This is a genomic window from Streptomyces sp. NPDC049040 (assembly GCF_043197715.1).
Classification (GTDB): domain Bacteria; phylum Actinomycetota; class Actinomycetes; order Streptomycetales; family Streptomycetaceae; genus Actinacidiphila.
This window is the reverse complement of the sequence record NZ_JBICTO010000003.1, coordinates 580066-635829: the sequence shown is the minus strand read 5'-3', so window position 1 is coordinate 635829 and position 55764 is coordinate 580066. Positions and strand designations below refer to the sequence as shown.

Here is a 55764-nt window from a genome sequence, read left to right as displayed (position 1 = left end):
GAGGCCCGGCACCCGTGGGGGGATGCCGGGCCTCCGGGCGCGGGTGGGCTGGCCGGCGGCCCTCAGCCGTCGGTGAGGCGGCCGACGAAGGTCAGGCCGCCGTTCGAGGCGTGCAGGCGGCCGGAGGCCAGACCCGCCTTGCCTACCACCGCGGAGCGGTCCTCGCTGTCGGTCCACGCGTCGGGGACCACCTGCCAGCCGTGCGCGGTGAGGTGGGTGCCCGCCTTGGCCAGCAGTGCCTCGTTGGACTGCCGCTCGTCCGGGTCCCAGCCGGCGATGCGTACCTCGTCGCCGTCGAAGTCGTCGCGCGGGTGGACGGCGCGGGGCGTGGCCGAGCGGATCGCGGCCCGGATCTCGCCGGAGACGGCGAGCTGCCGTCCGGTGGGCGGCGGCGGTTCCGCCGCATCGGGCTCCGGTTCCGCGCCGGGCTCCGGTTCCGCGCCGGGCTCGGGCTCAGGGACTGACCGTGCCGGCTGGCCCTGGCCGCCGTAGCCGGGGACGCCGGTGAAGGAGATCACCATCGCCTGCACCCCGAAGACCCCGCCACCGACGCCCTCCTGGGCGATGTTCAGCCCCTCGGTCCCGTCCTCGCGCGACCGGACGGTCTGCCAGCCGTCGGCCGTGAGCGCGGCGTCGAGCGCGGCCACGATCTCCGCCGCGGGCCGCGCGTCGTGCTCGTCGTAGGCGGACAGCGACACGCTGTCCTCGCCGATCACCGGATCCAGGTCGAGGAAGGCCGCCCCCGGCATGGCCGCGGTGATGTGTCCCCTGATCCGTTCCACGAAGCGGGCGCGGTCCTGGTCGGCGCTCACGGTTCTCCTCGTTCCCCTTCATCGGCGCCCGGCGCAGGGCGGGTGCGGCTTACGGCGTGCGGCGGTGCTGTGGTGCGGCGGTGCTGTGGTGCGGTCAGTCGAACGGGTTGAGGAAGTCCCCGGTGGACTCCACGATGTTCTTGCCCTTGTCGATCACAGTCTTCCCGGCGTCCGTCACCGCGTCCACCGCGTCGCCCGTGTCCTGTGCGACCCCGGTGAAGTCCCCCGAGGTGAGGTCGTTCCAGGCGTCGGCGCCGTCGTCCGCGATCCGTCCCGCGTCGTGGGTGACCCCGCCGAACAGCTGCCGTACGTTGTTCTGCAGCCGGTCGAGGTCCAGCATCTTGACGACCGGCAGCGACACCGCGAAGGCCGCGCTCCTGGCGGTGAACCTCGCCGTGTTCGCCAGCCCCCTGGCGATGACGTCCGGCACGTTCCTGGCCTTCGCCGCCTTGTAGGTCTTCTTGTACGCCAGGTCCCCGGTCAGGCCGACCAGCTCGTCGCGCAGGTCCTTGGGGGTGACCCGGTCGAGCATGTTGTATCTGTTGAGCACCTTGTTGATCGGCCCGAGCGCTTTGATGTACGAGGTCCGCCCGGCCAGGATGTCCTGCACGATCGGGTCGAGGTCGGAGCCCATCCTCGTCACGACGTCGGGCGGCACCTTGGAGTGCAGGAAGGACACCAGCTCGCGTACCTCCGCGGCACCGGTCATCTCGTCGTCGAGCGTGGTGTGGGTGAAGGTGAGGTGCTGCGAGCCGCCGAAGAGGATGCTCTGCAGGTTCGTGAGCGAGCCGGTCGAGCTGTTGTAGTACTGCGAGTGCCCGGTGGAGCCGTCGGTGGCCAGCCGGGTGATGTCGGGGAAGTCGGCCGGGTCGTTGCCGAGCCCCTGGGTGTAGGACACCAGGTCCTTGGGCGCGCGCATCGCGTAGAAGCGGGTGCCGGGCATGTGGAAGTCGGCGACCGAGTTGATGTTCGGCCCGAGTCCTGGACTGCCCATGAAGACCACGTTGTCGACGTGCATCCCGTCCTGCAGCGCCTTGCTGGTGCACAGCGTCCCGTAGCTGTGCGCGAAGACGTCCTTGGTCGCGTCCGGCTTGAGATCGACCGATATCCCCGCCATGAAGTCCGCGAGGGCCTGCCCGCCGGCCACCGCCTTGGACGGGTCGACCGAGTCGCCGATCTCGGGGGTGTCGTAGCCGAGCCAGCTGACGACGGCCGTCTCCGGCTGCTCGACCCCGGTGTGCTGGTCCTGCACCAGGTTGTAGCCGCCGTTGCCGAAGCCCTCGAAGTTGTCCAGCCGGTTGGTGATGCCGGGGATCCGGAAGGCGACGTTCGAGGCGGTGGTCAGATCGCCGATCACCTCGGCCACCCGGCCGTCCGGATAGGGCGTCGCCTTGGGGTCGGCCACACTGCCTGCCGCGGGGTCGAAGACCAGGAACTGCCGCGGGATCTCACGCGTGGTGATCTGCCCGGTGTCCGGGTCGCGGAATCTCTGCTCGCGCGGGTTGAGGAAGCCGCGCAGGGTGTCGACGCGGGCGCTGGTCCGCTTGTACGCGGGATCGTCCGGCTGGAGGGTCTTGAAGTACGCCAGCTCCTTCTCGTACTCCTGCTGGATGCCGATCCGGTTGGCGGCGAAGCGGACGGTGGGCGGCACCCCGTCGAGATTGCCCACGACGCCGGGTTCCGCCTCGGCCAGCTCGGCCTGCTGGAGCGGGGTGAGCGTGGCGAACCAGTCCTTGACCGCCTGCGCCCTGGCGGCCGGTGAGTCGTCCTTGTGCGCGGCGAGCAGATTCGACAGGTCGGTCCCGAGCTGTTCGGCCGCGGGGGAGCCGGCGTCGAAGCCGGTGGGAAGCCCGAAGGCCTCGAGCGAGGCGAAGGGGTCCGCGCTCGGGTTGCGGATTCCGGCGGACTTGGCGCGCAGATCCCGTGCGGTGTCGACGAGATAGGACCGCAGCGGTGCGAGCCCGGAGACCTTGTCGGAGGCCGACAGCTCCTCGGCTCTCTTGAGCGCCCGCGGGATGTCGTCGCGGACCTTGCCCTCGCAGGACTCGGCCAGGCGGTCGAGCATGTCCGGGTCCACCACCACAATCCCCATGCGGACGTACGGTAGTCATACTGACGCCCGGGTATCGGAGTTGGCGCGATTGCGTCACGCCGGGGTCAGGGGTGGCAGCACACGGCGGGGGCGGACGATGAGTGCCAAAGGCGACAAACTGCGGACCGAGCAGAGCGGTCTGACCCAACTGGCCAAGGACGTGCGGGGGTTGCTCGACTCCACGATCGCGGTCGCCGAGGACAGGGCCGCGGGCGACAACCGCTGGTCCGGCCCGCAGGCCGAGCGGATCAGAGGCGAGCTGAGCGTGTGGAAGGGCAAGGCGCACACGATGGCCGACCAGTTGGACACCGAGGCCACGCAGCGCGGCAAGGACGCCACGACGGCGGACGGCGAAACCGGCTGATTCCGCGGGCGCCGCGTCAGCCCTTCGACCGGTCGGGGTCGGGAAGGCAGTCGCTGTACATGACGACGTTGACGATCGGGACCGTCTGGCCGGACTTCAGCGTGAAGCGGGATGCGCCGAGCTGCGCGCTGCCGGCGATCCCCTGCTTGGCCATCTCCTTGCGGGGGTCGCTCGCGGCGAACTTCCCCTGCCGGACCGTCCAGCCGCGTGCGGTCAGCGACTTCACCACCGCGTCGACCAGCTCGCTCTCCGAGCGCTTGTCCGACGTCGGTCCGGTGGCACCCGCCGACTCGGAACCGACGACCATGCCCGAACCGTCGGTGTCCTTCCACTTCGAATACTTGCAGTTCTCGCGCCCGTAGTGGGGCTCGTCCAGCGGGCTGCCTGGCATGGCCTCCTTGACGGCCGCCACGACGTCGTCCCGCATCGCGTCGATCACGTCGGCCGGCTTGGGCGCGGAGGAGGACGAGCCCTTGTGGCCGCCGCGGCCGAGCGCCCCGCACCCGGTGACCACCAGCACCAGCACGCCCGCCAGCACGACCGTACGCAACCTGCCCATCGCGACCCGTCCTTCCGCCGGCGCAGCCGGCTCACCGCGCTGGGCCCATCCTGCCGCAAGGCGGTGGACGCAGGGGGGTTCGCGCCGGGACCGCCCGAGCGGGACCGGGCTGCGCGAGCACGACCGGGCTCCGGGCGGGCACGGTCCTGTTCCCGGCCGGCTCAGGGCCTTGCGGGTTCGACCCGGCCCGCGACCTCGCCGAGGCCGACCCGCACACCCCCGGGACCCGGCGCGGTCGCGGTGATGACCACCTCGTCACCGTCCTCCACGAAGGCCCGCCGGGTGCCGTCCGGCAGCTCGACGGGCAGTTCCCCGTTGCGGGTCAGCTCGATCAGCGCGCCCACGCCGTCCGGGTGCGGGCCGCTGACCGTGCCCGACGCGAAGAGGTCGCCGGGGCGCAGGCTCGCCCCGTTCACCGTCATGTGCGCCAGCATCTGGGCGTAGGTCCAGTACATCGAGGCGAAGGGCGGCCGGGAGACGGTGTGCCCGTTGAGCCGCAGCTCCATGGCGATGTCCAGGCCGCACGGCGGCTGTGTCGCGCTGTCGTCGAGATACGGCAGCAGCGGGGTGTCCCGCGGCGGCGGCGCCGTGCGCGCGTGGGCCAGCGCGTCCAGCGGGACCACCCACGGCGAGACCGAGGTCGCGAAGGACTTGCCGAGGAAGGGCCCGAGCGGCACGTACTCCCAGGCCTGCACGTCGCGCGCCGACCAGTCGTTGAGCAGGCACACCCCGAAGACATGGTCGTCGGCCGCGGCCATCGGCACCCGCTCGCCGCGCCGTGAGGCGCCGCCCACCACGAAGCCGAGCTCCGCCTCCACGTCGAGCCGCAGCGAGGGCCCGTAGGAGGGCGCCGCGTCGCCCGCCGTCCTGCGCTGCCCGCACGGCCGCACCACCGGCGAGCCGGACACCACGACCGTGCCGGCCCTGCCGTGGTAGCCGATCGGCAGGTGCTTCCAGTTCGGGGTGAGCGGGTCCGCCCCGGCCCGGAAGATCCGGCCGACGTTCAGCGCGTGGTGCTCGGAGGCGTAGAAGTCCACGTAGTCGGCGACCTCGAACGGCAGCAGCAGCGTGACATCCGCCAGCGGCAGCAGCAGCGGCCCGATCGCGGCCCGGTGCTCCTCGGCGGTCAGCCACCCGGTGAGCGCGGCACGCACCCGGGTCCAGGCGGGGCGGCCCGCGGCCAGCAGCGGGTTGAGCAGCGGCGCGGCCAGCAGCCCCGCGACCTCCTGCGGCGCCCCCGCCGCCCGCGCCGCGGCCCCCGCGTCCAGCACCCGGCCGCCGAAGCGGACCCCGATCCGCGGCCTCGGGTCCGCGGCGGTGCGGAAGACGCCGTAGGGCAGGTTGTGCACCCCGAAAGGATCGTCGTACGGCACGGCGAACGGGCTCTCGGCGCTCAACGGACCTCCAGGGCGGGGCGGCGTAAACGCCCCGAGACTACCGCCGGGGCCCGGCCGCCTGGTTTGGAGCTGCCCGCCGGTCAAACGTAAAGTTCGGCTCGAGGCCCGGGGGTGTACCCGGGCGGCCCCGGACCTTCGGGAGTCCGGGCTGACAGGGAGAGCAGCGGCGGGATGACGGCGACAGCGCAGGACTTTCACGACCTCGGACCGGAGGAGGACGCGCCCGGCATCGACCAGGCACGCCTCGAGGTCTGCCTGGCCGTGCTCGCCGAACTCGACGCACTTCCCGTCGACCACCCGCACGCGATCGCCGTCCGCCGCGCCACCGCCGGTGTCTACCGCATGGTCAAGCAGCGCCGCAGGCAGGAGCGCAGGGCCGCCAAGACCGCCAACGACAAGGCCGTGACCGAGGCCACCGCCACCGGCGCCGCCGACCGCATCGACGACGAGACGCTCGGCATCCAGCTCGCCGCCTCGGTCAGCACCGAGATCGCCGGCATCCTGGAGCGCCCCAGGTCCTGCTACGTCTGCAAGACCCGCTACGTCGAGGTCGACGCCTTCTACCACCAGCTGTGCCAGGACTGCGCCCGGGAGAACCGGGCCCGCCGCGACGCCCGCACCGACCTCACGGGACGGCGCGCGCTGCTCACCGGCGGACGCGCGAAGATCGGCATGTACATCGCGCTGCGGCTGCTGCGGGACGGTGCGCACACCACGGTGACCACCCGCTTCCCCCATGACGCGGTGCGCCGCTTCAAGGCCATGCCGGACAGCGACCAGTGGATACACCGGCTCAAGATCGTCGGCATCGACCTGCGCGACCCCGCCCAGGTCGTGGCGCTCGCCGACTCCGTCGCCGCGGGGGGCCCGCTGGACATCCTGATCAACAACGCCGCACAGACCGTGCGCCGCTCCCCGGCCGCCTACCGCGAGCTGGTCGCCGCGGAGGCGGCGCCGCTGCCGGCGGGTGAACTGCCCGCCACCGAGGTCTTCGGCGCCTTCGGCAGCGGAGCGCAGACCGCCGCCGCCCTGCCCTCACCCCGCGGCGAGGCGCTCACCGCCCAGGACGTCACCGATCTCGCCCTGGTCAGCGGGTCTGCCTCGCTCGCCAGGATCGAGGCAGGCACGGCCATCGACGCCGGCGGCCTGGTGCCCGACCTCGACCCGTCCAACACCTGGGTGCAGACCGTCGGCGAGGTCGACCCGGTCGAGCTGCTCGAAGTCCAGCTGTGCAATGTCACCGCACCTTTCGTGCTGGTCAGCCGGCTGCGCCCGGCGATGGCCGCGGCCGCGGCCCGGCGCAAGTACGTGGTCAACGTCTCCGCCATGGAGGGCCAGTTCTCCCGCGGCTACAAGGGCCCGGGACACCCGCACACCAACATGGCCAAGGCCGCGCTCAACATGCTCACCCGCACCAGCGCGCAGGAGATGCTGGACACCGACGGCATCCTGATGACCGCGGTCGACACCGGCTGGATCACCGACGAGCGCCCGCACCCCGACAAGATCCGGCTCGCCGCCGAGGGCTTCCACGCCCCCCTCGACCTGGTCGACGGCGCCGCCCGCGTCTACGACCCGATCGTCCGCGGCGAGCAGGGCGAGGACCTGTACGGCTGCTTCCTCAAGGACTACGCCCCCGCCGCCTGGTGACCGCTGCGCGGCGGCCGCCGCATCCGGGCCGGTGACCCGCCGGCCGGCGTGCGGTGCGCGGCCGGGTTCGGCGGCGGAAAAGTCGATGGCCCGCACCGGGCGCCGCGGGTGAGGATGCCCGGGTGAGCGAAGAACCGGAAGCGGCCGACCTCGCGAACCGCCCGCCGCAGGCCGTGGGGGTGCGTGCCCCCTGGGCCGCGGTGCCCGCGGGACTGCGGGCCGCAGTCGAGGAGCGCCTCGGCGCGCCGGTCGTCGCCGCGGACACGCAGAGCGGCGGCTTCTCGCCCGGCGTCGCCGCCCGGCTGCTCCTCGCCGACGGGCGGCGGGCCTTCGTCAAGGCGGTCAGCGAGGCCCAGAACCCCGAAAGCCCCGGCATCCACCGCAGCGAGGCCCGCAACGCCGCCGGCCTGCCGGCCGCCGTGCCCGCGCCGCGACTGCTCGCCTGCTTCGACCGGGACGGCTGGGTGGTGCTGCTCTTCGAGGACGTCGAGGGCCGTGCCCCCGTCCTGCCCTGGCGGCCCGCGGAGCTCTCCCGCGTGCTGGCCGCGGTCGGCGACCTGGCCGCGCTGCTGACGCCCAGCCCGGTCGACGTGCCGCCCGTCGCGGAGAAGCAGGCCGAGGCCTTCCGCGGCTGGCGCACCATCGCCGCCGACCACGCCGCGGGCCGCGACGACCTGGCGGGCCTCGACCCCTGGGCGGCGCAGCACCTCGGAGAGCTCGCGGAGCTGGAGGCCGGCTGGGCGGCGGGCGCCGCGGGGGACACCCTCGCGCACAGCGACCTGCGCGCCGACAACCTGCTGGTCACCGCGGACGGCCGGGTGGTCGTCGTCGACTGGCCCTGGGCGTGCCGGGCGGCCCGCTGGTACGACCTGCTCCTCATGCTGCCCAGCGTCCGCATGCAGGGCGGCCCGCCCCCGCAGCGGCTCTTCGACACCCACGAGGTCGCGGCGGGCGCCGACCCCGGCGCCGTGACCGCGGTGCTCGCCGCCTTCACCGGCTTCCTGCTGGGCCACGCCCGCCGCCCCGCCCCGCCGGGGCTGCCGACCCTGCGCCCCTTCCAGGCCGCGCAGGGCCGGGCGGCACTGGACTGGCTGCGCACCCGTACCGGCGGCTGACCGCCGGGGTGTCGCAGCCGTCCCGTCTCCCGGCCGCCGGTAGGCTCGGCCGGGTGGCCAGGTTCGTGATCGAGCGCCGTACGGCCCTCCCGCCGGCCGAGGCCTGGCGGCGGCTGACCGCGTGGGAGAACCACAGCGGAAGCGTCCCGCTGACCCGCATCACCGTCCTGACCCCGCCCCCGTCGGGTGCCGGCACCGTCTTCGTCGCGCGCACCGGCCTGGGCCGCGCCTCCTTCGCCGACCCCATGCGGGTCGAGGCTTGGCAGCCGCCCACGGCGGACGGCGGCCCCGGCCGCTGCCGGCTGGTCAAGACCGGGCGGACCGTCATGGGCTGGGCGGAGATCGCGGTGCGCGCGGACGGCGCGGGCTCCCGCGTCCGCTGGGAGGAGGAGCTGCGGGTGCGGTGGCTGCCGTACGGCGCGGGCGGCGTCACCCGGCACGCGGGCCGGCTGGTGTTCGGCCGCGTGGTGGACACCCTGCTGGCCGGCTGACCGGCGGCGCACCGCCGGCGGGCGGCACCGATGAGTTCCGTGCCGCCCGGGGGTCTACCCCCGCAAGGCGCGCACCACGACCAGAGCAGAGGTGGAAAGCATGTCGAGCAAGATGTTCGTCAACCTCCCGGTGAAGGACCTGCCGAGGTCCATGGCCTTCTTCGAAGCCCTCGGCTTCACCTTCGACCCGCGGTTCACCGACGAGCGGGCCGCCTGCCTGGTGGTGTCGGAGAGCAACTTCGTGATGCTGCTGACGGAGCCCTTCTTCGCCACGTTCACCGACAGGGCCCTCGCGGACACCGGAAAGGCGACCGAGGCGATCATCGCGGTGTCGCAGGACACGGCCGAGGAGGTCGACCGGATCGGCGACGCCGCGGTCGCGGCGGGCGCGCGGCCGGCGAAGGTCACGGAGGACGCGAGCCCGATGCACACCCGCAGCTTCCACGACCCGGACGGCCACCACTGGGAGGTCTTCCACATCCCGGCGCCCCCGGCCTGACTCAGCGCGCGGGCGGCGGCGCGCAGCTGTCACGCACGACCAGCTCGCCGGCGACCTCCACCCGGGTGCCGGGCGGCTGCCCGCCGCCCAGCATCCGCAGCACCATCCCGACGGCGAGCGCGGACATCTCCGCCAGCGGGGTGCGCACGGTGGTCAGCCGCGGGGTGACCCACTCGGCGAAGGGCAGGTCGTCGAAGCCGACGACGCTGACGTCCGCGGGGACCCGCAGCCCGAGCGCCGCCGCGGCACGGTAGGTGCTCAGTGCCTGCTGGTCGCTGCCGGCGAAGACGGCGGTCGGCGGGTCAGGCAGCCGCAGCAGGTCCAGGGCGTGCCGGTAGGCGGGTCCGTTGGTGAAGTCGCCGTAGCGGACCAGCGCCGGGTCGTACGGCAGCCCGGCCTCCTCCAGCGCCGAGCGGTAGCCGTCCACCCGGGCCCGGGAGGCCAGCCGGTCCGGCGGGCCGCCGATGACGGCGATCCTGCGGTGGCCGAGCCCCACCAGGTGCCGGGTGGCGGCCAGACCGCCGGGCCAGTTGGTGGCGCCCACCCACGGCACCCCCGCGGGCGGCTCCTGGACCGGGGCGATCAGCGCGAACGGGATGCCCAGGGCGCGCAGTTCGCGGTGCGCGTCCTGGTCGAGACCCGGCACCACCAGGACGGCGCCGAGGGTACGGCGGGCGGCGAGCGAGTCCAGCCAGCGCCTGGCGGGTCGCCCGCTGCCGTGCGCCGCCGAGACGACCAGGCCCATGCCGACCTCGTCCAGCGCCTCCTCGGCGCCGCGGATGAGCTCCACGGCCCACTCGCCGTCCAGCTCGTTGACCACGAAGTCGATCAGACCGCCGGGTGCAAGCGCGCCGGCGGCCGGGCCGCTCCTGCCCGGGTAGCCGTGCTGCACCAGCAGCCGCTGCACCTTCGCCCGGGTGCGGGCGGCGACGTCGGAGCGGTCGTGCAGCACCTTCGACACGGTGGACACGGAGACGCCCGCGGCCTGGGCGATCACCGCCAGCGTCCTGCCGCCCGGCGCCTGGTCCTCACCTGTGCCGGCCATGGCACCACCCCCTCGCCGCCGAACGTACCTCCCCCCGCCCCAGGGCGTGCCCCGACCCCGCCGCTCGCGCCGGTCGGCCGCCGTCCGGGGGGCCGCGATACGCGGTGGACGGCGCCGCGGCACCCCTGCGGTGCGGCGCCGCGTGGCCCGACACGGGTGAAATGGTTGACGTTGCGTTATATGTCTGTTTATCGTCAAGCGCGCCGACCCCGAGGAGCCCGCATGCCGCACGGCCCGTCCCGCCGCTCCCTGCTCGCCGCCGGAGGACTCGGCGCCGCCGGCGTACTCGGCGGATTCGGCGGACCGAACACGCCAGGCGCCGCCGCCGCGGCCGCGCTGACCTTCGCCTCGCCGCGCCTGACGCCCTACGTCGACGAACTGCCCGTGCCGCCCGTGCTGACCGGGGACCGCACGATCGCGATGGCCCCGGCCGCCCACCGCTTCCACCGGGACCTCGGGATCGCGCAGACCTGGTCCTACGGCGGGCAGCCGTACTTCGGGCCGACCGTCGAGGCGCAGCGCGACCAGCCGGTGTCGCTGACCTTCGGCAACGGCTTCGACGCCGGGCACCTCTTCGCCGCCGACATCGACCCGACGCTCGAAGGCGCCTCGGAGCTGGACAGGACCCGGCCGCGCACCTCGGTGCACCTGCACGGCGCGGTCACCCCGCCGGAGGCCGACGGCCACCCCGAGCACAGCTTCAGGCCCGGCGGCAGCATGACCTACCGCCACCCGAACGGGCAGGAGGCGGCGCACCTGTGGTACCACGACCACGCGATGGGCATCACCCGCCTCAACGCGGTCGCGGGCCTGGCCGGCATGTACCTGCTGCGCGACGCGTACGACACCGGCACGGCGGGCAATCCGCTCGGGCTGCCGAGCGGCGAGTTCGAGGTGCCGCTGACGCTCGCCGACCGCCGCTTCAAGGCCGACGGCTCGCTGAACTTCCGCACCACCCGGGGCGTCCCGCAGGGGCACTGGGAGGGCGGGACGTTCGGCGACCTGATGACGGTCAACGGCGTGGTGTCCCCGTATCTGCCGGTGGCGCGCGGCCTCTACCGCTTCCGGGTGCTCAACGCCTCCAACGCCCGCGCCTACCGGCTGTTCTTCAGCAACCGGATGTCCTTCTGGGTGGTCGGCAACGACGTCGGGCTGCTGGACGCGCCGGCGCAGACCGCCGCCGTACGCCTGGCACCCGGCGAACGCCTCGACCTCGTCGTGGACTTCGGCACCCTGGCCGCGGGCGACCAGGTGGACCTGACCAACGACCAGCAGGAGTCGGCCGCCGTGGTGGCCGCCACCGGCGTGGTGCCCACCGCGGACATCATCCGCTTCGTCGGCACCGGCGTCCGCGGCTTCACCGCGCTGCCGCCCGCCCGGCTGCGCGGCGGACCGGGCCTGCCGGCGCCGCTGCCCGCCCTGCCCGCCACGGGCACCGTGACGCGCAGGACCGTCACCCTCACCCCGGCGACGGCCGCCGGCTGGCCGCCCGCCGGCATGACGATGAACAACCTGCGGTACGGCGACGGGCCGATCCTCACCCCGCGGCAGGGCACCTACGAGCTGTGGGAGGTCGTCAACGCCTCCTCCTGGGCGCACCCCATGCACCTGCACCTGGTGCACATGCGGATCGTCGAACGGCAGCGCTTCGACGCGGCCGCCTACCGCCAGGCCGACCCGCGCCCGGCGCCCGGCACCTCGTGGTCCCCGTCGGCCGACCCGTTCCTGCAGGGCCCCGCCCTGCCGCCGCTGGCATGGGAGGCGGGCCCCAAGGACACGGTCGGCTGCCCGCCCGGCATGGTCACCCGGGTGCTGGTCCGCTTCCCCGCCGCCGCCGAACTGGGCTTCGACCCCGACGCGTCCTTCGCCGCCATGGACGGCATGCGGCTCCAGGGCTACGTCTGGCACTGCCACATCCTCGACCACGAGGACGACTGCATGATGGCCCGCTACCGCCTGACCGGCTGAGCGCCGGGCGATTGCCGGGGGCACCGGCCGGTCCCATGCTGGACATATGGCGCCCGACGACATGGAGCGGATGCGCGGCTGGGCGGTGGGCACACCGGGACCGGCCGCGGGCGGACCGCTGGTGCCGGTGCACCGGGAGGTCGGCGACCCAGGCCCCGGCGAGCTGCTGGTGCGGGTGGAGGCGTGCGGGGTGTGCCGCACCGACCTGCATCTGGCCGAGGGCGACCTCGCCCCGCACCACCCGTCCACCGTGCCAGGGCACGAGATCGTCGGGCGAGTGCTCGCCACCGGCGACGGGGTGACCCGCTTCACGCCCGGCGACCGGGTCGGCGGCGCCTGGCTGCGCGGCACCTGCGGGGTGTGCCGCTACTGCCGGGCCGGCCGGGAGAACCTGTGCCCCTCCTCGGTCTACACCGGCTGGGACGCCGACGGCGGCTTCGCGGAGCGCACCGTGCTGCCCGCCGACTACGCCTACCCGCTGCCCGGCCAGGACGACCCGGCGCAGCTCGCGCCGCTGCTCTGCGCCGGCATCATCGGCCACCGGGCGCTGCGCCGCAGCAACCTCCCGCCGGGCGGCCGGCTCGGCATCTACGGCTTCGGCGCCTCGGCCCACCTGGCCGCCCAGGTCGCGCTGGCCGAGGGCGCCACCGTCCACGTGCTGACCCGCTCGGCGGCCGCCCGCGACCTCGCCCTCGCGCTGGGCGCCTCCTCCGCCCGCGACGCCTACGACGAACCGCCGGAACCCCTCGACGCGGCCGTGCTCTTCGCCCCGGTCGGCGACCTGGTCCCGGTGGCACTCGCCGCCCTCGACCGCGGCGGCACCCTGGCCGTGGCCGGCATCCACCTCAGCGACATCCCGCCGCTCGACTACCAGCGCCACCTCTTCCAGGAGCGCGACCTGCGCAGCGTCACCTCCAACACCCGCGGGGACGGCACCGACTTCCTGGCCACCGCGGCCCGCATCGGCCTGCGCGCCACCGTCACCCGCTACCCCCTGGACGCCGCGCCCCGCGCACTCGCCGACCTGGCGGCCGACCGGGTCAACGGCGCCGCCGTACTGGTGCCGTGACCTGACGGCGCCGTTCGCGGCGGCCCGCTGGCGACGCGGCCGCGTCCCTGGCAATACGGTGGCCGTGTACGTACGACGCGCCGCCCGGTCCCGGCGGCGCGGCGGGCAGGGGGAGGGAAGCACGGTGGCAGAGCTGACGGCTGTGGTGTTCGACGCGGCCGACGTACCCGCGCTGGCGCGGTTCTGGGCGGCGGCGCTGGGCTGGCGGGTGGCCGCAGACGGATCGGCCGTGCGGCCGACCGGCGGGGGAGTGGAGCTGCGGTTCACCCGGTCCTACCGGGCCATGGAGGGCAAGAACCGGCTGCACCTCGACCGGCGGGCGGCCCCGACCGGCAGGCGCGGGTCGCACGGCTGCTGGCGCTCGGCGCGCGGCGGGCGGACATCGGGCAGGGCGAGGTGCCGTGGGACGTGCTCGCCGACCCCGAGGGCAACGAATTCTGCGTGCTGCCCCGGCACCGCGGCCCCGCGGACGCCACGCTCGCGCAGATCTGCCTCGACGCGGCCGATCCGGACGCGCAGGGCCGCTTCTGGTCGGCGGCGACCGGCTGGTCCGTGGTGGAGCGGGCCGGGTGGGGCGTGTGCCTGCGCGACCCCGAGGCCGCGGGGCCCGCCCTGGTGATGGGGCCGCCCGCCACCCCGAAGACCGGCCGCAACCGGCTGCGCCTGCTGCTCGGCCCCGACGGCCCCGCGGTCCCCGCCGACCCGGAGGGCAACGAGTTCGAGGTGGAGCGGTCCTGGCCGTGAAGCGCGGGAAATGCAGAAGACCCCTGGTGAACAGGGGTCTCAGCTGGTGTCCGAGGGGGGACTTGAACCCCCACGCCCGATAAAGGGCACTAGCACCTCAAGCTAGCGCGTCTGCCATTCCGCCACCCGGACGGGTGTGACGACACGGCCTCGTGGCCGTGGCGACGGGGTAAACCATAGCAAAGATCAGGGGGTGCCGATCACCGCGAGCGGGCGGCGCGGGCGGTCGGGCCTTGGGGGTCGCGGGGGGCGGGGGGCAGGATGGGAGAGGCATCCGGCCGTGCGGCGGGCGGGTGGGCGACGAGGAGGAGAGACAGCGTGAGCGAGTCCAGGCCTGGCAGTGCGGACAGCGGTGTGATCACGGGCGAGGACGAGGTCGTCGACCTGTGCAGCGAGCTGATCAGGATCGACACCAGCAACTACGGTGACCACTCGGGGCCCGGTGAGCGGGCCGCGGCCGAGTACGTCGCGGAGAAGCTGGCCGAGGTGGGGCTCGATCCGCAGATCTTCGAGTCGCACCAGGGCCGGGCCTCCACGGTGGCCAGGGTCGAGGGGGTGGACCGCTCCCGGCCGGCGCTGCTGATCCACGGGCACCTCGACGTCGTCCCCGCGAACGCCGACGACTGGACCGTGCACCCCTTCTCCGGCGAGGTCGCCGACGGGTGCGTGTGGGGCCGCGGTGCCGTCGACATGAAGGACATGGACGCGATGACCCTCGCGGTGATCCGCGACCGCCTGCGCAGCGGCCGCAAGCCGCCGCGGGACATCGTGCTCGCCTTCCTCGCCGACGAGGAGGCCGGCGGCACCTACGGCGCCCGCCACCTCGTCGACAAGCACCCCGGCCTGTTCGAGGGCGTGAACGAGGCGATCGGCGAGGTCGGCGGCTTCTCCTTCACCGTCAACGACGATCTGCGGCTCTACCTGATCGAGACCGCGGAGAAGGGCATGCACTGGATGCGGCTCACCGTGGACGGCACGGCGGGCCACGGGTCGATGACCAACAAGGACAACGCGATCACCGAGCTGTGCGAGGCGGTCGGCAGGCTCGGCCGGCACGAGTTCCCGGTCCGCGTCACCAAGTCCGTCCGCGGCTTCCTCGACGAGCTGTCCGACGCGCTCGGCACCGAACTCGACCCGGAGGACATGGAGTCCACGCTCGCCAAGCTCGGCGGCATCGCCAAGATGATCGGCACCACCCTGCGCAACTCGGCCGCCCCGACGATGCTCGGCGCCGGCTACAAGGTGAACGTCATCCCCGGGCAGGCCACCGCCCACGTCGACGGGCGCTTCCTGCCCGGCTACGAGGACGAGTTCCTCGCCGACCTCGACCGGATCCTCGGCCCGCGCGTCAAGCGCGAGTCGCTGCACAGCGACAAGGCCGTGGAGACCGACTTCGACGGCGCCCTGGTGGACGCGATGCAGACGGCCCTGGTCGCCGAGGACCCGGGGGCGCGCGCGGTGCCGTACATGCTCTCCGGCGGCACCGACGCCAAGTCCTTCGACGACCTGGGCATCCGCTGCTTCGGCTTCGCACCGCTGCGGCTGCCGCCCGAGCTGGACTTCGCCGGGATGTTCCACGGCGTGGACGAGCGCGTCCCGGTGGACGGACTGCGCTTCGGGGTGCGCGTGCTGGACCGCTTCATCGAACACAGCTGACCGGTCGGTCGTGTGTACCCGTACCGGTGGTCTCCTTCGCCGGTACGGGTGAACGGCCCGATGCTTTCGTAGCTCTATTCCTCAGGGGTCGTTACGACGGTGTGGTCCGCAGGCTGGGCCGCACTTGTCCATGAGGAGGAAATAGAATGATCAAGAAGGTTGTCGCCGCTGCGGTCGCCACCGGCGGTCTCGTGCTCGCGGGTGCGGGTATCGCCGCTGCCGACTCCGGCGCCCAGGGCGCCGCGGTGCAGTCCCCCGGCGTGCTGTCGGGCAATGCCGTCCAGGTCCCCGTGCACGTCCCGGTGAACGTCTGCGGGAACACGGTCACCGTGATCGGGCTGCTCAACTCCGCCTTCGCCAACACCTGCGTCAACGCCTGACACCCGCCGCGGCCGCGCCGACGGCGCGGCCGATGCCGGTTCGGCCCCGGACGCACCCACCTGCGTTCCGGGGCCGCTCGCCATTTCCAGGATCCCTGAAAAGCAGGGGAAGGTTAGGGGAAGCAATGCGACAGGTCGCGAAAAAGGGCCTGCTCACCGCAGTGGCCACCGGCGGGGTGCTCGCCGCGACCGGCGGTCTGGCATACGCCGACGCGGGCGCGTTCGGCGCCGCCGCCGACTCGCCCGGCGTGGCGTCGGGCAACCTGGTCCAGCTCCCGGTGCACGTGCCGGTCAACGCGTGCGGCAACACCGTCAACGTGGTGGGCCTGCTGAACTCGGCGTTCGGCAACCACTGCGCCAACGTCTCCGAGCACCAGGGCGGCGGCGGCTCCGTCGCGCGGGGCGGCGCCCACGGATCGCCGGGTGTCGGCTCGGGCAACGTCGTCCAGGCCCCCGTGGACGTGCCGGTCAACGCGTGCGGCAACGCCGTGACGGTGATCGGCGCGCTGAACTCGGCGTTCGGCAACCACTGCGCCAACGTCTCCGAGCACCAGGGCGGCCACACCCGCACGCCGGGCCACCCCGGTCACCCGGGCCACCCGGGCACGCCAGGACACCCCGGCACACCCGGTACTCCGGGTACGCCCGGCACCCCGGGGACTCCGGGCAACCCGGGTACCCCCGGGACTCCGGTCACGCCCGGCAACCCGGGTACGCCCGTCACTCCGGGCACACCCGGAAACCCCGGCAATCCGGGCATGTCGGGCAACCCCGGCACTCCGGTGTCGAACGTCACACCGTCGACCCCCCGCAGTGGCGGCGACACCCTCGCGCACACCGGCGCCGACGGCATGGCTCTCAGCTCCTTCGCCGCCGGTGCGCTGCTGCTCGGCGGCGCCCTGCTCTACCGCCGCGGCCGCGGCGCCCGGGGCTGATCGGGCCTGAGCCCGTGCGGCGGCCCACGCCAGGGCCGCTCGGTGCGGGTCACCTCACCAGGTGGCCCGCACCTGACGGATGATCCGGCGCCGCAGCCTTACGCGTCTGCTCCCGTCGGGATAGAGGCGGAGCCGGTCGATCTCCCAGTGCCCGTACTCCGCCTCGTCGGTCAGCAACCGTGTCGCGTCCTTGCGGGAGACCCCACGCGGCACGTGGATCTCCCTGAATTCGTATTCCGGCATCGCATCTATTGTGCAAGCAACGCCCCGGTGCGGATAGCGTCTGCCTCATGTCTGATGACGTGCAGCCCACGGCGGCCGAGGTCCGTGCCGCAGTCGAGGCGGTCAAGGCCGCGCTCGACCGGCATCTCGACGCGATCGAGAAGCGCAGCGGCGAGGACGACCCCGCCGTTCACGAGGCGTTCGAGGCGCTGGCCTCGGCCGCCGAGTCGTATGACGAGTTGCTGTACGACGCCTACGACGAGGTGACCCCGCTCGAAGTGCCCACCGGCGGCTCGATGCCGGAGTACGAGGGTCCCGAGGAGCCCGAGGCGATCAGCGTGCTGATCCGCCGCGACTACACGGTCGTGGCACCCGACCGGCTCTTCTCACAGGCCAGACATGCCAGCGAGGACACCGACGGGTCGGCGACGGCGACCGTCAACGCCGCGCTCGGGGTGATCTTCGGGGAGTACGAGCCCGACGAGATCGCCCAGCGGCACAAGGACTTCGGCTTCGAGGAGGGCGACTCCACCGTGTGGGTGTCCGCGGTGGAGCCCGCCGAGCCCGGGGAGTGGCTGGACGCGCCCTTCGACCAGGCCGACCCGCACCTGGTGGTGTGCCGCTTCGACGTCAGCGCGGTCTTCGACGACGAACTCGGCGTCCTCGACCCCGACTGAGCCTGCCGACGGCGGCCCCGGGGTGCGCCCCCGGGGCCGCCGCGTCACGTCTGGGCGGTCAGCTCGCGCAGCACCGACGTCAGCCGGGTGGTGCGCCCGGCCGCCGGCGGTCCCGCCACGGCCTGGGCCAGGGCCTGGTCGCCGCCCCGCACCACCGACAGGTGGCGCTCGCCGCGGCCGAAGGCCGTGTAGACCCAGGAGCGGGTCAGCAGCGGTCCCGCGTCGCCGGGGACCACCACCACGGCGGCGGGCCAGCGCATCCCGGCCGCCTGATGCCCGGTCACCGCCCAGCCGTGCCGTACGGTCGCCGCCACGTCCTCGCGGGGGACCAGTACGGATCCCCGCTCGCACTCCAGCCGCAGGCCCTCCGGCTCGGCGCCGGTCACCGTGCCGGGCAGCGTACGGCCGGGCACCGGCACGTGCACGACCCGGTCGCCGGGGTCGAATCCGCCGAAACGGCCGGGTCCCGGATTGAGGCGCTCCTTGAGGGCGGCGTTGAGCGCACGGGTGCCGACCGGGCCGCCGTGGCCCGTGGTGACGACCTGGATCTGCGCCCCGCCGACACCGAACGCCCGCGGCACCGAGTCGGCGACCAGCTGGACCGTGCGGTGCACGGCCTCGCGCGGGTCGCGCACCGGCACCACCACGACCTCCTTGTCCGGCGCTTCCACGGCGGCCAGCTCGCCCTCGCCGACGCAGGACACCAGCTCGCCGATCGGCCCGGGGTCCGGCGTACGGGACACCACCCGAGGGCAGACCCGGGCCGCCAGCAGGTCGGCGAAGACCCGCCCCGCGCCCGCGGACCACAGGGCGTGCGGGTCGCCGCTGAGCACCAGCCGGGCGCCGTCGGGCACCGACTCCACGAGCGTGGTGGCCTCCTCGACGGACAGCTGCGGGGCGTCGAGCACGGCCAGCAGATCGAGGTCGAGGCTGCCGTCCGCGGACCGCCCGGGGCCTTCGGCGCCGGAGAGCAGCCCGTCCACCGTCACGGCCGCGTCGTCGCCGAGCGCGGCAGCGAGCCTGCGGCGGCCGTTCACCGTGTACGCGGCGGCGTACCCGCGCAGGCCCGCCGCCCGAGCCGCGGCCACCAGCGCGACCGGCTCCGCGCGGGCCGCCTCGCCGCCGGAGTGCACGACCAGTCCGCTCGCCGCCGCGGCCTTGATCAGCTCGGCGGCTGACGGCGTCGGGGCGGCCGTGGCCGACCAGTCCGCGCCGTCCCCCTCGAAGGACCGCAGCAGGCGGAAGAAGCCCTCGGCGAGGCTCTCCTCGGCCATCGCGTAGCGGTCGAGGCCCAGCAGCAGCGGTACGTCGGCGGCGCCTTCCTCGTCATCCTCACCTTCCTCGCCCTCCCGGAAGACCAGCACCTGGCCGTCGGTGACGGCCGCCGTGACGGCGGCCTCCGGGTCGGGCAGGGCGTAGCCGCGCAGCGCGGTGTGCAGGTCTGCGGGTGCCAGCGCGGTGTGGCCGCGTACGGCGGCGTCCTCCAGCACCCGGGCGACCAGCGCACGGGCCCGCCGCTCGTCGCCCGGCCCGCACGCGTCCCCGAGCAGCCCGCGCGCGAACGCGTCACCCTGCTCCACCCGCACCCCGCCGACTCCGAGCACCAGCCACGGGTCGTCCCGCAGCTCGGCCGCGGCCCGCTCCCCGAGCAGCCGCACCACGCCTTCCGCCAGCTCTGCGGGCGCACCGCCCTCGGCCAGCACCGCGGCGGCCGCCGCCACGGCCCCGGCGTCCACCGGCCCGCGGCCGGCCGGGCCCGCACCGCCCGCGTGCCTGCCCGCCCCCGCGCCCGGGTCGCGGTCCCGGGTGCCGGCTCCTGCGCGCGCGGCGGCCGGTGCATCGGTGTCCCGGTCCCCGGCGGGGCCCGGCGGCTGTCCTTCGGCCTGGGGCGACGCGGCCGTGGCTCCAGAGGCGCTCCCGTCGGCCCGCGCGGCGTCCGCGTCCGAATCGCCTGTGACGCCCGGCGGCTGCCCGCCGGGGTCCGCTTCCGCAGTGGCTGCCGGACCGGCCTCGGCGGCCGCCTCCGGCCCGTCCGCGCCGCCCGGCTGCGGGGTGCCGGTGTCCGCCGCCTCGGCCGCCTGGAAGGCCGCCGCTTCGGCGGCCATCGCCTCGCGGCGCTTGCGCCGGGCCTCGGCGGCGTCACCGCGCGGCGCAGGAGCCGCGGGGCTCTCGCCGCGTTCGATGGAGCGCATGGCCGCCGCGAGGCCGGCCAGGTCAGCCGGCGGGCGGTTCGAGGGCGCGGCGGGCGGGGTGGCGGCGGGCCCCGCGCCGGGCGGGCCGGCGGGGGACCCCGCGGGAGGCGGGCTGGCGTTCAGAGCGTGCTCCAGTCGTGGTCCGGGTAGCGGTGCAGCGGCGCCGACACGTCGTCCAGCGCCAGGCAGATCTCTTCCGGAAGCGTAAGCGCCTCCACCGACAACGCCGCCGTGAGCTGCTGGGCGTTGCGCGCGCCGAGCAGCGGGGCGGTCACGCCGGGCCGGTCGCGTACCCAGGCGAGGGCCACGTGCAGCGGGGACACGGCGAGCCCGTCGGCCGCTATGGCCACCGCGTCCACGATCAGGCCCGCGGTGTCGTCGAGGTAGGGCGCGACGAAGGGCGCCATGTCCTCCGAGCCGCCGCGGGAGTCCTGCGGTGTGCCGCCGCGGTACTTGCCGGTGAGGACGCCGCGGCCGAGCGGTGAGGAGGGCAGCAGCCCCAGGCCGAGGTCCATCGCCGCGGGCAGCACCTCGCGCTCCACACCGCGCTGGAGCAGCGAGTACTCCATCTGCGTGCTGGCCAGTGCGGTGCGCCCGGAGCCCGCGAGCTGCCAGGTCGCGGCCTTGGCGAGCTGCCAGCCGCAGAAGTTGGACACCCCGACGTAGCGGGCCCGGCCCGAGCTGACCGCGATGTCCAGCGCCTGGAGCGTCTCGTCGAGCGGGGTACCGGGATCGAAGGCGTGCACCTGCCACAGGTCGACGTAGTCGGTGCCGAGCCGCTGGAGCGACGCGTCGAGCGCCGACAGCAGGTGCCCGCGCGAGGTGTCGAACCGCCGGTCCGGGTCGGGAACGCTGCCCGCCTTGGTGGCGATCACCAGGTCGGAGCGCGGCACCAGGTCCTCGATCAGCCGCCCGAGCAGGTACTCGGCTCCGCCGTCCGCATAGACGTCTGCGGTGTCGACCAGCGAACCCCCGGCGTTCCAGAAGGTCTTGAGCTGGTCGGCGGCGTCGCGTTCGCCGGTGTTGCGCCCCCAGGTGAGCGTGCCGAGCCCGAGTCGGGACACGCGCAACCCGGTACGGCCGAGGTGCCTATGCTCCATGGGCGTTGAGATTACTGCCCGCACCGTCCCCATGGGCGGCAGTGACGTACCTGACAGGCCTCCGTGGCGGCACCGCGCGCTACAGTCCGGGGGACAGAGACGTTACTGACCAGTACAAGGGGAGCGCCATGAAGCTCGGGATCAACCTCGGCTACTGGGGTGCCGGCATGGATTCTGACAACCTCGCCGTGGCCCAGGAGGCCGACCGGCTCGGCTACTCCGTCTGCTGGGCCGCCGAGGCCTACGGCTCCGACGGCCCCACCGTGCTGTCCTGGGTGGCCGCGCAGACCGAGCGGATCGACGTCGGCTCCGCCATCTTCCAGATCCCCGCCCGCACCCCGGCGATGACCGCGATGACCGCCGCGACCCTGGACTCGCTCTCGGGCGGCCGCTTCCGGCTGGGCCTCGGGGTGTCGGGACCGCAGGTCTCCGAGGGCTGGTACGGCGTGAAGTTCGACAAGCCGCTGTCGCGCACCCGTGAGTACGTCGAGATCGTCCGCAAGGCGATGGCCCGCGAGCGGCTGAGCTACGAGGGCGAGCACTGGACGCTGCCGCTGCCCGGCGGCCCCGGCAAGCCGATCAAGCTGACCGTGCACCCGCAGCGCGAGCACATCCCGCTCTACATCGCCGCCATCGGCCCGAAGAACCTGGAGCAGACCGGCGAGATCGCCGACGGCGCCCTGCTGATCTTCCCCTCCGCCGCCCACCTGGAGGACACCGCGCTGCGGCACCTGAGGGCCGGCCGCGAGAAGGCCGGCCTGACGCTGGACGGCTTCGACGTCTGCCCGACCCTGCCGCTCGCCGTCGGCGACGACGTCTCCGGGCTCGCCGACCTCTTCCGCCCGTACACCGCGCTGTACGTCGGCGGCATGGGCAGCCGCAAGCAGAACTTCTACAACCAGCTGGCGCAGCGGATGGGTTACGAGAAGCAGGCCGCCGAGATCCAGGACAAGTACCTGGCGGGCGACAAGGAAGGGGCGGCGGCGGCCGTGCCGCAGGAGCTCATCGACTCCACCTGCCTGCTCGGCCCGGTCGCCAGGATCGCCGACGGGATGCGCGCCTACGCGGACGCGGGCGTCACCACCCTGACCCTCGCGCCGGCCGGCTTCGCGCTCGAGGAGCGGGTGGCGGGACTGCGGGCGGGTGTCGAGGCGCTGGAGCTGGCAGGACTGGCCTGAGAGCCGGGCGCGCGGCGGCGCGGGACGGGCGGCGGATCAGCTGGGGACGAGCCGGCCAAGCAGCCGGCCGAAGGCGATCAGCCGGGCTATCTGCCCCGCACCCCCGTCGTCGAGCGACTTGCTGAACCGGAAGGCCTCCGGCCGGAATTTCGCCGAGGCCACCGGCAGCGGCGAGTCGGGGTCGGCCTGCACCGCGCTCAGCTCGTGCGGCATCGCGGTGGCCAGCACCAGGTAGACCCCGCGGTCGATGCGCTGCCCCAGCTCGTCGTGCCCGACCAGGGTGCGCATCCCGACATGCCCGATCGAGTCCAGCGGCAGTACCTGCACCGACGAGTCGAGCACCGTACCGCCGGGCGCCTTGGCGTCGGCCAGCTCCTCGCTGTGCCACAGGATCAGCCGCCGCCCGTCGCACACCGCGGCCTCCTGCCAGACCGACGCCCCGGCCTCGGTCAGGTCCACCACCCGCTCCAGGGTGAAGCCGCGCACCCGGCGCCTGCCCAGCACTCCCTCGATGGCGTCCAGCGCGACGTCCGCGTGCAGGAAGTACACCTCCGCGGCGTCCTCCAGCCGACCGTAGGGAGACCAGTCGGTGCCGGCGGGGCGCGCCCCGCTCGCAGCCGGGCGGCTCCTCGTCGCCTTGCTGAACATCTCCACCCGCTTCGCGATACCGACTCCCGAGGCCCTCTCGACCTCTGCTGCACCTTACCCAGGGGGCGGTACGCCGGGACCTATGCCGGGGACAGCGGATCGCAGGAATATCGCATGAGCGGCGAAGGGATCCGGCGGCCGTGGTGGGGGCTCGGGGGGATCATCCCCGCCACGGCCGTCACCCAGCACAACGGACCCGGCGCGGAAGGGTTACGGTGGCGGACATGCCCACCGCGATCCTTGTCCGGCACGGCCGGTCCACCGCCAACGCCGAGGGGGTGCTGGCCGGCTGGAGTCCGGGCGTCGCCCTGGACGAAGCAGGCCGGGCGCAGGCCACCGCGCTGGCCGCCCGGCTGGCCGCGCTGCCCCTCGCCGCAGTCGTCAGCAGCCCGCTCCAGCGCTGCCAGGAGACCGTCGGCCCGCTGCTCGACACCCGTGCGGGCCTGCCGCTGCACACCGACGAGCGGATCGGCGAGTGCCACTACGGCGACTGGACCGGCCGCAAGCTGGCGGAATTGGCCGACGAGCCGATGTGGACCACCGTCCAGCGGCACCCCTCGGCCGCGGTCTTCCCCGGCGAGGGCGGCGAGTCGCTGCGCGCCATGCAGGCCCGCGCCGTCGACGCGGTCCGCGACTGGAACGCGCGGATCGAGGCCGAGCACGGCTCCGACGCGCTGTACGTGCTGTGCTCGCACGGCGACATCATCAAGTCGCTGGCGGCCGACGCGCTCGGCCTGCACCTGGACCTCTTCCAGCGGATCAGCACGGAGCCGTGCTCGGTCACCGTCATCCGCTACACCCCGCACCGGCCGTTCCTGCTGCGTCTCGGCGACACCGGAGACCTCGCGGCCCTCGCCCCGCCGCCCGCCGCGCCCGGCGCGGCCACCGACGACGCGGTGGTCGGCGGCTCCACCGGCGCCCCGTGATCAGCTTCCGCAGTAGGGTGGTGGCCACACCGCATCGACGGTGACGGCGCCCCCCGCACCGCCTTGGCACCACAGCCACTCGCAGTACGGATACGCACACCAAAGACACGCAGCCGAGCAAACGGAGCAGGACGTGCCCCGCCAGGTCTTCTTCTACGAGCACCCGGACCGTTTCGTGGCCGGGACGGTCGGCCAGCCGGGCCAGCGTACGTTCTTCCTGCAGGCCACCGCCTCCGGCAGGACCACCAGCGTGGCCCTGGAGAAGACCCAGGTGGCCGCGCTGGCCGAGCGGATCGACGAACTGCTCGACGAGGTGGTGCGGCGCAGCGGCGGCAATGCCCCGGTGCCCGCGGTCGCCCCCACGGAGATGCACGACACCGCCCCGCTCGACGTCCCGGTCGAGGAGGAGTTCCGGGTCGGCACCATGGCCCTGGCCTGGGACGGCGCCCACGACCGCATGGTCATCGAGGCGCAGGCGCTGGTCGAGCTCGCGGGCGAGGACGACGACGACCTGGAGGCGGCCGAGGAGGAGATGCTCCAGGACGACGAGAACGGCCCGCCGCTGCTGCGGGTGCTGCTGACCGGCGCCCAGGCCCGCTCCTTCGCCAAGCGCGCGCTCGACGTGGTGTCGGCCGGCCGGCCGCCGTGCCCGCTGTGCAGCCTCCCCCTGGATCCGGAAGGACACGTATGCCCGCGTCAGAACGGGTACCGGAGGTCGGCCTGAGCGCCACCGCGGTGGCGCTGACCGACGGTGAGCTGACCGTGCGCGGCCAGGTGCGCGACGCCTCGAACGCGGTGCTGTACTGCGAGGCCGCCCACGAGGGCCGCTCGCTGGCCTGCGTCTACAAGCCTGTCGCCGGGGAGCGCCCGCTGTGGGACTTCCCCGACGGCACCCTGGCACAGCGCGAGGTCGCCGCCTTCCTGGTCTCCGAGGCCACCGGCTGGGGTCTGGTGCCGCCTACGGTGCTCAGGGACGGGCCGTACGGCGAGGGCATGGTGCAGCTGTGGATCGAGGCCGAGCCCGACGACGGCGCGCTGCTCGCCCTCACCGAGGACACCGAGCCCGCGGCCGGCTGGAAGGCCGTGGTCGAGGCGGAGGTGGCCGACGGGCGCACCGCGCTGCTGGTGCACGCCGACGACCAGCGGCTGCGCAGGCTCGCGGTGCTCGACGCGGTCATCAACAACGCCGACCGCAAGGGCGGCCACCTGCTGCCGGCCGCCGGCGGGCGGCTCTACGGCATCGACCACGGCGTGACCTTCCACACCGAGGACAAGCTGCGCACCCTGCTGTGGGGCTGGGCGGGCGAGCCGCTGCCCGCCGAGGCCGTGACCGTACTGACCGGTCTCCGCACGGCGCTGGAAGGGGAGCTGGGCGAGCGGCTGCACACGCTGATCACCACGGCCGAGACCGACGCGGTCAGGGCGAGGGTCGGCCGGCTGCTGGAAACCGGGGTGCATCCGGGCCCCGGCGGCCAATGGCCGTCCATACCATGGCCGCCGGTGTGACCCGGTCCCGGCACCGGATGTGACGCGTCCGGCCGTCGCCGGGGCGAACGCGCTGCTCCCGGTCGTTTGCCGCGGGACCGGACGGTTAATCTCATGTATATGCATGCCTGGCCCGCTTCCGACGTCCCCGCCCTTCCCGGCACCGGACGCCCTCTCCGTCTCCACGACTCCGCGACCGGTGGCCTGGTGGCCGTCGAGCCCGGACCGGTCGCCCGCCTCTACGTCTGCGGGATCACTCCCTACGACGCCACCCATCTGGGGCACGCGGCCACCTACAACGCGTTCGACCTCGTACAGCGCGTGTGGCTCGACACGAAGCACCAGGTCCACTACGTGCAGAACGTGACGGACGTCGACGATCCGCTGCTGGAGCGGGCCAACGCCACCGGTGAGGACTGGACCGCGCTCGCCGAGCGCGAGACCACCCTCTTCCGCGAGGACATGACCGCCCTGCGGATGCTGCCGCCCACCCACTACATCGGCGCCGTCGAGGCCATCCCCGGCATCGTGCCGCTGATCGAACGGCTCAGGGACGCCGGGGCCGCCTACGAGCTCGACGGCGACACCTACTTCTCCGTCGAGGCCGACGCGCACTTCGGCGGCGTCTCCCGTCTCGACGCCGCCGCGATGCGCGTGCTGTCCGCCGAGCGCGGCGGCGACCCGGACCGCCCGGGCAAGAAGAACCCGCTCGACCCGATGCTGTGGCTGGCGGCCCGCCCCGGCGAGCCCAGCTGGGACGGTGCCTCGCTCGGCGCCGGGCGGCCCGGCTGGCACATCGAGTGCGTCGCCATCGCACTCGACCACCTCGGCATGGGCTTCGACGTGCAGGGCGGCGGTTCCGACCTGGTCTTCCCGCACCACGAGATGGGCGCCTCGCACGCCCAGGTGCTCACCGGCGAACACCCCTACGCCAAGGCGTACGTGCACGCCGGGATGGTCGCGCTGCACGGCGAGAAGATGTCGAAGTCGAAGGGCAACCTGGTCTTCGTCTCCACGCTGCGCCGTGAGGGCGTCGCGCCCGCGGCGATCCGGCTGGCGCTGCTCGCCCACCACTACCGGGCCGACTGGGAGTGGACCGACGCGGTGCTCGACGAGGCGCTGGCCCGTCTCGGGCGCTGGCAGGCCGCGGTGTCCTGGCCGGACGGGCCGCCGGCTGACGCGCTGGTGGAGGAGATCCGCGCCGCGCTCGCCGACGACCTCGACGCGCCGGGCGCGCTGGCCGCTGTGGACCGCTGGGCCGCGGCCCAGCAGGCGGAGGGCGGCACCGACACCGGCGCGCCCGGACTTGTCTCGCGCGCGGTGGACGCCCTGCTCGGCGTGGCGCTCTGACCGCCGCCCTGTCCTGACGGCGGCCCCGTCGAAGGGGCCGCCCTCGGACGGAACGTCGGAAGGGCGGCCGTCGCCTGTCTCCAGTGCGATGGTCGCCCTTCCGTCCCCCCCTCCCCGGGATCCACTCCGAGGACCCGAACCCCCCCACGGGTCCTCGGAATCCCCCCGGAGGATCCCCCGGCTTGTCAGGAGCTCACTGGCGCAGGCCGGTGAGCTCCCTGGCGTGCCCTGAGAGGTCCTGGGCAGCCAGCAGATTGAGTTCCGCCACCTTGAGTCCGAGTGCGAACCGGCCGGAGACACCGAGGCTGTCCATCATGTGGCAGATGCGCCGCTGAATGGTCCGGTGCCCGCGTGACAGCTTTCTCCCTATCGTCGCGTCGGAAAGTCCGTCGCGCATTAAGGCAAGAATTCGGAAATCCACGTCGTCCATGCGGTCGTTGATTGTCATGATCCCCCCCCGGGGAAATTCCAACGGAATCGAAACGCTTCATGATAACCCACGACCCACGGCCGCCGCTTGAGATGGCGTGGAGAATGCCTGTTCGGCACGTCAGGAGCGGATGCGGCAGATACGCGGCGGAATGCCCACATCTACTCCTTACGTACGGTCCGTGTGACTCGTGACGGCCGGTGGTATGCCCGGCCGATTTCCCCGGCCGGTCAACCGGAACCTCCGGCGCCGCCCGACCCCTAGAGAGTGGCAGGCCGCCGCGCGAACGCTTTGACATCGAGTGCACAAGACCTTGACGATCCGTGGACGGTGGAGGGCGCGGGTGTGAGGGAACGCTCGTTGCGCCCGGCCCGCCGTCGGCGGCAGGCTTCTCGCACAGCGACCATCGGAGGACGAGGTTGATCAGGACGGTGTTCCGCAGCGAAGACCTCCCACCGGAGGAGCGGTTGGCCCGGTTCGACGAACTCCAGACCGTCAGCCCGCACTCGATGCGGGTGCGCAGCGACGAGGCCCTGGGCTTCCGGGCCACCGCGCGGGAACTCGACCTGCGATCGGTCAACGTGGTCGAACTGACCTGCACCTCGGCCGTGGTGTGGCGCACGTCCAAGCTGATCCGCGCGTCGGACCCCGACCTGTACTCCGTCGTCTTCTCCCGCACCGGGGGCCTGGCGGTGTCACAACTGGGACGCGAAGCGGTGCTGGGCGCCGACGACTTCGCCGTGTACGACAGCTCCCGGCCCTTCGACGTGCGGATCGCCGCCGACCGGCGGAGCACCGTGACGCTGACCCGAGTCCACGTGCCCAGGGCCCTGGTGGCGCTCCCCGCGCACAAGGTCGACCAGATCCTGGCGGTCCCGCTGTCGGCCCGTCAGGGGCTCGGGACCCTGCTCACGCAGTTCTTCACCACGCTGACCGCGGACACCGCCCCCTACGGGCCGGCCGACATCCCGCGGCTGGGCAACGTGGCACTGGAACTGCTGACGTCGACGCTCGCCCACCATGTCGACGCCGTCGACCGGGTGTCGCCCGAGCCGCACGGCCATGTGCTCTTCCTGCGCGTCCAGAAGTTCGTCCGGCAGCACCTGCACGATCCGCAGCTGACGCCCGCGGTCATCGCCGCGGCGCACCACATCTCGGTCAGCTACCTGCACCGCCTGTTCCAGGCGCACGACACCACGGTCTCCGCGTGGGTGCGCGTCCAGCGGCTGGAGCACGCCCGCCGCGAACTCGGCCAGCCCGCCATGCGGTCGGTGCCCGTCCACCGCATCGCGGCCCGCTGGGGCTTCAACGACCACGCCACCTTCACCCGGGCCTTCCGGGCCGCCTACGACATCCCGCCGAAGGACTACCGGCACCACGCGCTCGGTGTGCCGCAGGAAGAGAGCGGCTCCGCGGCGAGGGCGGTCGGTTCCTGAGGACGGGACCCGGCTCGGGCACCACCCGAGCCGGGCGCACCCGCCGGGGCGGTCACGCCCTCAGGCGGCCCCGTCGTCGTCCCCGCGGTCCGTGCCCTCGTCCTCGTCCTCGCCGCCGTCCGCGGAATCCTTTTCCTCCGGCCTGGGCGGCCTGCCGAGGTCGCGGAATTGCGGTACGCCGTCCGCGCCCTCGCTCGCGTAATCCCCCGGCTGCTGCGGATCGCGGCGCCGCAGATAGCGCTCGAATTCCTTGGCAATGGCCTCGCCCGACGCTTCCGGCAATTCCGCGGTGTCCCGCGCCTCCTCCAGCGTCTGCACGTATTCGGCGACCTCGCTGTCCTCCGCGGCCAGCTGGTCGACGCCGACCTGCCACGCCCTGGCGTCCTCCGGCAGCTCGCCCTGCGGGATGCGCAGGTCGAGCAGGTCCTCCAGCCGGTTGAGCAGCGCCAGGGTGGCCTTCGGGTTGGGCGGCTGCGAGACGTAGTGCGGCACCGCGGCCCACAGGCTGACCGCGGGGATGCCGGCGTGGGTGCAGGCCTCCTGGAGGATGCCCACGATGCCGGTGGGGCCCTCGTAGCGGGACTCCTCGAGGTTGAGCGCGGTGGCCAGGTCCGCGTCCGAGGTGACCCCGGTGACCGGGACCGGGCGGGTGTGCGGGGTGTCGCCGAGCAGCGCGCCGAGCACCACGACCATCTCGACGCCCAGTTCGTGCGCGAAGCCCAGGATCTCGTTGCAGAACGACCGCCAGCGCATGCTGGGCTCGATTCCGCGGACCAGTACCAGGTCGCGGGGCTTGGGCGTCTGGATCCTGACCACGGAAAGCCGCGTGGTCGGCCAGGTGATCTTCCTGACGCCGTCCTCCATCCACACCGTGGGCCGGTTGACCTGGAAGTCGTAGTAGTCCTCCGCGTCCAGCGCGGCGAAGACCTCGCCCTTGAACTCCCGGTCCATGTGCCCGACCGCGGTGGAGGCTGCGTCCCCGGCGTCGTTCCAGCCCTCGAACGCGGCGACCATGACCGGATCGATCAGCTCGGGTACCCCCTCAAGCTCGATCACCCGGCGCCTCCTTCCGGCCGGCCGGGGTGCCGTCCCCTGACCGGCTGCTGCTTTCCTGCTCTTTCTGCGTGCGGCACCAGCCTACGTGCCCCAACCCTCACGGAAGGCGGTCCAGTCGCTCTCGGTGGCGTGGAAGTCCACATAGAGCGCCAGTCCGAAGGTCTGCCGGTCACGGGCGTGCCGCGCCAGCGAGACCCGGGCGCCGTGGATCGCTGCGGCGACCGTCTCCGCGTAGCCGTGGTGGCCCATGTTCTCGGTGTGGTAGCCGGGCAGCCCGATGAGCAGGTCGGTGCCGGGCGGGGTTGCTTCGAGGGCCAGCGCGGTCTGCTGGGCGACGTAGCCCCCGAAGAGCGACGAGGCCGGCATCGAGGTGTCGTACGCCATCACCGCGATCTGGTCGCATCGCCTGGCGACCTGCCCGAAGTAGGACTGCGACCACCATTTGGGGTGGCTGAAGGGCAGGTACGCAACCGCGTGCAGGCCCGGCAGGGGGTCGATCTGCGGGACGGCGACCGACAGCGGCACCCCGCGCACGGCGGTCAGCGTGTGGACCGAGTCGAGCACCTGGAGGTAGCCGCTGTCGCCCTCGGGGACCGGTTCCAGGTCGAGGTGCACGCCCTGGAAGCCGGCGTCCAGGATCCGGTCGGCCGACGCCCGGATACGGTCGCGTACCGCGGGGTCCGACAGGTGCAGCCCGGCCTCGCCGCCGTGCGCGATGGTGTCGCCCAGCCACGCCTGCACCCGCACCCCCGGCAGTACTCGGTGCATGTCGGCGATCATCCGTGCGGCCCCCGGGTAGAGGGCCGGGTCGAGGCTGCCGTCGTGCTCCAGCGGCCCGGCGTGCACGTACAGGTCGTGCACCCCGGTGCCGGCCAGGTGCGCCCGTAGTCCCTCCAGATCCGCGGCGGTGCGGCGGCCGTCCACCCAGGCGTGGCCGAGCCAGACCGCGTCGTGGCCGCGGCTGCCGCCGGCCGCGGCGGGATCGCCGTTGTACTCAAGGCGCAGCGCCACCGTCGCGGCCAGTACGGCGAGCACGGACACCGTGGCCACGGCCATCGCCGCACGTCGTAGCCATGTCAGCCACGTCAGCCCCGAGACCGAAGCGAGACGTCGAGACATCCGATCTGTTATCAACCAGTTCCTGCTTCCCCCTGGACGAGCACCCTGGCGCGCCGCTATACATCGGATCATCAAGAAAAGATCCGATGTCTCGCGACGGGAGTGTGCATGAGTCCGACCATTACCGAGGTCGACGTGTACGACATCCGCTTTCCGACCTCGGAGCAGCTCGACGGCTCGGACGCCATGAACCCCGACCCCGACTACTCCGCCGCCTATGTCGTGCTCCGTACGGATTCCCCCGGCGGTCTTGCGGGGTACGGTCTGTGCTTCACGATCGGCCGCGGCAACGACGTCGTCGCCGCAGCGATCAGCACCCTGCGACCCTATGTCGTCGGCCGCTCGGTGGACAGTGTCACCGGCGACCTCGGCGCCTTCTACCGGCTGCTCACCCATGACTCCCAACTCCGCTGGCTCGGCCCGGAGAAGGGCGTGATGCACATGGCGGCGGGCGCGGTGGTCAACGCCGCATGGGACCTGGCCGCCAGGGAGGCGGGCCGGCCGGTCTGGGACCTGCTGGCGTCCATGAGCCCGGACCAGCTCGTCGACCTGGTCGACTTCCGCTACCTCAGCGACGCCCTGACCCGCGACGAGGCGCTGGACATCCTGCGCCGCGCCGAGCCGGGCCGCGCCGCCCGGGCCGCCGCACTGCGCAAGGACGGTTACCCCGCCTACACCACGGAGCCGGGCTGGCTCGGCTACTCCGACGAGAAGCTGACCCGGCTGGCCAAGGAGGCGGTCGCCGCCGGCTTCACCCAGATCAAGCTCAAGGTCGGCGCCGACCTCGGGGACGACCTGCGCCGGATGCGGCTCGCCCGCGCGGCCGTCGGCCCCGACATCCGGATAGCGGTGGACGCCAACCAGCGCTGGGACGTGGCGGAGGCCGTCGAGTGGATGAAGGCGCTCGCGCCGTACGACCCGTACTGGATCGAGGAGCCCACCAGCCCCGACGACGTGCTCGCGCACGCGGCGGTACGCGCCGGGCAGCCGATCAGGGTCGCCACCGGTGAGCACGTCGCCAACCGGGTGGTGTTCAAGCAGCTGCTCCAGGCCGGGGCGGTGGACTTCGTCCAGATCGACGCCGCCCGCGTCGCCGGGGTCAACGAGAACATCGCCATCCTGCTGCTGGCCGCCAAGTTCGGCGTCCCGGTCTGCCCGCACGCCGGCGGCGTGGGCCTGTGCGAACTGGTCCAGCACCTCGCGATGTTCGACTACGTCGCGGTCTCCGGCAGCCTCGACGACCGGGTGATCGAGTACGTGCCGCACCTGCACGAGCACTTCACCGATCCGGCGGTGGTGGAGAACGGGCGTTACCAGGCCCCCTCCGCACCCGGTTTCTCCGCCCGTATGGTGCCGGAAACACTGGCCGACTACCGCTACCCCGACGGACCGGTGTGGCTGGAGCGACAGGAGCTGACCCGATGACCGAGACCACCCAGGCCGCCACCACGGCCGCCCCGCAGGACTTCGCCGGCCTGACCGCCCTGGTCACCGGCGGCGCGTCCGGGATCGGCGCCGCCACCGCGGCCCTGCTGATCGCGCGCGGCGCCCGGGTCGCCGTCCTGGACCGCGACCCGTCGGGCGCCCCCGAGGGCAGCCACCCGGTCGCCGCCGACGTCACCTCCGACCGGCAGGTGCGCGACGCGGTCGGCGAGGCGGTACGCGAACTCGGCGGCCTGCACATCCTGGTGGGCAACGCCGGGATCGGCGCCATCGGCACCGTGGAGGACAACGCGGACGACGAGTGGTCCAGGGTGCTGGACGTCAACGTCCTCGGCCTGGTCCGCACCGCCCGCGCCGCGCTGCCCCACCTGCGCGCGGCGGCCGCCGACCGGCCGGGCAGCGCCTCGATCACCCACACCTGCTCCATCGCCGCCACGGCGGGGCTGCCACAGCGTGCCCTGTACAGCGCGAGCAAGGGCGCGGTCCTCTCGCTGACCCTGGCGATGGCCGCCGACCACGTACGCGAGGGCGTACGGGTCAACTGCGTCAATCCCGGGACCGCCGACACCCCGTGGATCGGCCGGCTGCTCGACCAGGCCGAGGACCCGGCCGCCGAGCGCGCGGCACTCGCAGCCCGCCAGCCGCTGGGCCGGCTGGTCTCGGCAGACGAGGTCGCCGCGGCCATCGTCTACCTGGCGAGCCCCGCGGCGGCGAGCGTCACCGGCACCGCGCTCGCCGTGGACGGCGGAATGCAGGGCCTGCGCCTGCGTCCCGCCGGCTGAGCAACCCCGCACCACCGCTCCACGTCAGCACCGCACGACCCGCACGACCCGCATCAGCACCGCAGCACCCTGGCACCACTCAGAGCCGACACACTCTCGAAGGGCAGAACTCGACGATGAGACTGCGCAAGACGACCGTTGCCGCCATCGCGGCCCTCCTCGCGGTCACCGCGCTCGCGGGCTGCAACAGAGGCAGCGACGACAAGGCGGGCACCTCAGGCAAGGTGGGCATCGACCTGCCGCGTTCCGACAGCGACTTCTGGAACTCCTACAACGGCTACATAGAGAAGGGCGTCAAGGCAGGCGACGTCTCCGCGCTGCCCCGCACCAACTCGCAGAACGACATCGGCAAGCTGGTCGCCAACGTGCAGACCTTCACCGACCAGGGCGCCAAGGCGATCGTCATGGCCCCGCAGGACACCGGCGCCATCGCCTCCACGCTGGACAAGCTGGCCGGCAAGAAGATCCCGGTGATCAGCGTCGACACCCGCCCGGACAAGGGCAAGGTCTACATGGTGGTGCGCGCCGACAACAAGGCGTACGGCAGCAGCGCCTGCGACTACCTGGGCAAGCAGCTGGGCGGCAAGGGCAAGGTCGTGGAGTTCGAGGGCGCCCTCGACTCGATCAACGGCCGGGACCGCTCCGAGGCCTTCGCGTCCTGCATGAAGACCAAGTTCCCCGCCATCAAGGTCATCGCGCTGGCCACCGACTGGAAGGGCGACGTGGCGTCGGCGAAGCTGCAGACCACGCTCGCCTCCGACCCGGACATCAACGGCATCTACATGCAGGCCGGCGGCGTCTTCCTGCAGCCGACCCTCGCCCTGCTGGAGCAGAAGCACCTGCTCAAGCCGCCGGGCACCCCTGGCCACATCACCATCGTCTCCAACGACGGCATCCCGGACGAGTTCAAGGCGATCAAGGCGGGCCAGATCGACGCCACGATCTCCCAGCCGGCCGACCTCTACGCCAAGTACGCGCTGTACTACGCCAAGGCCGCCCTCGCCGGGCAGACCTTCAAGCCCGGCCCCACCGACCACGATTCGACCATCGTGACCATCCCCAACGGCCTCGAGGACCAGCTCCCCGCGCCGCTGGTGACCAAGGACAACGTGGACGACCCCAGCCTGTGGGCCAACCAGCTCGGAAAGAGCTGAGCGCACATGAGCAACGGTCAGGCCTCAACCCCTCCTCCCGCGGTTCACGCCGAGGGCGTCGTCAAGCGCTTCGGTCCCACCGTCGCGCTGGACCAGGTGGGCATCACCGTGGCGGTCGGCGACTCGCACGCGCTGGTCGGCCGCAACGGTGCGGGCAAGTCCACCCTGGTGTCGGTGCTGACCGGGCTGCACGCACCCGACGCGGGCCGGGTCGCCTTCCTCGGCGAACCCGCGCCCGCTCCGGGTGACACCGCCGCCTGGCAGGCCAGGGTCGCCTGCGTCTACCAGAAGTCCATGGTCGTACCGGAGCTGACGGTCGCGGAGAACCTGTTCCTCAACAGGTTCGAGCGCGGCCGGATCCGCTGGTCCAAACTGCGGGCCGATGCCCGCGACCTGCTCGCCGAATACGGCGTCGACGTCGATCCCGCCACCCGGGCCGCCGACCTCACCGTGGAGCAGGGCCAGTTCGTGGAGATCGCCAGGGCGCTCTCCTTCGGCGCCCGGTTCATCATCCTGGACGAGCCCACCGCGCAGCTCGACGCGGGCGGCATCGAGCGGCTGTTCACCAAGCTCCGCGAACTCCAGCAGCAGGGAGTCGCGTTCCTGTTCATCTCGCACCACCTCCAGGAGGTCTACGACCTCTGCACCACCGTCACGGTCTACCGCGACGCCCGCCACATCCTCACCGCGCCCGTCGCGGACCTGGGCAAGGCGGAGCTCGTGGCGGCCATGACGGGCGAGGCGGCGCAGGCCGCGACGACCTGGCACGCGAAGTCCGGCACCGCGGGGCGCAAGCCCGCCGGGCAGGGCGCGGCGGACCAGGCGTCCACGGAGCACGCTCCCGCCGGGCCGTCGGACGACGCCGTACTGCGGGCCGAGGCGCTGGCCCTGGACGGCGCCTTCCAGCCGATCGACTTCGCGGTACGCGCCGGCGAGGTGCTCGGCCTGGCGGGCGCCACCGCCAGCGGCAACACCGCGCTCGGCGAGACCCTGGTCGGCCTGCGCAAGGCCACCGGGGGCAGGGCGTCGGTCGACGGCAAGGGCGTACGCCCCGGGAGCGTGCCGCACGCCCTGAACGCGGGCATCGGCTACGTCCCCGAGGACCGGCACCGGCAGGGCCTGGTGCTGGGCCGCAGCGTGGCGGAGAACGCCACGCTCACCGTGACCGACCAGCTCGGGCCCTACGGCACCGTGCTGCCGTCGCGGACCCGCACCTTCGCCCAGCGAATGATCGACTCGCTGGACATCAAGACCTCAGGACCCGCCCAGCCGGTCTCGGACCTGTCGGGCGGCAACCAGCAGAAGGTCGTCATCGCGCGGGCGCTGGCCCGCGACCCGCGGGTGCTGGTGGCCATCAGGCCGACCGCGGGTGTCGACGTGAAGTCCAAGGACGCGCTGCTCGGCGTGGTCCGAGGGGTCGCCGACCGCGGTGACGCGGCCGTCATCGTCTCCGACGAACTCGACGACCTGCGGGTCTGCGACCGGGTGATCGCGCTCTTCCACGGACGGGTGATCGCCGAGTTCGGCAGCGGATGGACCGACCGGGACCTGGTCTCGGCGATGGAAGGGCTGCCCGCGGGAGCGGGCGGCGACAAGGGAGCCGAGGAATGAGTGAGACCACCCAGTTGAGCGCCGACCTGGCCGTACCCGACAAACCGCGCACGGCGGCGTCGCGCTTCCAGCTCGCCCGCTACCGCGACCTGTCGCTGATCCCGGTGATCTTCGTGCTGGGCGTCATCGGCTTCATCGTGTCGCCGGTGTTCCTGACGTCGGACAACCTGATCGGCGTGCTCCAGCAGAGCAGTGAGCTGAGCCTGCTGGTGCTGGCCGAGGCGATGATCCTCATATGCGGCCGGATGGACCTCTCGCTGGAGTCCACCATCGGTGTCGCGCCGGTCATCGCGATGTGGCTGGTGCTGCCCAGCAGCGGCCCGGCGACCTTCCACGGCATCGGGCTCTTCCCGACCTGGTCCTCGATCCCCGTCTGCCTGGCCGTCGGCCTGGTCATCGGCGCCGTCAACGGCTTCCTGATCCTCAAGCTGCGGGTCAACGGCTTCATCGCGACCCTGGGCATGCTCACCATGCTGCGCGGCCTCCAGGACGGCGTCGCGCAGGGCAAGTCCATCGTCGCGGTCCCGGCGTCCTTCTCCTACCTGGGCAAGACCGAGTGGATGGGCGCGCCCGCCGCAGTGTGGATCTGCCTGCTCCTGTTCGTCATCGGCGGCCTGGCACTGGGCTACCTGAGGCACGGGCGGGCGCTGTACGCGATCGGCGGCAACACCGAGGCGGCCAGGGCGGCCGGTATCCGGGTGGACCGGATCACCTGGATCGTGCTGGCGCTCGGCGGCCTGGTCGCCGCCTTCGCCGGCGTGCTCTACGCCGGCCACTACGGCGCGATCTCCGCCACCCAGGGCGACGGCTGGATCTTCCAGGTCTTCGCCGCCACCGTCATCGGCGGTGTCAGCCTCAACGGCGGCCGCGGCACCCTCTTCGGCGCCCTCACCGGTGTGGTGAGCCTTCAGCTGGTCGTGAACGTCACGACCCTCGGCGGTGTCCCTCCGCTGTGGGACAAGTTCCTCTACGGTGCCATCATCATCGTCGCCCTGATCATCTCCCGCTTCGCGAGTGGCGAGAAGCAGGACTGACCCGACCCCGACCCGCAACCGACCCGGTCCGACCGCAGCGCAGCCGGCCCAGCCCAGCAGAAAGAATCCCGTATGCCCGTACCGGAACTGCCCCGGCTCGGCCTCGGCTGCGCGCCGCTGGCCAACCTCTACCGCGCCATCACCGACGAGGAGGCGGAGGCCACCGTGGCGGCCGCCTTCGACGCGGGGCGGCCCGTCACGTACCTGGACACCGCCCCGCACTACGGCCTGGGCCGCTCCGAGGAGCGGCTCGGCCGGGCGCTGGCCGGCCGGGACCGCGACTCCTACGTGCTGTCCACCAAGGTCGGGCGCCGGCTGCGCGACCTCGAACCCGGTGAACTCCCCGACGGCCAGGGCTTCACCGACCTCCCGGCCAGGGCCAGGGTCTGGGACTTCTCCGCCGACGGCATACGGGCCACGCTCGAGGGCTCCCTGGAGCGCCTCGGCGTGGACGCCGTCGACATCGTCTACCTGCACGACGTCGAGGACCACCTGCACGACGTCTACGCCACCGGCTTCCCCGCGCTCGCCGAACTGCGCGACCAGGGGATGGTCAAGGCCATCGGCTTCGGCATGAACCACAGCGACGTCCTGGCCCGGCTGGTCGCCGACCTCGACGTCGACGTGGTGCTGTGCGCGGGCCGCTGGACGCTGCTGGAACGCACCGCCTACGACGACCTGCTGCCGGTGTGCGAGCGCCGTGGCACGAAGGTCGTCGTCGGCGGCGTCTACAACTCGGGCCTGCTGGCCGACCCCAGGCCCGGAGCGCACTACAACTACACCGCGGCGCCACAGGAGATGCTGGACCGGGCGCTCGCCATCGCCGCGGTGTGCGGCGAGTTCGGCGTTCCGCTGCGGGCCGCAGCACTGCGCTACCCCTTCGCCCACCCCAGCGTGGTCTCCGCCGTCGTCGGCGCGGCGGGACCCGACGAGGTGCGCGACAACACCGCGATGTTCGGGCACGACATCCCGGACCCGATGTGGCACGCCCTGGTCGAGCGCGGACTGCTCGACGAGGACGTACCGCTGCCGCTCGCGGCGAACCTCGCGGCGGGGGAGTAGCCGATGCGGATCGACGCGCACCACCACCTGTGGGACCTCGCCCGGCGCCCGCAGCCCTGGCTGACCGGGCCGGAACTCGACCCCATCGCCCGCACCTTCGAGCTCGCCGAGCTGGAGCCGCTGCTCGCCGCGCACGGCATCGACGCCACCGTCGCGGTGCAGTCCAGCTCCTCGCTGGAGGAGACCCGCGAGCTGCTCGCCATCGCCGCCGCGTCCGGCGGCCGGATCGCCGGCGTCGTCGGCTGGACCGACCTCACCGACCCCGCGCTCGCGGACGTCCTGTCCTCGCTGACCGGCCCGCTGGTCGGCATCAGGCACCAGGTGCAGGACGAGTCCGACCCGTGGTGGCTGGCCCGCGCCGGCGTCCGCCGCGGCCTGGCCACGGTGGCCGCGGCCGGCCTCGCCTACGACATGCTGATCACCCCGCGCGAGCTGCCCGCGGCCCTGGAGACGGCGGCGGCGCTGCCGGATCTGCGCATCGTCGTCGACCACGGCGCCAAGCCGCCGATCGCGTCGGGCGGCTGGGAGCCGTGGGCCGGGCAGCTGGCGCAGCTGGCGGCGCTGCCGAACGTCACCTGCAAGCTGTCCGGGCTCGTCACCGAAGCGGACTGGGCCGGCTGGAAGCCGGCCGGGGTGCTGCCCTACGCCGGACACCTGCTGGAGGCCTTCGGGCCGTCCCGGGTCCTCTTCGGCTCCGACTGGCCGGTCTGCACGCTGGCCGCCACGTACGGCTCCGTGCTGGCGCTCGCCGAGGAGGCCGTCGCCGGCCTGTCGGCGGCCGAGTCGGCCGCCGTCTTCGGCGGCAACGCCGCGAGGGTCTACGACCTCGGCTGACCACCCGCCGGGCGCCGGCCGCGCGGCCGGCGCCCGGGGTGGTGGTGTGCGCCCCTGAACGCTCGCTCCCCGCACGGAGGGCGAGCGTTCTCCATGGGCGCGAGGAACCGCGTGCCCGGCCACCCGCCCTGCGGGCCGCGGAGGGCGGCCCGCCGCGGCCGGGGAGGGGTCAAAGGGTCGAGCGGAGCCACTGCTCGACGCTGGCGACATGGACCGTGGCCCACGAGCGCGCCGCCTCGGCGTCGCGGTCCCTGAGCGCGCTCAGGATCGCCCGGTGCTCGTGCAGCGTCCGCGACACCGCGTCCTCCTGGGTGAGGCCGCGCCACACCCGCGCCCGGGTCGTCGGCCCCGACAGGCCGTCCAGCAGGGAGCACAGCACCGAGTTCCCCGAGCCCTGCACGATCCCGCGGTGGAATTCCAGGTCGGAGGCGACCAGCTCCTCCACAGAAGGCTCGGGTCCCAGCGCGTTGAGCTTGCCCTCCAGGACGTCCAGCTCCTCGGCGGGGATGCGGGTCGCGGCCATCGCGGTCGCGGCCGGCTCCAGGATGCGCCGCACCGCGAGGAATTCCAGCACCGTGTCGTCCCGGTGGAAGTCCACCACGAAACTCAGCGCTTCGAGCAGCAGTTGCGGGTCGAGGCTGGTGACGTACGTGCCGTCGCCCTGGCGGACGTCGAGGATCCGGATCAGCGAGAGCGCCCGCACCGCCTCGCGCAGCGAGTTGCGCGAAAGGCCCAGCTCGGCCGCCAGCTCGCTCTCCTTGGGGAGCCGGTCGCCGGGCCTGAGCGCCCCGGAGACGATCATCGCCTTGATCTTCTCGATCGCCTCGTCGGTGACCGCCATCTGCGCCCTCCCCTTGATAGGTCCCGCAGCGCCGCCAGACCTCCGATGTATCCCCTCATTATGTGCCCGGGAGGCCCGATCACCTAACGAAACCGGAATTCAGCGGGCGGCGTACCTGCCGGGCGGCGCGCCCACAGCGGCGGTGAAGTCCCGGGTGAGGTGTGCCTGGTCGGCGTAGCCGAGGTCCGCGGCGAGCGCGGCCCAGTCGATGCCGGTCCCCGCGTCGGCCCGTGCGGCGGCCTCGTGCAGCCGGGCGCGGCGCAGCACCCACTTCGGCGAGGCGCCGACGTACTCGGCGAAGAGCCGCTGCAGCCGGCGTACCGGGATGCCCAGCTCGCGGGCCAGCTCGTCCACCCGGAAGAGCTGCGGGCGGGCGGTGATCGCCTCGACCAGCGCGGCGACCTCGGCGACCTGCGGATCGCGCGGCAGGGCGGGCAGCAGGCCGAGCAGGAAGCGGTCGGCCAGCGCGGCCATCTGCGCCAGGTCGTCGAGGGCCAGGATCTGCCGGCCCACCGGCTCGGCCCCCGGCCCGAGGATCCCCGCCGCGGGCACCGCGCGGTCGGTGAGCCCGGCCACCGGGCCGGACATGAAAGGCCGGAAGGCGCCCGGCCTGAACTTCACCCCGAAGACCTGTCCGGCCCCCGCCAGCCGGCGTACGAAGACCTCCCGCGAGACCCCGTGGACCAGCGGCCCCTGCGGCTCGAAGACCAGGTGCACGTTCGGGTGCGTGAGCACCTTCTGCTCGTACGGGTCGCGGCCGCGCAGGTCCCAGCGGGGATTCCAGTAGAAGTCCACCAGCGCGGCCAGCTCCGGCGCCGGCGGATGCCGCCGCACCTCCAGGAAGCCGGCCGCGGCGTCCGGCCGCAGCACTCCGCGGCCCAAGCCGTGCCTGCTCATGGCCGCAGCCTATGCGCTGCGCCGCGTCGCGTTTGTTCAAGACCCGGCCTGCGGCCGCCGCGTAGCGTCGCGGGCATGGACTTCCACGCACAGATCGCCGACAGCGCGCGGGAGGCGGCCCGTATCACCGCCGGAGTCGACCGCGACCGGCTCACCGCGCCCACCCCCTGCCCCGGGTTCGACACCCGCGCCCTGGCCAACCACCTGGTCGCCTACACCGGTATCGGCATGGAGCTGCGGGCCAGGCGCGAGCCGCACCCCGACGACCTCGCCACCCGCGACTTCACCGCGGACCCGCGGTGGGCGCGGGAGTACGCCGAGCAACTGGACCGCTCGGTGGCCGCGTGGGCGGACCCCGCCGTCTGGGAGGGCGAGATCGACTCGATGCCCGCCGAGGGCATGGCCACCATGCTCTTCCTCGAACTGTGCCTGCACGGCTGGGACCTCGCCAAGGCCACGGGACAGGACTACCGGATCGCCGACGAGACCGCGAAGCGGCTGCTGGCGGCGGTGGGCGAATACGCCGGGATGTACCGCCAGTACAAGGGCTTCGGCGAGCCGGTGGAGATCCCCGCGGGCGCGGGCGACGTGGAAACCGCTGTGGCGCTGTCCGGGCGCGACCCATACTGGGCCGGATGATCCAGAGTGACCTCATCTCCCGGGTCCGGGAGCTCTGCCGCGCGGACCAGGGTGTCCGCGCGGCCCTGATGTACGGCTCGTTCGCGGCCGGGCGGGGCGACGAGCACAGCGACGTCGAGTTCTGGCTGTTCTTCGACCCCGCCGCCCGCGCCGCGCTCGACCCGGCGGCCTGGTGCGCCCTGGTCGCCCCGGTGAACCTGGTGGTGCGCAACGAGTTCGGCACCCACGTCGCGTTCTTCCCCGGACCGGTGCGCGGCGAGTTCCACCTCGCCACCACCGCGGACATCGCCTCTGTGGGGGAGTGGCCCGCAAGGGGCGCGGCAGTCGACGCGATGGTGGTGGTCGACAGGGACGGGCTGCTCACCCCGGTGCTCGCCGCGCTGCCGGAGGAGGCGGCGGTGCCCGGCACCCCTGGGGAGATCGCCGACCTGTGCGGCCGGTTCGCCAACTGGCTGGTGCTCGCCCTGCACGTGACCGCCCGCGGCGAGCTGCTGCGCGCCCAGGACGCGCTCGGGCACGCCGCCCGCCACCTGCTGTGGATGGCCAGGCTCGCCGAGCACAGCACCGCCCACTGGCTGACCCCCTCCCGTGCCGCGGAGGCCGAACTGCCCGCCCGTACGGTCGCGGCCGTCGCCGAGGCGACCCCCGCCGCGCTGTGGCGGGACGGCCGCGACCGCTGGCTGACCCTGCTGGCCGCGACCGGCGGCCCGCGGCCTGCCGAACTGTTCGCCGAACTCGACCGGCTGACCGGCACGGGCTGACGGCACGGACCCGCAGTTTCTGCCCTGGGCCGGCCGCCGGCGCCGGACGCCAGCGGTGAGCCGCCGGCCGCCGGGCCGTCAGCCGGCAGGGCCACCGGCCCGCTCAGCCGCCCGCGGCCAGCAGCCGTTCGACCTCGGCACGGATCTCCGGGGTGTCCAGGCCCCGGATGGTCAGCGTCGTACGCCGCCGCAGCACGTCGTCCGCGCTCACCGCCCACTCGTGGTCCCTGGCGTAGACGACCTGGGCCCAGATCTCCGGCGCGTCCGGGTGGATGCGGCGGGCCAGCGCCGGGTCGTGGGCGGCCAGCCTGGCGATGTCGAAGGCCAGCGAGCCGTAGTGGCCTGCCAGGTGCCTCGCCGTGTCGGGGGACATCCGCGGCCCCGGGATGCCGCCGTCGGCCTGGAGCCGGTGGGCGACCGCGTCCTGGCTGGCGAAACCGGGCAGCGGTGCCCGGCGCGGCAGCGCCGACATCGGCTCCATGTCGTCGGCCAGCGGCCGGCCGGGCAGCGCGGCGAGCTTGTCCATCACCGTGCGGCCGATGTGCCGGAAGGTCGTCCACTTCCCGCCCGCGACCGACAGCATCCCGCCGCGGCCCTCGGTGACCACGGTCTCCCGCTTCGCCTTCGCGGTGTCGCCCGGTCCGCCGGGCAGCACCCGCAGCCCGGCGAAGGAGTAGGTGACCAGGTCGCGGGACAGCTGCTGGTCGCGGACCGAGAGGGCGGCCTCGTCCAGGATCTGGGCGGTGTCCGCCTCGGTGACCCGCACATCGGCGGGGTCGCCCTCGTAGACCTCGTCGGTGGTGCCCAGCAGCAGCATGTCCTCCCACGGCAGTGCGAAGGTGATGCGGTACTTGTCGATCGGGGTGGCCAGCGCGGCCCGCCAGGGGGCGGTGCGCCGCAGCACCAGGTGGGCGCCCTTGGACAGCCGGATCGACGGGTCGGACCCCGCGTCCTCCATCCGCCGCAGCCGGTCCACCCACGGCCCGGTGGCGTTGAGCACCAGCCGGGCGTCCACCCCGAAGGCGGTGCCGTCGACCCGGTCCAGCAGGTCGGCCCCGGTGACCCGGCCGCGGGTGAAGCGCAGCCCGGTGACCTCGGCGTGGTTGAGCACGGTGGCGCCGGCGTCCACCGCGGCCCTGACCGTCATCAGGGCCATCCGGGCGTCGTTCATCTGCCCGTCCTCGTAGACCGCGACCGCGCGCAGGTCGTCGGTGCGCAGCTCGGGCACGTCGCGCGCGGCCCTGGCCGGGCTTATGACGTGCCCGACGCCGTCCCTGAAGGCGGACAGCGCCGAGTACGCGAAGACGCCCGCGCCCAGCTTGGCCGCCCCGTGCGGGCCGCCCTTGTAGACCGGCAGGTAGAAGGTCAGCGGGTTGGCCAGGTGCGGCGCGACGTCCCTGGACACCGCGCGCCGCTCCAGGTGGTTCTCCGCGACCAGCCGCACGGCGCCGGTCTGGAGGTAGCGAAGGCCGCCGTGCAGCAGCTTGGAGGACGCCGAGGAGGTGGCGCCGGCGAAGTCGCCGGCGTCCACCATCGCCACCCGCAGACCCGACTGCGCGGCGTGCCAGGCGGTGGTGATGCCCAGGATGCCGCCGCCGATCACCAGCAGGTCGTACGTGCCACGGCCGAGGAGGTCACGGGCCTCCTCCCTGCCGGGGTTCGCGCCGGCAGTCGGACGCGTCCCGGGTGCGGGGACGCTCTGCGAGATGGTCATTTTTGTCTCAGTCCTCCTCGTCGAGCCAGCCCATGGTCGCCTGGACGGCCTTGAGCCACTGCTTGTATTCCCTGTCGCGCTCCGCCGGGTCCATGTGCGGGGTCCACTCGGCGGCGCGCTTCCAGTTCGCCCGCAGCGCGTCGGTGTCCGGCCAGAAGCCGACCGCGAGGCCGGCCGCGTAGGCCGCGCCCAGCGCGGTGGTCTCGGCGACCATCGGGCGCACCACCGGCACGTCCAGGAAGTCGGACAGCGTCTGCATGAGCAGGTTGTTCGAGGTCATGCCGCCGTCGACCTTGAGGGTGGTGACCTCGGTGCTGGAGTCCTTGAACATCGCGTCGGCGATCTCCCTGGTCTGCCAGGCGGTCGCCTCCAGTACGGCACGGGCGATGTGCGCCTTGGTGACGTAGCGGGTCAGGCCGGCGATCACCCCGCGCGCGTCGGAGCGCCAGTGGGGGGCGTACAGGCCGGAGAAGGCCGGTACGAAGTAGGCGCCGCCGTTGTCCTCCACCGAGGACGCCAGCGTTTCGATCTCGGGCGCGGTGCTGATCAGGCCCATCTGGTCGCGCATCCACTGCACCAGCGCGCCGGTCACCGCGATGGAGCCTTCGAGGGCGTAGACCGGCTTGGCGTCGCCGATCCGGTAGCCCACGGTGGTGATCAGGCCCGCGTAGGAGTTCACCGGGGTCTCACCGGTGTTCATCAGCATGAACGTGCCGGTGCCGTAGGTGGACTTCGCCTCGCCCACCGCGAAGCAGGTCTGGCCGAACAGCGCGGCCTGCTGGTCGCCGAGCGCCGAGGCCACCGGGACCGCGTCGAGGCCGCCGACGTCGGTGGTCCCGTAGATCTCGGAGGACGATTTGATCTCCGGCAGCACGGCCATCGGGACGCCGATCGACTCGCAGATCTTGGCGTCCCACTGGAGGGTCTTGAGGTCCATCAGCAGGGTGCGGGAGGCGTTGGTGACGTCGGTGACGTGCTTGCCGCCGTCGACCCCGCCGGTGAGGTTCCAGATCACCCAGGAGTCCATGGTGCCGAAGAGGATCTCGCCGCGCTCGGCCCGCTCCCGCAGCCCGTCGACGTTGTCGAGCAGCCAGCGGACCTTCGGGCCTGCGAAGTACGAGGCGAGCGGCAGCCCGGTCTGCCGCCGGAAGCGGTCCTGGCCGACGTTGCGGCCGAGCTCCCGGCACAGCGCCTCGGTGCGGGTGTCCTGCCAGACCAGCGCGTTGTAGACCGGCTGCCCGGTGTTCTTGTCCCACAGCATGGTGGTCTCGCGCTGGTTGGTGATGCCGATCGCCTTGACGTCGGCGGGGGTGAAGCCGGCGATGTCCTGGGCGGCCTTGGCGATGGCGGCGCCGACCACCTCCTGGACGTTCGTCCAGATCTCGGCCGCGTCGTGCTCGACCCAGCCGGGCTTGGGGAAGATCTGCTCGTGCTCCTTCTGGTCGACGGCGACGATCCGGCCGTCGCGGTCGAAGATGATGCAGCGGCTCGATGTGGTGCCCTGGTCGATCGCGGCGATGAACGGTCCTGTGCCGTGGCTGCTGGTGGGCGTGTCGTTCATGGTGTGCTCCTCGTCGGGTCTGCGCTCGGTGGTCCGGGTGACGACAGTGGTCCCGTACGGCTCTATGTGAACGCGAGCCGGTACAGTCCGCCCGCGATGGCTGCGCCCGCCAGCGGGCCGACCACCGGGATCCATGCGTAGCCCCAGTCGGAGCCGCCCTTGTTCGGCAGCGGCAGCAGGCTGTGCACGATCCGCGGGCCGAGGTCCCGGAACGGGTTGATCGCGTAGCCGGTGGGTCCTCCGAGCGAGAGACCGAGCCCGACCACGATCAACGCGGTGAGCAGGATGCCCATTCCATTCTCCGCCAGACCGTCGGTCATGCCCTGGGTGAGGATGAAAAGCACCAGGACCGCGGTGGCGATGGCCTCGGTGAGCAGGTTCTGCAGCGGATTGCGGATTTCCGGGCCGGTCGCGAAGACCCCGAGCACCGGGCCGCCGGGCTGCGCGGGGTTGCCGGTGGTCGGCCCCGCCGGGTCGGCCTCCATGCCCGCGGTGACCTCCGGGTCGGTCAGATGGGCCTGGAACTGGCCCAGGTAGGCGACCCAGACAAGAAAAGCGCCGACCAATGCGCCGATCAGCTGACCCAGCAGGTAGTAGGGCACCTTCGACCACTCACCGGTCTTGATCGCTATGCCCAGGGTGACCGCGGGGTTGAGGTGGCCGCCGGAGTAGCCGTTGGCTATGTAGGCGCCGCCCAGAACGCCGAATCCCCAGCCGAAGGTGATCGCCAGCCAACCGGCGTCCCTGGCCTTGGACCGTTTGAGTGTCACGGCGGCGCAGACGCCGCCGCCGAGCAGGATGAGCACGGCGGTACCGAATAGCTCGCCGATGACGATATGGCCGTTGGACACAGCGACTCCCTTGTCACAATCCGTCCGGTGTTCGACATTGTCGATCGCAGGACGAGAGTTTTCTCCCCTTGGGTTACGCAGGTCAAGAGGGATGTGACGCAGACCTCGGCGGGACCGGGTCAGAAGCGGCCGGCGCCCAGGTCACGGGACACCGCCCGGGCGCAGTCGCGCACCGCGGCCACCAGCCGGGCCCGGACGCCGTCCTCGTCGCAGACCCGTTCCACCGCGCCGGTGACGCCCACCGCGCCGACCGGCATCCGCCGCCGGTCGTAGACGGGCGCCGCCACCGAGGCCACGCCGTCCCAGGTCTCCTCGAGGTCCACGCCCCAGCCGCGGGACCTGGTCAGGTCGAGCGACGCCTCGAATTCGGCCTTGGCGGTGACCGTACGGGCGGTCAGCGCCGCCAGCTCGCCCTCGGAGACCTCGTTGTGCGCCACCGGGTCGAAGGCGGAGAGCACCTTGCCCAGCGCGGTGCTGTGCAGTGGCTGCATCGCGCCGACCTCGAGCACCTGCCGGCTGTCGTCAGGGCGGAAGACGTGGTGCACGACGAGCACCCCGTGCTGGTGCAGCACGCCCAGGTACGCCGCCTCGCCGCTCGACCTGGCCAGGTCGTCGGTCCACACCAGGGCGCGGGCCCGCAGCTCGTGCACATCGAGGTAGCTGTTGCCGAGCCGCAGCAGCTCGGCGCCCAGCTGGTACTTGCCCGAGATCGGCTCCTGCTCCACGAAGCCCTCCTGCTGGAGGGTGCGCAGGATGCCGTGCGTGGTGCCCTTGGCAAGGCCGAGGGAGGACGCCACGTCGGACAGGCCCAGCCGCCGCTCGCCCCCGGCCAGCAGACGCAGCACCGCGGCCGCCCGCTCCAGCGACTGGATCGAACCGGGCATCGCATGCACTCCAAGGGCGGGGAAAACGGCGGAAACGACGGACAGCGGCGGACATCGTCCGAAACGACGGTTGGTCGGCATTGTCGACCTTCATCATCGCAGAGATGAGTGTGGCACCACCCGTCCGCCCTTCGGAATGCCTTCGAGGCGGGCACCCCTGGCGGCTACTCTGGCGAGGTGCGCGTTCCGTCCCTCACGGGCCGGGCGGCGCATAGCCGACAGCCGTCGCATCCCAGGGAGCAGTTCCATGGCCTTGCCGTCCCCTTCGTCCTCCGCACCCGCCGCCGCGAGCAACGCCCGCGCCGCCGCACTGCGCCAGGCACTCGCCACCCGCATCGTGGTCGCCGACGGCGCCATGGGCACCATGCTCCAGGCACAGGAACCGACCCTCGACGACTTCCAGCAGCTCGAAGGCTGCAACGAGGTCCTGAACGTCACCCGCCCCGACATCGTGCGCTCGGTCCACGAGGCCTACTTCGCGGCGGGCGTGGACAGCGTCGAGACCAACACCTTCGGCGCCAATCACTCCGCGCTGGGCGAGTACGACATCCCGACACGCATCCACGAGCTGTCGGAGGCGGGCGCCCGCATCGCCCGCGAGGTCGCCGACGGCTTCGCGGCCGACGGCCGCCCCCGCTGGGTGCTCGGCTCGATGGGTCCCGGCACCAAGCTGCCGACGCTGGGCCACGCCCCGTACGACGTACTGCGCGACGGCTACGCGGCGAACGCCGCGGGCCTGATCGCCGGCGGGGCCGACGCACTGCTGGTGGAGACCACCCAGGACCTGCTCCAGACCAAGGCCGCGGTGATCGCGGCCCGTGGCGCCATGGCGTCGGCCGGGGTGAACCTGCCGCTGATCTGCTCGGTGACCGTGGAGACCACCGGCACCATGCTGCTCGGCTCGGAGATCGGCGCCGCGCTCACCGCGCTCGAACCGCTCGGCATCGACATGATCGGCCTCAACTGCGCCACGGGGCCGTCCGAGATGAGCGAGCACCTGCGCTACCTCGCCCGGCACTCCCGTATCCCGCTGTCCTGCATGCCCAACGCGGGCCTGCCGGTGCTCACCAAGGACGGCGCCCACTACCCGCTCTCGCCTGCCGAGCTGGCCGACGCCCACGAGATGTTCGCCCGCGAATACGGCCTGTCCCTGGTGGGCGGCTGTTGCGGCACCACGCCCGAGCACCTGCGGCAGGTCGTGGAGCGGGTCGGCGGCCAGGAGCTGCGGCCGCGCACCGCGCGCCCCGAGCCGGGTGCCGCCTCGCTCTACCAGACCGTCCCGTTCCGGCAGGACACCTCGTACCTGGCGATCGGCGAGCGCACCAACGCCAACGGGTCGAAGAAGTTCCGCGACGCGATGCTGGAAGGCCGCTGGGACGACTGCGTGGAGATGGCCCGCGACCAGATCCGCGAGGGCGCCCACCTGCTCGACCTGTGCGTGGACTACGTCGGCAGGGACGGCGTCGCCGACATGGCCGAGATCGCCGGCCGCTTCGCGACCGCCTCGACGCTGCCGATCGTGCTGGACTCCACCGAGGTCGACGTGCTGCGGGCCGGCCTGGAGAAGCTCGGTGGCCGTGCGGTGCTGAACTCGGTCAACTACGAGGACGGCGACGGTCCCGAGTCCCGGTTCGCGCGGGTGACCGCGCTGGCCCAGGAGCACGGCGCCGCGCTGATCGCGCTCACCATCGACGAGGAGGGCCAGGCCCGTACCGTCGAGAAGAAGGTCGCCATCGCCGAGCGGCTGATCGACGACCTCACGGGGAACTGGGGCATCCACGAGTCGGACATCCTCATCGACTGCCTGACCTTCACCATCTGCACCGGCCAGGAGGAGTCCCGCGGCGACGGCGTGGCCACGATCGAGGCGATCCGCGAGCTCAAGCGCCGGCACCCCGAGGTGCAGACCACCCTCGGCCTGTCCAACATCTCCTTCGGCCTCAACCCGGCCGCCCGCGTCGTCCTCAACTCGGTCTTCCTCGACGAGTGCGTGAAGGCCGGCCTCGACTCGGCGATCGTGCACGCGAGCAAGATCCTGCCGATCGCCCGGCTGGAGGAGGAGCAGGTCAAGACCGCCCTCGACCTGGTCTACGACCGGCGCGCCGAGGGCTACGACCCGCTTCAGCACCTGATGGAGCTGTTCGAGGGCGTCGACAACAAGTCGCTCAAGGCGGGCCGCGCCGAGGAGCTCCTCGCACTGCCGCTGGACGAGCGGTTGCAGCGCCGGATCATCGACGGCGAGAAGAACGGCCTGGAGGCGGACCTGGACGAGGCGCTGACCGAGCGCCCGGCCCTGGCGATCGTCAACGACACGCTGCTGGCCGGCATGAAGGTGGTCGGCGAGCTGTTCGGCTCGGGGCAGATGCAGCTGCCCTTCGTCCTCCAGTCCGCCGAGGTCATGAAGATCGCGGTGGCGTACCTGGAGCCGCACATGGAGAAGTCGGACGACGAGGGCAAGGGCACCATCGTGCTGGCCACCGTCCGCGGCGACGTCCACGACATCGGCAAGAACCTGGTCGACATCATCCTGTCCAACAACGGCTACAGCGTCGTCAACCTCGGCATCAAGCAGCCGGTGTCGGCGATCCTGGAGGCCGCGCAGGAGCACCGGGCCGATGTGATCGGCATGTCGGGGCTGCTGGTGAAGTCCACGGTGATCATGAAGGAGAACCTGCAGGAGCTGAACCAGCGCGGCCTGTCGGCGGACTTCCCCGTCATCCTGGGCGGCGCCGCACTGACCCGCGCCTACGTCGAGCAGGACCTGCACGAGATCTACGAGGGCGAGGTCCGCTACGCCCGCGACGCGTTCGAGGGCCTGCGGCTGATGGACGCGCTGATCGGCGTCAAGCGCGGCGTGCCCGGCGCGGTGCTGCCGGAGCTGAAGCAGCGGCGGGTGGCCAAGCGCGAGCAGCCGGAGCCGGAGGAGGAGGTCAACCTCGGCCAGATCCGCTCCGACGTCGCCGTCGACAACCCGGTGCCCGCCCCGCCGTTCTGGGGCAGCCGGGTCGTCAAGGGCATCCAGCTCGCCGACTACGCGTCCTGGCTGGACGAGGGCGCGCTCTTCAAGGGCCAGTGGGGGCTCAAGCAGGCCCGCTCCACCGGTCCGACGTACGAGGAGCTGGTGGAGGCCGAGGGGCGCCCGCGGCTGCGCGGGCTGCTGACCCGGATGCAGTCCGAGGGCCTGCTGGAGGCCGCGGTCACCTACGGGTACTTCCCGTGCGTGTCCAAGGGCGACGACCTCATCGTGCTCGGCGACGACGGCTCGGAGCGGACCCGCTTCACCTTCCCGCGCCAGCGCCGCGGCCGCCGGCTGTGCCTGGCCGACTTCTTCCGGCCGGAGGAGTCCGGCGAGACCGACGTGGTCGCCTTCCAGGTCGTGACGGTCGGCAACCGGGTCTCCGAGGCGGCCAACGAGCTGTTCGCGACCGACTCCTACCGGGACTACCTGGAGCTGCACGGCCTGTCGGTGCAGCTGGCCGAGGCGCTGGCCGAGTACTGGCACGCCAGGGTGCGGGCCGAGCTGGGCTACGCGGGCGAGGATCCGGGCGACGTCGAGGACATGTTCGCGCTGAAGTACCGCGGCGCCCGCTTCTCGCTCGGCTACGGTGCCTGCCCCGACCTGGAGGACCGGGCCAAGATCGCGGCGCTGCTCGAACCCGAGCGGATCGGCGTGGAGCTGTCGGAGGAGTTCCAGCTGCACCCGGAGCAGTCCACCGACGCGATCGTCATCCACCACCCCGAGGCGAAGTACTTCAACGCCCGCTGAGCCGCCTGGGCGGCCCGGCGGCGGTGCCTTGCGCCCCACCGGGGCCCGGGCGTCACCGGGCCGTCACCCGGCCGTCGGGTGCCCGTCGGGCGTGGCTGTGCGGGGGCACGTAGACTGGACGGTCCGGCAGAGGCCGGTCGCCCTTCCGTCCGCGGGAGGAGGCGACCGGCCTTCGTGCCCCCCGGGAGGGGGCGCGTCGGCGCCGGTCCGGCGCCGGTCCGACCCTCGGCCGAGGAGTGAGCCCATGACCAGCAGCACCCCCGTCGTCGACACCCGTCCGGCGCATGGCCAAGGCCTGCAGGCGGTGCTGCTGGACATGGACGGCACCCTGGTGGACACCGAGGGCATCTGGTGGGCGGCCGAGACCGGCGTGTTCGCCGATCTCGGCCATGTGCTGGACGAGGTGCACAAGGCGGTCGTGGTGGGCGGGCCGATGGCCCGCAGCGTCGGCCACCTGATGGAGGTGACCGGCACCACGGTGACCCTGGCGGAGCTGATGGTGGCGATCGACACCCGGTTCGAGGAGCTGATCGCCCGCGGCGGCGCCCCGCTGATGCCGGGGGCCAAGCGGCTGCTGACCGAGCTGGGGGCGCACGGGGTGCCCACCGCTTTGGTGTCGGCTTCGCACCGGCGCACGATCGATGTGATGCTGCGCTCGCTGGGCGCCGAGAACTTCGCCTTCACCCTCGCGGGGGACGAGATCGGGCGGACCAAGCCGCACCCGGATCCGTACCTGACCGCCGCCGCCCGGCTCGGCGCCGACCCGGCCGCCTGCGTGGTGGTCGAGGACACCCTCACCGGAGTCGCGTCCGCGGAGGCGGCCGGCTGCCAGGTGGTCGCCGTGCCGTCGCTCGTGGCGATCCCGCCCGCCCGGGGGCGCACCGTCGTCACATCGCTCGACCAGGTGAATGTCCCTTTTCTCCGCTCCCTGGTCAAGCGCTCTCTGAATGTGGATCTTCACTGAGTGTGATCGCTGAATAAAATCTCACGAAGTGGAATCAGGGGAGTGTGATGATTGTCACACGACACCCCATCGACACCGGGTCCCCCGACTGGATGAGATTTCACTTACGGCATCTTTACCCGGGCGAAGTGTCCGTTTTGACGTAGCGCGGATCGATAGCCCACGCGTCCGCATATCGGAGGTGAACGTCCTGTTACCGGTATGTAATGTCCCCTCAATCACTCCGTGTCCCGGTGAGCCGCGGCCGCCCCGCTAATGTCCTCGACGGTCGATGCCGACTCAACCGACCGGCATGTGAGCAAGGGGATTCACTGGATGTCACGAAACAAGCGTGTCGTCGCCGCAGCCGCCGTGGCCTTCCTGGCCATCGGCGTTTCCGCGTGCGGTGGCAAAAAGGATAATTCGTCCGGCAGCACCAGCAGCGACGGTGGCGGCGCCAAGGGCGGTGCCGTGATCGTCGGGACCACCGACTCGGTGTCCTCGCTGGACCCCGCGGGAGCGTACGACTACGGCTCCTGGGAGATCATCGACAGCGTCTACCAGAAGGTGATGCACTTCCCGACCGGCGCCACCACGCCGGCTCCGGATGCCGCCAAGGCGTGCAGCTTCACCGACCCCAAGACCTACTCCTGCGACCTGCAGACCGGCCTGGTCTTCTCCAACGGTGACGCGCTGACCTCGGCGTCGGTGAAGTTCACCTTCGACCGGATGCTCAAGATCGCGGCGCCGAACGGCCCGTCGAGCCTGCTGGCCAACCTGGACAGCACCACGGTCACCGGGGCCGACAAGGTCGTCTTCCACCTCAAGAACCCCGACTCGACCTTCCCCTCGGTGCTCGCCACCGACGCCGGCGCGATCGTCGACGAGAAGGTCTTCCCGGCCGACAAGCTCCTCGACGGCTCGAAGATCGTCGGCTCCGGCCCGTACACGCTGGACAAGTACACCGCCAAGCAGCAGGCGTCGCTGAAGGCGAACTCGAAGTACAAGGGCACGAACAAGCTGAACAACAGCCAGGTCGTCCTGCAGTACTTCTCCGAGGCGTCCGCGCTCAAGCAGGCCGTCAAGGACGGCACGGTGACCGCCGCCTTCCGCAGCCTGTCGCCCACCGACACCGCTGACCTGAAGAAGACCTCCGGCGTCCAGGTGCTCGAGGGCACCGGCACCGAGAAGCGCTACATGGTCTTCGACGCCAAGGTGAAGCCGTCCGACCAGAAGGCCGTGCGGCAGGCCGTCGCCCAGGTCATCGACCGGGCCGGCATCGCCAAGGAGGCCTACGACGACACCGTGGCGCCGCTCTACTCGATGGTCGGCAACGGCATCGAGGGCCACACCGAGGCCTTCAAGGACAAGTACGGCGCCCCCGACACCGCCAAGGCCAAGGCGCTGCTCACCGCGGCCGGCATCAGCACCCCGGTGCAGCTCGCGTACGCCTGGACGCCCAGCCACTACGGCGCCGCGTCCGCCGACGAGGCCACCACGATCAAGCGGCAGCTCGAGGCCACCGGCCTGTTCAAGGTGACCCTCAGCTCCACCGAGTGGCAGCAGTACCAGAAGGACGAGAAGTCCGACACGTACGCCTCGTACATGATCGGCTGGTACCCGGACCTGCCCGACCCCGACAACGACGTCGCCCCGTTCCTGACCAAGGAGCCCTTCCTGGGCACCGGTTACGTCAACCCGCAGATCCTCACCCTGCTGAGCAAGGAGCAGGGCACGGACGACACGACGGTGCGCAACCAGGCCTTCGCCGACATCCAGAAGATCGTGGCGGACGACGTCCCGATCATCCCGCTGTGGCAGGGCAAGCAGACCGTCGTCATCCGCGACGGTGTGACCGGCGCCGACAAGGCGCTCGACCCGACGATGTTCCGGTTCTACGAACTCGGCACGAAGTGACCGACGGCCGGCCCGCGGGGGAGTGACCCCCGCGGGCCGGCCCCGGCACGCGGCACCCCTCCCGCGCATCTCGTCGTCCACGGTCCGGGCCAGACCGGACAGCCACCGGAAAGTCACCGCATGAGCAACACGAGCAAGCAGTCGGGCTCGCTGCGGCGCTACATCCTCACCCGGATCGCGCTCGCCGTGCCCATGGTCCTGATCCTGCTGATCCTGGTCTTCGTCATGATGCGGGTGGCACCCGGCGACCCGATCTCGGCGTCGCAGGGCGGCAAGCTGAACGCGGCGGAACTCGCCGCGAGACGGCATGCGGCAGGCTTCGACGCCCCGCTCTACCAGCAGTTCTGGGACTACCTGAAATCGGTGGTCACCCTCAACTTCGGCACCACCTTCTCCGATCGCCGCAGCGTGCGCGAGATCATCATCGAGAACGGCGGCGCCACCTTGACCCTGACCGCGGGCGCGCTGGTCTTCGCCACGGTCATCGGCATCCCCGTCGGCCTGCTGGCAGGCCGCTACCGCGACCGCCCGGTCGACGTGATCAGCCGGCTGGCCAGCACCATCAGCTACGCGGCCCCGGTGTTCGTCACCGCACCGCTGCTCATGCTCGCCTTCGGCTCCACCTCGGGACAGGCCTCCCCGCTGATCCAGCTCAACGTGCCCACCCAGACCCACATCCTGATCGTGGACGCGGCGCTGGACGGCGACTGGGACGCGGTCACCGACATCCTCCAGCACCTGCTGCTGCCGTCCATCGCGCTCGGCCTGCTGATCGTCGGCGTCTTCATCAGGATGATCAGGATCAACCTCATCCAGTCGCTCCAGGGCGACTACATCGAGGCGGCCCGCGCCCGCGGGGTCAGGGAGCGCCACGTCGTCGCCAGGCACGGCTTCCGCAACGCCCTGGTGCCGGTGATCACCGTGCTCGGACTCCAGGTCGCCATGCTGCTCGGCGGTGCGGTGCTCACCGAGAAGATCTTCAACTGGCCCGGCATCGGCCGCCAGTTGATCGACTACATCAACCAGCGCGACTACGTCGCCGTCCAGGGCATCGTCACCGTCTTCGCCCTGGTCGTCGTCGTGATCAGCCTGCTGATCGACTTCGTCAACGCGCTGATCGACCCGAGGGTGCGCTACTGATGGCCACGACGACTCTCCCCACCGGGCCGATCGAGCCCACCGCGTCCACCCGCTTCGGCGGCCTGCGCCGGATCGTCTCCGCGATCCGCGAGGCGCGCGGTGTGCCGAAGTTCATGCTGTGGACCGGCGCGGTCATCTCGGTGCTCTTCGTGATCACCGCGATCTTCGCCCCGCTCATCGCGCCCTACAGCTTCGACACCTACAAGGACGGCGGCAAGTCCTTCCCGAAGCAGGGCTCGCCGGACGGCGACCACTGGTTCGGCACCACCGTGCAGAGCCTCGACGTGCTCTCCCGCACCATCTACGGCGCCAGGACCGCGCTCGAGGTGATGGTGCTCGCGGTGATCTTCTCGCTGATCCTCGGTGTGCTGCTCGGCCTGGTCGCCGGCTACTTCGGCGGCTGGCTCGACCGCATCCTTGTCCTGGTGATGGACGCCCTGTTCGCGTTCCCCTACCTGCTGCTCGCCATCGTGGCCGGCTTCGTCTTCTCCGGCATCTCCGGCGGCGGCGTGGTCACCGCGGCGCTGTCCATCACCGTGGTCTACATCCCGCAGTACTTCAGGGTCGTCCGGGCCTCCGCGCTGTCCGCCCGCGAGGCCACCTTCGTGGAGGCCGCCCGCGCGATGGGCGCCAAGCCCTCGGTGGTGATCCGCAAGTACCTCTTCGGCAACGTCATCCAGTCCGTTCCGGTGATCACCACCATGAACGCCGCCGACGCGATCGGCACCCTGGCCGGACTGGGCTTCCTCGGCCTGGGCATCCAGCCCACCGAGGCCGCCGAGTGGGGCTACGACCTGGACCGCGCCATCGACGACGTCAACGCCGGCATGTGGTGGACCTGCCTCTACCCGGGCCTGGCCATGGTCATCGCCATCCTCGGCTTCACGCTCCTCGGCGAGGGACTCAACGACGTGCTCAACCCGACCATGCGGCGCCGCCGGATCCGCAAGGTGCTGCTTCCCGCGCACACCCGGCGCCGTACCGTCACCGCTCCCGCGGTTCCCGAAGGCGAGGCCGTCAAGTGACCGAACCCGTCCTGTCCGTCCGCGACCTGCGCGTCTGGTACGGCACCGACCGCGGCCCGGTACGAGCCGTGGACGGCGTCAGCTTCGACGTACGGCCCGGCGAGACCCTCGGCCTGGTCGGCGAGTCCGGCTGCGGCAAGTCCACCCTGGGCCGCGGTGTGCTCGGCCTGACCCCGCCCGCGGCCGCCGTCGACGGCGAGGTCGTCCTGCGCAGCCCCGGCGCCGCGGGACGCAACCTCGTCGGACTGCCGGCCAAGGAGATCCAGCGGCTGCGCGGCCCCGAACTCGGCCTGATCTTCCAGGAGCCGAT

At 72.6% G+C, this 55764-nt stretch carries 51 protein-coding genes, 1 tRNA gene and 2 pseudogenes (1 of these 54 only partly in view); 35 read left to right on the top strand and 19 right to left on the bottom strand.

Annotated elements, in window-relative coordinates:
- Nucleotides 1-62: 62 nt before the first annotated feature.
- Both ACGFMP_RS12025 and ACGFMP_RS12020 read right to left on the bottom strand, forming a co-directional pair.
- Nucleotides 63-812 carry a hypothetical protein gene (locus ACGFMP_RS12025; RefSeq protein WP_393671984.1) on the bottom strand — a complete coding sequence of 250 codons (750 nt, stop codon included), beginning with the start codon at nt 810-812 and terminating at the stop codon, nt 63-65.
- Nucleotides 813-906: 94 nt separating this feature from the next.
- Complete coding sequence (locus ACGFMP_RS12020; protein ID WP_393671983.1) at nt 907-2904, bottom strand: alpha/beta hydrolase; 1998 nt, start codon at nt 2902-2904, stop codon at nt 907-909.
- Between the two features lie 97 nt (nt 2905-3001).
- Here ACGFMP_RS12020 and ACGFMP_RS12015 point away from each other — a divergent pair, with 97 nt between their 5' ends.
- Nucleotides 3002-3268 (top strand): hypothetical protein, encoded by a 267-nt coding sequence (locus tag ACGFMP_RS12015; protein WP_393671982.1) that lies wholly within the window; start codon nt 3002-3004, stop codon nt 3266-3268.
- A 16-nt stretch (nt 3269-3284) separates the two neighbouring features.
- Here the strand turns inward: ACGFMP_RS12015 and ACGFMP_RS12010 are convergent, their stop codons facing one another.
- Together ACGFMP_RS12010 and fahA are read right to left on the bottom strand one after the other, a co-directional pair.
- Nucleotides 3285-3827, bottom strand: coding sequence for a hypothetical protein (locus tag ACGFMP_RS12010; RefSeq protein ID WP_393671981.1), 543 nt, complete (start codon nt 3825-3827; stop codon nt 3285-3287).
- A gap of 161 nt (nt 3828-3988) precedes the next feature.
- Entirely contained in the window at nt 3989-5224 is a 1236-nt protein-coding gene (gene fahA, locus ACGFMP_RS12005; protein WP_393671980.1) for a fumarylacetoacetase, read from the bottom strand.
- 171 nt (nt 5225-5395) lie between these two features.
- Here fahA and ACGFMP_RS12000 point away from each other — a divergent pair, with 171 nt between their 5' ends.
- The 4 genes from ACGFMP_RS12000 (at nt 5396) to ACGFMP_RS11985 (ending at nt 8979) form a co-directional block, all read left to right on the top strand.
- A complete protein-coding gene (locus tag ACGFMP_RS12000; protein ID WP_393671979.1) occupies nt 5396-6874 on the top strand; it encodes an SDR family NAD(P)-dependent oxidoreductase in 1479 nt (492 codons plus the stop codon).
- Nucleotides 6875-6996: 122 nt separating this feature from the next.
- Nucleotides 6997-7989: an aminoglycoside phosphotransferase family protein gene (locus ACGFMP_RS11995; RefSeq protein ID WP_393671978.1), complete on the top strand. Its 993-nt coding sequence runs from the start codon at nt 6997-6999 to the stop codon at nt 7987-7989.
- A 53-nt stretch (nt 7990-8042) separates the two neighbouring features.
- Nucleotides 8043-8480: an SRPBCC family protein gene (locus ACGFMP_RS11990; RefSeq protein WP_393671977.1), complete on the top strand. Its 438-nt coding sequence runs from the start codon at nt 8043-8045 to the stop codon at nt 8478-8480.
- 100 nt (nt 8481-8580) lie between these two features.
- Nucleotides 8581-8979: a VOC family protein gene (locus tag ACGFMP_RS11985; protein WP_393671976.1), complete on the top strand. Its 399-nt coding sequence runs from the start codon at nt 8581-8583 to the stop codon at nt 8977-8979.
- Between the two features lies 1 nt (nt 8980).
- Here the strand turns inward: ACGFMP_RS11985 and ACGFMP_RS11980 are convergent, their stop codons facing one another.
- Nucleotides 8981-10024 carry a LacI family DNA-binding transcriptional regulator gene (locus ACGFMP_RS11980; RefSeq protein ID WP_393671975.1) on the bottom strand — a complete coding sequence of 348 codons (1044 nt, stop codon included), beginning with the start codon at nt 10022-10024 and terminating at the stop codon, nt 8981-8983.
- A gap of 222 nt (nt 10025-10246) precedes the next feature.
- Between ACGFMP_RS11980 and ACGFMP_RS11975 the strand changes: the two genes are divergently transcribed.
- From ACGFMP_RS11975 to ACGFMP_RS11955, 5 genes and pseudogenes are all read left to right on the top strand, one after another.
- Nucleotides 10247-11992: a multicopper oxidase family protein gene (locus tag ACGFMP_RS11975; protein ID WP_393671974.1), complete on the top strand. Its 1746-nt coding sequence runs from the start codon at nt 10247-10249 to the stop codon at nt 11990-11992.
- A gap of 70 nt (nt 11993-12062) precedes the next feature.
- On the top strand, nt 12063-13061 hold the full coding sequence (locus ACGFMP_RS11970) for a zinc-dependent alcohol dehydrogenase family protein (RefSeq protein ID WP_393672156.1): 999 nt from the start codon (nt 12063-12065) through the stop codon (nt 13059-13061).
- Nucleotides 13062-13119: 58 nt separating this feature from the next.
- Nucleotides 13120-13320, top strand: a pseudogene (locus ACGFMP_RS11965) (VOC family protein); the annotation flags it as partial.
- Nucleotides 13245-13451, top strand: a pseudogene (locus ACGFMP_RS11960) (hypothetical protein); the annotation flags it as partial. The pseudogenes ACGFMP_RS11965 and ACGFMP_RS11960, both read left to right, overlap by 76 nt.
- Nucleotides 13452-13469: 18 nt before the next feature.
- The gene (locus tag ACGFMP_RS11955; protein ID WP_393671973.1) at nt 13470-13805 is read left to right on the top strand and encodes a VOC family protein; all 336 of its coding nucleotides are present in this window, start codon (nt 13470-13472) and stop codon (nt 13803-13805) included.
- A 44-nt stretch (nt 13806-13849) separates the two neighbouring features.
- Here ACGFMP_RS11955 and ACGFMP_RS11950 read toward each other — a convergent pair.
- A tRNA-Leu gene (locus ACGFMP_RS11950) sits at nt 13850-13937 on the bottom strand.
- Nucleotides 13938-14066: 129 nt separating this feature from the next.
- Between ACGFMP_RS11950 and ACGFMP_RS11945 the strand changes: the two genes are divergently transcribed.
- The 3 genes from ACGFMP_RS11945 (at nt 14067) to ACGFMP_RS11935 (ending at nt 16776) form a co-directional block, all read left to right on the top strand.
- Complete coding sequence (locus ACGFMP_RS11945) at nt 14067-15461, top strand: M20/M25/M40 family metallo-hydrolase (protein ID WP_393671971.1); 1395 nt, start codon at nt 14067-14069, stop codon at nt 15459-15461.
- 146 nt (nt 15462-15607) lie between these two features.
- A complete protein-coding gene (locus ACGFMP_RS11940; protein WP_393671970.1) occupies nt 15608-15841 on the top strand; it encodes a chaplin in 234 nt (77 codons plus the stop codon).
- A 125-nt stretch (nt 15842-15966) separates the two neighbouring features.
- On the top strand, nt 15967-16776 hold the full coding sequence (locus tag ACGFMP_RS11935; protein WP_393671969.1) for a chaplin: 810 nt from the start codon (nt 15967-15969) through the stop codon (nt 16774-16776).
- A 54-nt stretch (nt 16777-16830) separates the two neighbouring features.
- Here ACGFMP_RS11935 and ACGFMP_RS11930 read toward each other — a convergent pair whose 3' ends face one another.
- Entirely contained in the window at nt 16831-17019 is a 189-nt protein-coding gene (locus ACGFMP_RS11930) for a DUF5703 family protein (protein ID WP_393671967.1), read from the bottom strand.
- A gap of 47 nt (nt 17020-17066) precedes the next feature.
- Here ACGFMP_RS11930 and ACGFMP_RS11925 point away from each other — a divergent pair, with 47 nt between their 5' ends.
- Complete coding sequence (locus tag ACGFMP_RS11925; protein ID WP_393671966.1) at nt 17067-17675, top strand: hypothetical protein; 609 nt, start codon at nt 17067-17069, stop codon at nt 17673-17675.
- Nucleotides 17676-17719: 44 nt separating this feature from the next.
- On the opposite strand, the gene ACGFMP_RS11920 is transcribed toward ACGFMP_RS11925, so the two are convergent.
- Nucleotides 17720-19867 (bottom strand): helix-hairpin-helix domain-containing protein, encoded by a 2148-nt coding sequence (locus ACGFMP_RS11920; RefSeq protein ID WP_393671965.1) that lies wholly within the window; start codon nt 19865-19867, stop codon nt 17720-17722.
- A 119-nt stretch (nt 19868-19986) separates the two neighbouring features.
- Complete coding sequence (locus ACGFMP_RS11915) at nt 19987-20967, bottom strand: aldo/keto reductase (protein ID WP_393671964.1); 981 nt, start codon at nt 20965-20967, stop codon at nt 19987-19989.
- Nucleotides 20968-21095: 128 nt separating this feature from the next.
- Between ACGFMP_RS11915 and ACGFMP_RS11910 the strand changes: the two genes are divergently transcribed.
- The gene (locus tag ACGFMP_RS11910; RefSeq protein WP_393671963.1) at nt 21096-22145 is read left to right on the top strand and encodes an LLM class F420-dependent oxidoreductase; all 1050 of its coding nucleotides are present in this window, start codon (nt 21096-21098) and stop codon (nt 22143-22145) included.
- A 36-nt stretch (nt 22146-22181) separates the two neighbouring features.
- Here ACGFMP_RS11910 and ACGFMP_RS11905 read toward each other — a convergent pair whose 3' ends face one another.
- Nucleotides 22182-22793, bottom strand: a complete 612-nt coding sequence (locus ACGFMP_RS11905) for a hypothetical protein (RefSeq protein ID WP_393672155.1) — start codon at nt 22791-22793, stop codon at nt 22182-22184.
- Between the two features lie 224 nt (nt 22794-23017).
- Between ACGFMP_RS11905 and ACGFMP_RS11900 the strand changes: the two genes are divergently transcribed.
- The 4 genes from ACGFMP_RS11900 (at nt 23018) to mshC (ending at nt 26554) form a co-directional block, all read left to right on the top strand.
- Nucleotides 23018-23719, top strand: a complete 702-nt coding sequence (locus ACGFMP_RS11900; protein WP_393671962.1) for a histidine phosphatase family protein — start codon at nt 23018-23020, stop codon at nt 23717-23719.
- 133 nt (nt 23720-23852) lie between these two features.
- The gene (locus ACGFMP_RS11895) at nt 23853-24443 is read left to right on the top strand and encodes a DUF3090 domain-containing protein (protein ID WP_393671961.1); all 591 of its coding nucleotides are present in this window, start codon (nt 23853-23855) and stop codon (nt 24441-24443) included.
- Nucleotides 24407-25225, top strand: coding sequence for an SCO1664 family protein (locus tag ACGFMP_RS11890; protein WP_393671960.1), 819 nt, complete (start codon nt 24407-24409; stop codon nt 25223-25225). The genes ACGFMP_RS11895 and ACGFMP_RS11890 overlap by 37 nt, the downstream gene beginning before the upstream one ends.
- Before the next feature lie 99 nt (nt 25226-25324).
- Nucleotides 25325-26554: a cysteine--1-D-myo-inosityl 2-amino-2-deoxy-alpha-D-glucopyranoside ligase gene (gene mshC, locus ACGFMP_RS11885; protein WP_393672154.1), complete on the top strand. Its 1230-nt coding sequence runs from the start codon at nt 25325-25327 to the stop codon at nt 26552-26554.
- 193 nt (nt 26555-26747) lie between these two features.
- Here the strand turns inward: mshC and ACGFMP_RS11880 are convergent, their stop codons facing one another.
- On the bottom strand, nt 26748-27002 hold the full coding sequence (locus ACGFMP_RS11880; RefSeq protein ID WP_393671959.1) for a DNA-binding response regulator: 255 nt from the start codon (nt 27000-27002) through the stop codon (nt 26748-26750).
- 413 nt (nt 27003-27415) lie between these two features.
- Between ACGFMP_RS11880 and ACGFMP_RS11875 the strand changes: the two genes are divergently transcribed.
- Nucleotides 27416-28420: a helix-turn-helix domain-containing protein gene (locus ACGFMP_RS11875; protein WP_393671958.1), complete on the top strand. Its 1005-nt coding sequence runs from the start codon at nt 27416-27418 to the stop codon at nt 28418-28420.
- Between the two features lie 60 nt (nt 28421-28480).
- Here ACGFMP_RS11875 and ACGFMP_RS11870 read toward each other — a convergent pair whose 3' ends face one another.
- Nucleotides 28481-29476: a PAC2 family protein gene (locus ACGFMP_RS11870; RefSeq protein WP_393671957.1), complete on the bottom strand. Its 996-nt coding sequence runs from the start codon at nt 29474-29476 to the stop codon at nt 28481-28483.
- A gap of 81 nt (nt 29477-29557) precedes the next feature.
- Complete coding sequence (locus tag ACGFMP_RS11865; protein ID WP_393671956.1) at nt 29558-30595, bottom strand: hypothetical protein; 1038 nt, start codon at nt 30593-30595, stop codon at nt 29558-29560.
- Between the two features lie 108 nt (nt 30596-30703).
- On the opposite strand from ACGFMP_RS11865, the gene ACGFMP_RS11860 reads away from it, so the two are divergent.
- The 7 genes from ACGFMP_RS11860 to ACGFMP_RS11830 all read left to right on the top strand — a co-directional run bounded on the left by ACGFMP_RS11860 (nt 30704) and on the right by ACGFMP_RS11830 (nt 38515).
- Nucleotides 30704-32020: an enolase C-terminal domain-like protein gene (locus ACGFMP_RS11860; protein WP_393671954.1), complete on the top strand. Its 1317-nt coding sequence runs from the start codon at nt 30704-30706 to the stop codon at nt 32018-32020.
- Nucleotides 32017-32820: an SDR family NAD(P)-dependent oxidoreductase gene (locus ACGFMP_RS11855; protein ID WP_393671953.1), complete on the top strand. Its 804-nt coding sequence runs from the start codon at nt 32017-32019 to the stop codon at nt 32818-32820. The genes ACGFMP_RS11860 and ACGFMP_RS11855 overlap by 4 nt, the downstream gene beginning before the upstream one ends.
- A 116-nt stretch (nt 32821-32936) precedes the next feature.
- A complete protein-coding gene (locus tag ACGFMP_RS11850; protein WP_393671952.1) occupies nt 32937-33974 on the top strand; it encodes a sugar ABC transporter substrate-binding protein in 1038 nt (345 codons plus the stop codon).
- Between the two features lie 6 nt (nt 33975-33980).
- Complete coding sequence (locus tag ACGFMP_RS11845) at nt 33981-35585, top strand: sugar ABC transporter ATP-binding protein (RefSeq protein ID WP_393671951.1); 1605 nt, start codon at nt 33981-33983, stop codon at nt 35583-35585.
- On the top strand, nt 35582-36619 hold the full coding sequence (locus ACGFMP_RS11840; RefSeq protein WP_393671950.1) for an ABC transporter permease: 1038 nt from the start codon (nt 35582-35584) through the stop codon (nt 36617-36619). The genes ACGFMP_RS11845 and ACGFMP_RS11840 overlap by 4 nt, the downstream gene beginning before the upstream one ends.
- A 72-nt stretch (nt 36620-36691) precedes the next feature.
- The gene (locus ACGFMP_RS11835) at nt 36692-37681 is read left to right on the top strand and encodes an aldo/keto reductase (RefSeq protein ID WP_393671949.1); all 990 of its coding nucleotides are present in this window, start codon (nt 36692-36694) and stop codon (nt 37679-37681) included.
- A gap of 3 nt (nt 37682-37684) precedes the next feature.
- A complete protein-coding gene (locus ACGFMP_RS11830) occupies nt 37685-38515 on the top strand; it encodes an amidohydrolase family protein (protein ID WP_393671948.1) in 831 nt (276 codons plus the stop codon).
- A gap of 169 nt (nt 38516-38684) precedes the next feature.
- Here ACGFMP_RS11830 and ACGFMP_RS11825 read toward each other — a convergent pair whose 3' ends face one another.
- Nucleotides 38685-39356 (bottom strand): FadR/GntR family transcriptional regulator, encoded by a 672-nt coding sequence (locus tag ACGFMP_RS11825; RefSeq protein WP_393671947.1) that lies wholly within the window; start codon nt 39354-39356, stop codon nt 38685-38687.
- 99 nt (nt 39357-39455) lie between these two features.
- Nucleotides 39456-40253, bottom strand: coding sequence for a DUF6597 domain-containing transcriptional factor (locus tag ACGFMP_RS11820; RefSeq protein ID WP_393671946.1), 798 nt, complete (start codon nt 40251-40253; stop codon nt 39456-39458).
- A 75-nt stretch (nt 40254-40328) separates the two neighbouring features.
- On the opposite strand from ACGFMP_RS11820, the gene ACGFMP_RS11815 reads away from it, so the two are divergent.
- Both ACGFMP_RS11815 and ACGFMP_RS11810 read left to right on the top strand, forming a co-directional pair.
- Nucleotides 40329-40892 carry a TIGR03086 family metal-binding protein gene (locus ACGFMP_RS11815; RefSeq protein WP_393671945.1) on the top strand — a complete coding sequence of 188 codons (564 nt, stop codon included), beginning with the start codon at nt 40329-40331 and terminating at the stop codon, nt 40890-40892.
- Nucleotides 40889-41653, top strand: a complete 765-nt coding sequence (locus ACGFMP_RS11810; protein ID WP_393671944.1) for a hypothetical protein — start codon at nt 40889-40891, stop codon at nt 41651-41653. Before ACGFMP_RS11815 ends, ACGFMP_RS11810 begins: the two co-directional genes overlap by 4 nt.
- Nucleotides 41654-41756: 103 nt before the next feature.
- Here the strand turns inward: ACGFMP_RS11810 and ACGFMP_RS11805 are convergent, their stop codons facing one another.
- The 4 genes from ACGFMP_RS11805 to ACGFMP_RS11790 all read right to left on the bottom strand — a co-directional run bounded on the left by ACGFMP_RS11805 (nt 41757) and on the right by ACGFMP_RS11790 (nt 46663).
- Entirely contained in the window at nt 41757-43367 is a 1611-nt protein-coding gene (locus ACGFMP_RS11805; protein ID WP_393671943.1) for an FAD-dependent oxidoreductase, read from the bottom strand.
- Nucleotides 43368-43374: 7 nt separating this feature from the next.
- The gene (gene glpK, locus ACGFMP_RS11800) at nt 43375-44928 is read right to left on the bottom strand and encodes a glycerol kinase GlpK (RefSeq protein WP_393671942.1); all 1554 of its coding nucleotides are present in this window, start codon (nt 44926-44928) and stop codon (nt 43375-43377) included.
- Between the two features lie 62 nt (nt 44929-44990).
- Nucleotides 44991-45779 carry an MIP/aquaporin family protein gene (locus ACGFMP_RS11795; protein WP_393671941.1) on the bottom strand — a complete coding sequence of 263 codons (789 nt, stop codon included), beginning with the start codon at nt 45777-45779 and terminating at the stop codon, nt 44991-44993.
- A 119-nt stretch (nt 45780-45898) separates the two neighbouring features.
- Entirely contained in the window at nt 45899-46663 is a 765-nt protein-coding gene (locus tag ACGFMP_RS11790) for an IclR family transcriptional regulator (RefSeq protein WP_393671940.1), read from the bottom strand.
- A gap of 247 nt (nt 46664-46910) precedes the next feature.
- Here ACGFMP_RS11790 and metH point away from each other — a divergent pair, with 247 nt between their 5' ends.
- The 6 genes from metH to ACGFMP_RS11760 all read left to right on the top strand — a co-directional run.
- Complete coding sequence (gene metH, locus ACGFMP_RS11785; RefSeq protein WP_393671939.1) at nt 46911-50429, top strand: methionine synthase; 3519 nt, start codon at nt 46911-46913, stop codon at nt 50427-50429.
- A 244-nt stretch (nt 50430-50673) separates the two neighbouring features.
- Nucleotides 50674-51393: an HAD family hydrolase gene (locus tag ACGFMP_RS11780; RefSeq protein ID WP_393671937.1), complete on the top strand. Its 720-nt coding sequence runs from the start codon at nt 50674-50676 to the stop codon at nt 51391-51393.
- A 315-nt stretch (nt 51394-51708) separates the two neighbouring features.
- Nucleotides 51709-53289 carry an ABC transporter substrate-binding protein gene (locus ACGFMP_RS11775; RefSeq protein ID WP_393671935.1) on the top strand — a complete coding sequence of 527 codons (1581 nt, stop codon included), beginning with the start codon at nt 51709-51711 and terminating at the stop codon, nt 53287-53289.
- 120 nt (nt 53290-53409) lie between these two features.
- Entirely contained in the window at nt 53410-54429 is a 1020-nt protein-coding gene (locus ACGFMP_RS11770) for an ABC transporter permease (protein ID WP_393671934.1), read from the top strand.
- Nucleotides 54429-55454 carry an ABC transporter permease gene (locus ACGFMP_RS11765; RefSeq protein ID WP_393671933.1) on the top strand — a complete coding sequence of 342 codons (1026 nt, stop codon included), beginning with the start codon at nt 54429-54431 and terminating at the stop codon, nt 55452-55454. The genes ACGFMP_RS11770 and ACGFMP_RS11765 overlap by 1 nt, the downstream gene beginning before the upstream one ends.
- A protein-coding gene (locus tag ACGFMP_RS11760) for an ABC transporter ATP-binding protein (RefSeq protein WP_393671932.1) crosses the window boundary here: on the top strand, nt 55451-55764 show its 5' end (the start). The gene runs 748 nt beyond the window's last position; only the first 314 of its 1062 coding nucleotides appear in the window; its start codon is at nt 55451-55453; the stop codon falls past the right edge of the window. The genes ACGFMP_RS11765 and ACGFMP_RS11760 overlap by 4 nt, the downstream gene beginning before the upstream one ends.

Bases quoted from the DNA above. Each gene is read 5' to 3' on its own strand.
- ACGFMP_RS12020 (WP_393671983.1), bottom strand. From the start codon at position 2,904: ATGGGGATTGTGGTGGTGGACCCGGACATGCTCGACCGCCTGGCCGAG.
- ACGFMP_RS12015 (WP_393671982.1), top strand. From the start codon at position 3,002: ATGAGTGCCAAAGGCGACAAACTGCGGACCGAGCAGAGCGGTCTGACC.
- ACGFMP_RS12010 (WP_393671981.1), bottom strand. From the start codon at position 3,827: ATGGGCAGGTTGCGTACGGTCGTGCTGGCGGGCGTGCTGGTGCTGGTG.
- ACGFMP_RS12000 (WP_393671979.1), top strand. From the start codon at position 5,396: ATGACGGCGACAGCGCAGGACTTTCACGACCTCGGACCGGAGGAGGAC.
- ACGFMP_RS11985 (WP_393671976.1), top strand. From the start codon at position 8,581: ATGTCGAGCAAGATGTTCGTCAACCTCCCGGTGAAGGACCTGCCGAGG.
- ACGFMP_RS11980 (WP_393671975.1), bottom strand. From the start codon at position 10,024: ATGGCCGGCACAGGTGAGGACCAGGCGCCGGGCGGCAGGACGCTGGCG.
- ACGFMP_RS11975 (WP_393671974.1), top strand. From the start codon at position 10,247: ATGCCGCACGGCCCGTCCCGCCGCTCCCTGCTCGCCGCCGGAGGACTC.
- ACGFMP_RS11970 (WP_393672156.1), top strand. From the start codon at position 12,063: ATGCGCGGCTGGGCGGTGGGCACACCGGGACCGGCCGCGGGCGGACCG.
- ACGFMP_RS11945 (WP_393671971.1), top strand. From the start codon at position 14,067: ATGGGAGAGGCATCCGGCCGTGCGGCGGGCGGGTGGGCGACGAGGAGG.
- ACGFMP_RS11940 (WP_393671970.1), top strand. From the start codon at position 15,608: ATGATCAAGAAGGTTGTCGCCGCTGCGGTCGCCACCGGCGGTCTCGTG.
- ACGFMP_RS11935 (WP_393671969.1), top strand. From the start codon at position 15,967: ATGCGACAGGTCGCGAAAAAGGGCCTGCTCACCGCAGTGGCCACCGGC.
- ACGFMP_RS11930 (WP_393671967.1), bottom strand. From the start codon at position 17,019: ATGCCGGAATACGAATTCAGGGAGATCCACGTGCCGCGTGGGGTCTCC.
- ACGFMP_RS11925 (WP_393671966.1), top strand. From the start codon at position 17,067: ATGTCTGATGACGTGCAGCCCACGGCGGCCGAGGTCCGTGCCGCAGTC.
- ACGFMP_RS11920 (WP_393671965.1), bottom strand. From the start codon at position 19,867: ATGCGCTCCATCGAACGCGGCGAGAGCCCCGCGGCTCCTGCGCCGCGC.
- ACGFMP_RS11915 (WP_393671964.1), bottom strand. From the start codon at position 20,967: ATGGAGCATAGGCACCTCGGCCGTACCGGGTTGCGCGTGTCCCGACTC.
- ACGFMP_RS11910 (WP_393671963.1), top strand. From the start codon at position 21,096: ATGAAGCTCGGGATCAACCTCGGCTACTGGGGTGCCGGCATGGATTCT.
- ACGFMP_RS11905 (WP_393672155.1), bottom strand. From the start codon at position 22,793: ATGTTCAGCAAGGCGACGAGGAGCCGCCCGGCTGCGAGCGGGGCGCGC.
- ACGFMP_RS11900 (WP_393671962.1), top strand. From the start codon at position 23,018: ATGCCCACCGCGATCCTTGTCCGGCACGGCCGGTCCACCGCCAACGCC.
- ACGFMP_RS11890 (WP_393671960.1), top strand. From the start codon at position 24,407: ATGCCCGCGTCAGAACGGGTACCGGAGGTCGGCCTGAGCGCCACCGCG.
- mshC (WP_393672154.1), top strand. From the start codon at position 25,325: ATGCATGCCTGGCCCGCTTCCGACGTCCCCGCCCTTCCCGGCACCGGA.
- ACGFMP_RS11880 (WP_393671959.1), bottom strand. From the start codon at position 27,002: ATGACAATCAACGACCGCATGGACGACGTGGATTTCCGAATTCTTGCC.
- ACGFMP_RS11865 (WP_393671956.1), bottom strand. From the start codon at position 30,595: ATGTCTCGACGTCTCGCTTCGGTCTCGGGGCTGACGTGGCTGACATGG.
- ACGFMP_RS11860 (WP_393671954.1), top strand. From the start codon at position 30,704: ATGAGTCCGACCATTACCGAGGTCGACGTGTACGACATCCGCTTTCCG.
- ACGFMP_RS11855 (WP_393671953.1), top strand. From the start codon at position 32,017: ATGACCGAGACCACCCAGGCCGCCACCACGGCCGCCCCGCAGGACTTC.
- ACGFMP_RS11850 (WP_393671952.1), top strand. From the start codon at position 32,937: ATGAGACTGCGCAAGACGACCGTTGCCGCCATCGCGGCCCTCCTCGCG.
- ACGFMP_RS11845 (WP_393671951.1), top strand. From the start codon at position 33,981: ATGAGCAACGGTCAGGCCTCAACCCCTCCTCCCGCGGTTCACGCCGAG.
- ACGFMP_RS11840 (WP_393671950.1), top strand. From the start codon at position 35,582: ATGAGTGAGACCACCCAGTTGAGCGCCGACCTGGCCGTACCCGACAAA.
- ACGFMP_RS11835 (WP_393671949.1), top strand. From the start codon at position 36,692: ATGCCCGTACCGGAACTGCCCCGGCTCGGCCTCGGCTGCGCGCCGCTG.
- ACGFMP_RS11830 (WP_393671948.1), top strand. From the start codon at position 37,685: ATGCGGATCGACGCGCACCACCACCTGTGGGACCTCGCCCGGCGCCCG.
- ACGFMP_RS11825 (WP_393671947.1), bottom strand. From the start codon at position 39,356: ATGGCGGTCACCGACGAGGCGATCGAGAAGATCAAGGCGATGATCGTC.
- ACGFMP_RS11820 (WP_393671946.1), bottom strand. From the start codon at position 40,253: ATGAGCAGGCACGGCTTGGGCCGCGGAGTGCTGCGGCCGGACGCCGCG.
- ACGFMP_RS11815 (WP_393671945.1), top strand. From the start codon at position 40,329: ATGGACTTCCACGCACAGATCGCCGACAGCGCGCGGGAGGCGGCCCGT.
- ACGFMP_RS11810 (WP_393671944.1), top strand. From the start codon at position 40,889: ATGATCCAGAGTGACCTCATCTCCCGGGTCCGGGAGCTCTGCCGCGCG.
- ACGFMP_RS11805 (WP_393671943.1), bottom strand. From the start codon at position 43,367: ATGACCATCTCGCAGAGCGTCCCCGCACCCGGGACGCGTCCGACTGCC.
- glpK (WP_393671942.1), bottom strand. From the start codon at position 44,928: ATGAACGACACGCCCACCAGCAGCCACGGCACAGGACCGTTCATCGCC.
- ACGFMP_RS11790 (WP_393671940.1), bottom strand. From the start codon at position 46,663: ATGCCCGGTTCGATCCAGTCGCTGGAGCGGGCGGCCGCGGTGCTGCGT.
- metH (WP_393671939.1), top strand. From the start codon at position 46,911: ATGGCCTTGCCGTCCCCTTCGTCCTCCGCACCCGCCGCCGCGAGCAAC.
- ACGFMP_RS11780 (WP_393671937.1), top strand. From the start codon at position 50,674: ATGACCAGCAGCACCCCCGTCGTCGACACCCGTCCGGCGCATGGCCAA.
- ACGFMP_RS11775 (WP_393671935.1), top strand. From the start codon at position 51,709: ATGTCACGAAACAAGCGTGTCGTCGCCGCAGCCGCCGTGGCCTTCCTG.
- ACGFMP_RS11770 (WP_393671934.1), top strand. From the start codon at position 53,410: ATGAGCAACACGAGCAAGCAGTCGGGCTCGCTGCGGCGCTACATCCTC.
- ACGFMP_RS11765 (WP_393671933.1), top strand. From the start codon at position 54,429: ATGGCCACGACGACTCTCCCCACCGGGCCGATCGAGCCCACCGCGTCC.